Here is a 57,671-nt window from a genome sequence, read left to right as displayed (position 1 = left end):
ATGTACGCGAGGATTCCCGACACCGGATGAAAAATCAGGTTCTTCCAGATCAGCGCGCCGACCGTGGGCATGATGAAGAACGGCGAGATCAGCATGACCCGCACCAGCCCGCGCCCGAGAAACTCGCTCGCTTCCAGCAACGCACTGATCAACACGCCGAACACCACGCTGATCAGCAACACGCTGCCCACCAGCAGCAACGTATTGGTCGCGCCGGGCATGAAACCCGAGTCGGTCAGAAAATAGGTGAAGTTCTCCAGCCCGACGAATTCGTTCTCGCCGGGGTAGAGCAGGTTGTAGCGGATCATCGAGAAGTACAGCGTCATGCCCAGCGGCACGATCATCCACAGCAGCAACAGGGCCACCGATGGGCTGACCAGAAACCAGCCGGGATTGCGCACGCGCAGTTTGCGCTGAGGTGGCGCCAGTTCGATGTGGGCTTTGGCAGTTGAAGTATTCATGGCAGTAACCGATTCGACAGGCGAATGAAGATCCCTGTAGGAGTGAGCCTGCTCGCGATAGCGTTTTTCCATCCAACCAGATGGTGACTGACACACCGCAATCGCGAGCAGGCTCACTCCTACAAAAGCAAGAGAGAGCTGTGCTGGTTACTTGGGATAACCGGCGCGCTTCATCTCGCGTTCGGTGGTTTGCTGTGCCGCGGCCAGGGCTTGATCCACTGTGGTCTGGCCGATCAGCGCCGCCGAGAACAACTTGCCGACCTGAGTGCCCACCGCCTGGAATTCAGGAATGGTCACCAACTGAATGCCGATATAAGGCACCGGTTTGAGTGTCGGTTTGCTCGGGTCTGCGGCCTTCAGCGATTCCAGGGTGACCTTGGCGAACGGCGCGGCGCTCATGTAAGCGTCGCTGTAGGTCGAGGCGCGAGTGCCGGGCGGCACGTTGGCAATGCCATCGGTTTTCGCCACCAGCTCACCGTATTCTTTGGAAGTGGCCCAGGCGCTGAATTGCTTGGCGGCGTCCTTGGCTTTGGAGCTGGTTGGAATCGCCAGCGCCCACGAATACAGCCAGGCCGAACCTTTATCGGTGACCTGATGCGGAGCGAAGGTGAAGCCGACGTGCTCGGCGACTTTGCTTTGGGTTTTATCCGTCACGAAAGAGCCGGCGACGCTGGCATCCACCCAGATCGCGCACTTGCCGCTGTTGAACAGCGCGAGGTTTTCGTTGAAGCCGTTGCTGGAAGCGCCCGGCGGGCCGGATTTCTTCATGGTGTTGACGTAGAAGTTCAGCGCGTTTTTCCATTCCGGACCGCTGAATTCCGGTTTCCACTGCTCATCGAACCAGCGCGCGCCATAGGCATTGGCGACGGTGGTGATCAGCGCCATGTTCTCACCCCAGCCAGCCTTGCCGCGCAGGCAGATACCGTACTGTTCCTTGTCCTTGTTGGTGAGTTTTTCGGCGAACCCGGCGATCTCTTCCCAGGTCGGCCGCTCGGGCATCGTCAGCCCGGCGTCCTTGAACAGGTCGGTGCGGTAATAGGTGATCGAGCTTTCGGCGTAGAACGGCAGGGCATACAGCGAACCTTTCACTGACAAGCCTTCGCGGACCGAAGGAAATACATCGTCGAGGGCGTAACTGGCCGGCAGGTCCTTCATCGGTTCCAGCCAACCCTTGGCGCCCCACAGTGCGGCTTCGTACATACCGATGGTCAACACATCGAACTGGCCGCCCTGAGTGGCGATGTCGGTGGTCAGGCGCTGGCGCAGAACGTTTTCTTCGAGCACGACCCAATTGAGCTTGATGTCCGGGTGCTCGCTCTCGAACGTCTTCGAAAGTTTCTGCATGCGGATCATGTCGCTGTTGTTGACGGTGGCGATGGTCAGGGTCTGGGCGCCAAGGCTGACGCTGCTCAGGGTCATGCAGGTGAGGGCAAGCAGAGCTTTTGCAGTGGGTTGCATCGTGCACTCCTTTTCTGCACCCGGCGGGTAACAGAAGGACGGTTATTGTTTTTGTGTCTTCCGACGACAGGAAGAATCTGCGCTGATTACAGCCTTCAATCGGCGCAGAGACAAATCATCCCTAGCACTTTTATCGATACTTTTTTGCACTAGGGTTTGCAGGGGTTAACGCAGGGAAGGGGTTTGCAGCGGGGGAGGAGTATTGAATCTGTATAGGTTTTCGACCGCAACGGTGTCCTCTGTGGGAGCGAGCCTGCTCGCGAAGACGGTGTGTCATCCCCAGATTTTTCACTGACCCACCGCCTTCGCGAGCAGGCTCGCTCCCACAGGGAATTGCGGTGTTGTCAGAGGTGATTTTGCTCGGTCAGGCGCTGCACCGCGAGCCGTCGGTAATGCGACGGCGTCATGCCCTTGAGCTGCTGAAAACGCCGGTTGAAATTGGAAATATTGTTGAAGCCCGATTCAAAGCACACCTCGGTCACCGGTTTATCGCCATCGGCCAGTAACTCGCAGGACTTGCTGATGCGCAGGCGGTTGACGAACTCGATGAAGTTACGCCCGGTGGCCTGCTTGAACACCCGGCTGAAGTAAGTCGGGGTCATGCCCAGGTGCTCGGCAACTTCCTCCAGCGAGATATCCCGGGCGTAGTGGCTGAAGATGTAATCGACCGCGCGGTTGGTGCGGTCGATGTTGTGCTCGTCGGCCAATTGCGGCGTCGTTGCACCGGACAACAACAGGAAATCATCACTGGCCGCGAGCAGTTCCATCAGGATGAAGAAATGCCCGAGGCGGGTAATGCCGCTGGAGTCAGCGATGCGCTGCATTAGCGTCATGGCCTGGCGAATGGTGCGCTTGCAGCGAAACTCGATGCCGTACTGCGCACGTTCAAGTAGCGGCGCGAGAGTTTTCAACTCGGCAAATACCTGATGGCCACTTTCGAACAATTCATCAGTGAAGTTGACCAGCATGTCGCGCTTTTCCACCACTTCGTCTTCGGCGACCTGGCTGATCCAGTTGTGCGGCAGATTGGGGCCGGTCAGGAACAGCGTTTCTGGGTAAAAGTTGCCGATGTAGTCGCCGATGAACACCTTGCCGGAACTGGCGACGATCAGGTGCAGTTCGTATTCCTTGTGAAAGTGCCAACGCACCAGCGGGCACGGGAAGCCGTGCTGGCGGTAGATGATGGACAAGCCGTTATGGTCGTCCATCAACTCATAGGAAGGGTCGGTCACGCGAGCGGTTCGGGTCATGGCGCGCTTCTTGTTGTTGATCGCTTGCCGATGATGCCTCGTTTATCCCGCGTTGTGCCAGTTCTGCTGGACCTTGTTGTCCTCGTGTTTACGCAGACTTATCGAGGGCTTTTTGCAGATTGGCCGTGAGGCAATAGCGCACGATATTGGACTTCTTGATGAAGTCGAAATTGATGATGTGACATTTTTTCGCCCAGTCCGATCTGGCCGGATCAAACCAGTCATCCAGCGACGCCAGAATCCGTTGCGGACCGCCGAGGGAGTAACAGGTCGCCGACAAGGACCAGGGGCGCAGCCTGCCGGTCGGTCTGCTTAACACGTCTGCTATGTAAGCGTGCAGATCGGTCGTGCCGACCAGCGATTTACCGATCCACTTGTGATCGATCTGGCGGTGGATGCGAGGATCGTCGGTTTCCCAGGTCATGGGCGCCGCTACCATGATGCGTTGCAGCGGGTCGACCGCCTTGAGTTGCCCCAGCGTCAAATGCAGGTTCTGCGCCGGAATCATTCGCTCCCCGAGATGCTCGAGCAGTAACATCTTGAACTGCACATGATCGAATGCGTCCACACCGTTCGCAAGTTCATGAAAGTCCAAAATGATGAATTCATCACGACTTCTTTCATAAAACCCCTTTATGTCCCGCACCAGGTCTTCGAGTGTGCGCGAAGAACGGCTGCCGTTATGATGGAAACGAAATCGAGCGAGGCCTTGGGCTTGCGCGTCGAGCAACAGGCGCATGTCCAGTGCGCGAGCACCGCGATTCAACTGCGAATAGAAAGAAACGTCCTGGCAGGCCAGCCAGTTCTGGCTCAACGGAATTGCATAATCGGCTTCCAGGTCGCAGCCCGCATTATGCGTGCCGGGCAGGGTCAGTTCAAAAAGCGTAAGTTTGTCCAGCTGCGGCGCGTCAGCCATCCATTGATAAGGTAGAAAGTTTTCAAGGTTGTTCATGTAATACATCCTGCGTAGATTAGTTGATCAAAGTGCGCGCGCAGGATGTTTATAACGGTTCAATGTTGATTGGCCAATACGGCTATTAATGCAAGTCGTGTAGATATTGCTGTTTACATGTCTTTAGTCTGCTGAGGCAGACGGTTTTTTGCTTCAATCCACTGCGACATATATTGAGTACTCTTGTGCGAATGATGACGCAACATGCTACCGGTGAAATTTGTAACTCTTAGCTGCTGGAGATTTTCCTGGCAATAACGCAGTTTTTCGATCAGCGCCGGACCATGCGCCGACTGTGAATAACGCTCGGTCAGCAACTTATAACCGGCCGCGCGCGCTTGCTGCCATTGCCCCTCGTCGTTATAAAGCGCGACTGCACTGTTGGCAAAATCGATGGCGCATTCAGTGATTGCACCGGGCCAACAATGCTCGCCGTGCATACCCTCGGCGCCCACTGGTGTGGTGACGCTGGGCGTTCCGCAGAGCATGGCGTCGACCAGTTTGCCCTTGATGCCGGCGCCAAAGCGCAATGGCGCCAGGCAAATCCGCGCCGCGGACATGGCCTGCAACGCGTCTTCGGCCCAATTCATGATGTGAAAGCCATCCTTGGCGTTGTGCAGCGCCGTAGCCTTCGGTGGTGTGTAGGCGCCATAGATGTGCAGTTGTGCCTGCGGCAATTGCTGGCGAATCAGCGGCCAGATCGTGGTTTTCAGCCATAGCACTGCATCCCAGTTGGGTGCGTGGCGAAAGTTGCCGATGCTGAGAAAGTTGGCCCGTGCGGCCATGGCGGCAGGCTCGACCATGGGCGGATCGATCATCAACGGGCACCAGTGCAGCAACTGCGCAGGCACTCCAAACTGTTCGATCAGCAACTGGATCTCGACCTCGGAGATCATCAGGTTCAGATCACAACGATACAGCGCGGCAATTTCGCGTTTGGCCAGATCGGTTTCGGCCATCAGCGCGAACTCATCGCTCAGGGCTGGAGCAAACACGTCACTGAAATCGTTCTGCTCAGGATTGCGCTTGAGGCGATCCTTGAGCCGTTGATGGCGCGCGTGCCGCAGGCTCTGCAAATCAGAAGTTTCCAGCACGCGCAGCGCCTGTGGGCAGTGCTTTTCGACGCGCCAGCCAAACTGCTCCTCCATCATGAACTGGTCGAACAGGACAATGTCCGGCGCCAGTTCGCTGATGAACTCATCGAAGCTGGTGTTATTGAGTTCGATCGGCACCTCGCGAATGCCGAGCGCAGCCAGGTCGGCCTTGTGCTCGCCGGGCCCGGCCGGGCTACTGAAGGTGATGTCCCAGCCTTGCTGCAGGAACGTTTCGAGGATCTGCATGACATGCCCGCTGGCCGCCGAAGAACGCGGCTCTGGCCAGACGTAGCCGATGACAAGCACTTTGTTAGTTGAGGGCAGGGTCATGAGGAGCGTCAGCCGGGTTGGAAAAAAAGGGCGCAATTAAACCACAGTGATGGTTGTCTGCGCCCCCTTGTCAGCCGTGCACCGGTGCTTGCGCTTTAAAAGGCCGGCTTGGCCAGATTGAGCAGTAGCGGCCCCGGAAGGAATTTTCCGGGAGCGGTGTTATTGATCGTATTGGTGATCACCGAAAGGTTGAACTGGAACGTGGCGTGGCTGGTTCGATATTGATCTATCAAAGAAACTGCCAATGCATAGGAATCGGCATTCAATAACGCCGGGTACTTTTTGATGATTTCCGGCCAGTCCGTAATAGACTCAAACTCTTTAAAGTCCTCTGGCTTTGCATAGCGGTAATGAGGGTTGCTCAGATTATTGGGATGCGCCTTGCGCGGATCTCTGGCGAACTCCAGCAATCCGACGGCGTCGTACTCTGCCGGGCTTGCACCTCTGATTGCATCTCCGTAATAGAAGTCAAGCGTGCCTGGAGCGCCATGCGACATTTCATGCACCAGAACGTCGCCGATCTTGGCGTCGTCAAATTTCGCCACTTCATACAATTCATCCAGATTGTCTGGGTAAATGGACAGGAAAGTCCTCGTGTTGACGTCCAGTTTGGTATTCGAGTACACCGCGGCTTGCCAGCGTTTATAGGCTTGTGGCTGTAACGCAGCATAAGCTTTGCTACCGGGTGGCCGAAAGATCATGTTTTCAATGCGCAGATAGTCAAGATCGCTGCGCATGCTCCGCAGATTGTTTGTGATGTGCTCGACGGCCGCACTCGAGTCGGTACCAAATACATGCACAAGGACGGTTCTGATGTCCTCGTTCCGGGCATCGGAGATCAACGCAATAGTGTTGTCGATCTTACTTTTGGCGTGAGGAATGCCTTTTTTAAGATAGCCACGGGTGTAACTGAACGGTTTCGCTCGCTTGAAAGGATTGCGCAAGATATTGACAATTTTCAGCTCTCTCAATTGAGGCCCCCACGGTTCGCCCAGACGGTTTACGGCATACCATTCATCCGTGTGGCGTATGCCCCATACCTGGAAAAGGTCGGTGGAGCTCTGCGCATATTGTCGCGTGCCCAGCCGTAGAGTATCGGTATCGACCGCCGTGGAAAGGGCGCGGTAGGGCGGTTTTGCAGTCCATTTCCGAGCATCGTGTATGGCGCCTTCAAGCGCGGCGACCCCGCTGTGCCAACCCTTGCGGAGAACTTTTGCCCCTTTGACCAGCACATCGGTGGCCCCGTCCAGCGGGTTGAGCAGGCTGCTTACCAGTCCAAGGCCTGTCGAAGCGATTTTCCCGGCCTTGGTCGCAACACTCACGCTCGCAGCAACCACCGTGGCAATTTTTGCGATGGCAGCCACTACTAACAGAACGGTCATTGCCGCTTCCAGAGTGCACGCTGCGGCTCCTTGAAGTTGTCGTTCTATATCGTCGGAATTCAAATCTTCAATACAGGCCTTGAACGGCACGACCACGTTAAGAAACGTATCCAGATCCTTGTCCCGTTTGAGTCGCAACGCCTCCAGCCTGGTTTGTCCCCAACACTCTTTGACCAGTTCATCATAGGTCGCTACAGGTCTGTGCTTGAGCACAAAGTTCACCAGGCGATCGAACTCTCTGGAGTAGAAACTCTGGTAGTAACCGTTGATCTGCGCCGGTGGCTCGGCAGGCAACTCATCAATCCTGTCGATGATGCCCGAGCTGAAAGCGACGAGGCCGGGCGTCACGCCATGGGTATAACATTCGATATCCGTAGGCAATCGATACACCGTGGCAGGTGCAGAGTAATTTACTCCGGCAGGGCGACCCTTTGAATCCAGCAGGTTTTGTTGCTGGATCAACGCTGCCATTTGCGGGTTTTCACGGCAGACGCCGTGCAACGTAAGTAATTCGTAGCACGAGCCTTGGCCTTCGTATTCGCAATAGATCAAAACCCCGTAGCGGCCTTTTGCTTCGTCTATTTCTTTATGACTTTCAGTGGGTTTACGCTCAGTCGTCTTCACGATCGTGTCAATGACCGAGGCAATGGGATTGACCGGCAAATTCGTGAGGGTCTGAAGTTTCGCGACCGAGGGTCTTACGGTGAACATCGTGACCTTGCCTTTGAGCAAACGAGTCCGTTCAGACAGTGGCAAGAACGAGAAGGCCTGTTTCAAATGCGTATGCATGGCTTGCATGTGCGTGACATAGGCCCGATTGAACTGGCGGTGGAATTCGCCGTCGGGCGAAACCAGGTTGCGCAGCAGGCCGGGAAACGCTTTATAGATACTTTCGCCTTTTTTCAGATCCCAGTCGCCGGTCGCAAGATCGTTGGACATGTGCAGTTCAACCGGAGAAAAGCGCAGCGAGTCATAAGCGTCTTCCAACGGTACATTGCGTACTTGCTCAAGCACGTCATTTTCAAGGTAAGTGCAACCCTTGGCGACGTGCTCGAGAATGTCCAGTGCAACGCTTTTGCGCGTTGGCAGCGGACGTTTCAATGTTTCAGCATTTGCGGCGAGTGTACTGGCATGCTGCACATAAGCATCTGTAGCGACTTTAAGGGCGTCGGGCACTGATTTCTCGACGTCCTCAGGCGCGACGACCTTGTTGAGCAGTGCCCAATCGATGACCGGATCTATCGCTGCCAGAGCGTCGAGTTTCTTGCGCGATTCGGTCGCAGGTTCCAATGTCGAGAGTTGTTGCAGCTGCGCGTAGGTCATCGAGCGGGTTGAGCCGGGCGCTATGATTTCATGCACCGCCACAATTCGGCAGTATTCGACGCATTGCGGTGTACCCAGTAATAGCGTCGCAGGCAGTTGTTTGACGAGAAACTCTGGCGCGGGCTCCGCCAGTAATAAATGCGCGGCCAGTGCGACATTGCGCGGGCTCACTCGATGATGCGCGATCAAGTGATTTTCGAATCGGGTCTGTATGTCTGCGAAAGACTGTTCCAGATGTTCGGCAGCGTACAGATCAAAGCCGGCTACATGATTGCGCGGCTCTTGCTCACCGACTTGCGGATGAAGATCCAGCAACAGTGAGGTCAGGATTATTTGTTTGCGCGACGCTGCTGACTGTGGCTGATCCGGCTGCGCGCCATACCAGCCCAGATCGCGTACGCAAGCGTTCGCCCAATGCACTGCGATTGGGCTGGAGATCAGTTGATCAATGATGTTTTCGGCTTCGGAGCGTGTGAACGGTGCCGATCGCCCACCCAGAACACGTTCTGACAGATGCTCCAGTAATGACTGGCCTTTTGTATAACTGGCAATGAGTTTACGAAGCTCGCGGCGTTGAGCCGCCGACAGCGTGGCCGTGTTGCCTTCGCTGGCCTTGATCATTTCCCGATAGTGACCAAACACTGGACCTGGCGTGGGCACAGCATTCATGAATGCCACCAGGCGGGAAACTTCGTAAGCGTTGCGCGGGATCAGAAAACCATGGAATGTCAGCCATTGCGCTAAATCAATCTGATCGGCGTTGGAAATCTTGCCACCGGTCAACGCTGCCATTTCAACCAAAGTTTGCAGGTCTTCTTTCAAATCCGGCGCGAGTACGAAAGCGTTTTCCAGCCCCGTGGTGTTGTTCCCGCTGATTGCATTCATTTTGCCTTCAGCCGTTACCTCAAAAATGAAGCGATCGGAAAGTTGTAACTTGGCCAGGAGTTTTTTGAAGGAGGCGTGTTCGGACAATGTTTGCAATAGCTGCCGACCCGCAAGCAGTGCATCTTCCAGGGATGATTCCGATTCCAGAGAAATGGTTGCGCCGGCCAGGGTAATGGTTTGCGAGGGGGCAAGATCCGAAGCGCGTTGTCTGAGCTTATAAATGACTTCTTCGCGCTCACGATTATCACTTGGAGAGTGATCGCGCTGGGGGTCTATGGAATATGTCGCCCGAGATAAATTGCGTTGATTGTAAAAGTTCGTATGCTTGGTGTTCATAAGTCTGCTTGTTGTTGGTTTGTAAGTTCGGCGTATCCTCTTTTTTAAATGGGTGGTAATCAACAGGGTTTGTGTGAGAGCGTTTTTCAGTTACTCGAATATTATTGTATTTATGTCGAGTTTATTAAAGGCGGCAGTAGTATTGATTTCTGTGCTTAATCAATTATCTGTTTTACTTTGTCGCGCAACTGGTCAATGGAAAACGGTTTGCCAATCATGTGCATATCTTCAGGGACAGCAATGGATTCCGCATAACCGCTGGCGAACAGAATCTTGAGGGCGGGGCGCAGTTTGCGCGCTTCGGTCGCCAGTTCGATACCGTTCATACCCGGCAGCCCGACGTCCGTCATCATCAGATTGATTTGCTCGGACGGCGTTCCGAGAACAGTCAGGGCCTGCTCGCTGCCGTCAGCCTCAAGCACCTTGTATTCCAGCTCCTCCAGCACATCCACAATAAGCATGCGCACGATAGCGTCGTCTTCTACGACAAGGATGGTGGGTGGAGTGGCAGACATGGCAGGGCTCTCAAGAAAACGGGGGGACACCGGTCGATCGAAATGACCGGACTCTTGCATGAGTAAGTGGCGCATAGCCACAAGTTCCCGGCCTGATACAAAAAAAGCAGGGGCCTCGGGGCTGCGACAGGATAACGGTTGGCGTCGTCCGAGTGCAGGGGGGTGTAGGAAATTGCCATCAAAAGTGTCAGAAAAATGGATCCAGACCGGGGTTTTCGGGCAAACTCCACGTTTTTCAACAGTTCGACAAGGCTGCCTCATGTCCTCTCCGTCTTCGGTTGATGAACAACGGTTTCGCAAACTCCTGACTCGCAACATCAGCCTGCCTTTGGGCGTTGGCGCACTGAGCGCCGTGTTCTTCGTGTCGCTGATCACCTATTTGCTGTCGGTCATCCAATGGGTGGAGCACACCGACCGGGTGATCAATAACGCCAACGAAGCGGTGAAACTCACCGTGGACCTGGAAACCGGCATGCGCGGCTATTTGCTCAGCGGTGACGAGCATTTCCTCGACCCGTACGAGACCGCCAAGCCGCGCATCGCCGTGGCGCTCAATACCCTGCTTGAGCTGACCGCCGACAACCCGGTGCAGACGGATCGTTTGCGCCGCCTGCAGGCGTTGCAGGTCGAGTGGGCCAATTACGCGCAATCGATGATCGATCTGCAACGCAGCAGCGGCGATTATCGTGGCGCGGTCAAGGCCGGGCGCGGCAAGCGCCTGACCGACGAAATCCGCAAGCAGTTCGAAGACGTCATCGAGACCGAACAAGTGTTACGCGCCACGCGCAATGAAGAAGTGCGCCGTACCACGATCTGGAGCATCAGCCTTTATCTGCTGTTCATCGGGGTAATCAGCGGTTTGCTGGCGTATGTCGGTCGCCGCGATCTGGTCAATCTTTCGCAGAGCTATAGCGCGACTTTGGCGGCGCAAGAAGCCAGTGCCGAGCGTCTGGAAAAACAGGCGTGGTTGCGCAACGGCCAGACACAACTGGCCGAGCAAGTGTTGGGGCAACTGACGCTGAATCTGTTGGGGCGCAATATCCTGCAGTTCTGCGCGCAGTATCTGGGCAGCGCCGTGGCCGCATTGTATGTGCGCGAAGAGCACGGCGGACTAAAACGCGTAGCCACTTACGGATTCTCCCGTGAACAGGAAGAGCAGGACCAGGCAATATTCAGTGGCGAAGGCATCGTTGGCCAGGTCGCGCAGCAGGCGCGGCTGATTCGTCTGGATTCGGTGCCGAGCGATTATTTCAAAGTCAGTTCCGGCCTGGGCGAGGGCTTGCCGCACAGCGTGCTGGTGGTGCCGACCAGCGACGACGATCGGGTCAACGGCGTGATCGAACTGGGTTTCCTGCGTCCGCTGACCCAGCGCGACATCGAATTGCTGGAACTGATTGCCGGCAACATCGGCACATCGATCGAAGCGGCGCGTTACCGTCAGCGCCTGCAAGAAGTGCTCGCTGAAACCCAGCAGCTCAATGAAGAGTTGCAAGTTCAGCAGGAAGAATTGAAAACCGCCAACGAAGAGCTGGAAGAACAGTCGCGAATTCTCAAGGAATCCCAGGCGCACCTGGAAACCCAGCAGGTCGAACTGGAACAAACCAACGAGCAACTTGCCGAACAGGCGCAGACCCTGGCCGAGCAGCGCGATGCCATGGACCAGAAGAACACCGAGCTCAATCAGGCCCAGGTGCAACTGGAAGAACGCGCCGAAGAGTTACAGCGTTCGAGCAAATACAAATCCGAATTCCTCGCCAACATGTCCCACGAACTGCGCACGCCGTTGAACAGCTCGTTGATTCTGGCCAAGTTGCTGGCAGAGAACCCGCAGGAAAACCTCAGCGCCGAGCAGGTCAAGTTTGCCGAGTCGATCTATTCGGCCGGCAACGACTTGCTCAACCTGATCAACGACATTCTGGATATTTCCAAGGTCGAGGCGGGCAAGCTTGAAGTACTGCCGGAAAACACCAGCGTCGGGCGCCTGGCTGAAGGCCTGCGCAATATGTTCGAGCCGTTGGCCGCAGACAAACAGTTGGCTTTTACTGTCGACCTGCAGCCGGGTGCGCCGGCCATGTTGTACACCGACCGCCAGCGTCTGGAGCAAGTGATCAAGAACCTGCTGTCGAACGCATTGAAGTTCACCGAAAAGGGTTCGGTCAGCTTGACCATCGCCGGCCAACCCGACGACCGTATTGCATTCATCGTTCGCGATTCGGGCATCGGTATTGCGCCCGACCAGCAGGAAAGCATTTTCGAAGCGTTCCGCCAGGCTGATGGCACCACTAACCGCAAATACGGCGGCACCGGTCTGGGCTTGTCGATTTCTCGTGATCTAGCGACCTTGCTCGGCGGCTCGATCAGCGTCAGCAGCACGCCGGGGCAGGGCAGTGTGTTCACGCTGCTGCTGCCGACTCAATACAGCGAGTCTGCCGAGGTGGCCTCGGCGCCGTTGACTTTCACGCCGCCTGCGCCAGCAGCGCCCGCAGCGCCGGCGCTCAATGTGTCACCGCTGGCACCGGTACATATCCCGCGTTTCGCCGATGACCGTGACAAGGCACCGTTCAACACACGCTGCATTCTGGTGGTAGAAGACGAACCGAATTTCGCTCACATCCTTTACGACCTCGCGCACGAACTGGGTTATCAGTGCCTGGTCGCCCACGGTGCGGACGAAGGTTACGATCTGGCCAAAGAGTTCGTTCCGGATGCCATCCTGCTCGACATGCGCCTGCCGGACCACTCGGGTCTGACCGTGCTGCAACGTCTCAAGGAACACGCCGGCACCCGGCACATCCCGGTGCACGTGATTTCCGTCGAAGACCGCGTCGAAGCAGCGATGCACATGGGCGCCATCGGCTATGCGGTCAAACCGACCACCCGCGAAGAGCTCAAAGACGTGTTCGCCCGCCTCGAAGCCAAGCTGACGCAGAAGGTCAAACGCGTGCTGCTGGTCGAGGATGACGATCTGCAACGCGAAAGCATCGCGCGGCTGATTGGCGATGAAGACATTGAAATCACCGCGGTGGGCCTGGCCCAGGATGCGCTGGAGCTGCTGCGCACGACGATCTACGACTGCATGGTCATCGATCTGAAGTTGCCGGACATGCTCGGCAATGACCTGCTCAAGCGCATGTCCACCGAGGACATCTGCTCGTTCCCGCCGGTGATTGTCTACACCGGGCGCAACCTGACCCGCGACGAAGAATCCGAGCTGCGCAAGTATTCGCGCTCGATCATCATCAAGGGCGCACGCTCGCCGGAGCGCTTGCTCGATGAGGTCACACTCTTTCTGCACAAAGTCGAATCGCAGTTGTCCCATGAACGGCAGAAGATGCTCAAGACCGCACGCAGCCGCGACAAAGTCTTCGAGGGCCGCAAGGTGCTGTTGGTGGACGATGATGTGCGCAACATTTTCGCCCTGACCAGTGCCCTGGAGACCAAAGGCGCAGTCGTGGTGATCGGCCGTAACGGTCGTGAAGCGATTGATAAACTCAACGAAGTCGAGGACATCGATCTGGTGTTGATGGACGTGATGATGCCGGAAATGGACGGTTTCGAAGCCACCATTGAAATCCGCAAGGATCCGCGCTGGCGCAAGCTGCCGATCATTGCGGTCACGGCCAAGGCCATGAAGGACGATCAGGAGCGCTGCCTGCAGGCGGGCGCCAATGATTACCTGGCCAAGCCCATCGATCTGGATCGTCTGTTCTCGCTGATACGTGTGTGGTTACCGAAAATGGAACGCATTTAGTGGAACGCAGTACACCCGCCGAACGAAACAGCGAAATCGAGCTGCGCCTGTTGATCGAGGCGATTTATCTCAAGTACAGCTACGATTTTCGCGATTACTCCGGCGCTTCGATTAAGCGCCGGGTGCAACACGCGTTGAGCCAGTTCGAGTGCGCGACGATTTCGGCGCTACAGGAAAAAGTGCTGCATGACCCGACGGCGTTCATGCAACTGCTGCAGCTGCTGACGATTCCGGTCAGCGAGATGTTTCGCGACCCTTCGCACTTTCTCGCCATTCGCAACGAAGTGGTGCCGCTGCTGCGCACCTATCCTTCGTTGAAAATCTGGATTGCCGGCTGCAGCACGGGCGAGGAGGTCTATTCGATGGCGATTCTGCTGCGCGAAGAAGGCCTGCTCGACCGCACGATCATCTACGCCACCGACATCAACCCGCGCTCGCTGGACAAGGCCAAGCAGGGCATTCTCTCGATGGAAAATGTCCGCGCTTATACCGCCAATTACCAGCAGGCCGGTGGCCAGCGCTCGTTCGCCGATTACTACACGGCTGCCTATGGCTATGCAATTTTCGACAAGACCTTGTGCGAAAACGTGACCTTTGCCGACCACAGTCTGGCCACTGACAGCGTGTTCTCCGAAACCCATTTGATTTCCTGCCGAAACGTTCTTATCTACTTCAACAAGAAACTCCAGGACCGGGCCTTCGGGCTGTTTCATGAATCGCTGTGTCACCGCGGCTTTCTGGTGCTGGGCAGCAAAGAGACGCTGGACTTTTCCAACTATGCCAACCGGTTCGAAGCGCTGGTGAAGCAAGAACGGATTTACCGCAAAACATGAACGAAGCGGCGGTTTTGCCTCGTGTCGAGGCCGTTGTGGTCGGAGCTTCCGCCGGTGGCGTCGAGGCGCTGCTGACCTTGCTCGGACCGCTGCGCCGTGGCTTCAGATTGCCGATCGTTGTTGTGTTGCACCTGCCTGAAGAGCGCCGCAGCCAATTGGCTGAGGTCTTCGCCCGACGTCTGCAAATGCCCGTGATCGAAGCCGCCGACAAGCAGGATATCGAAGCCGGTACGGTGTATTTCGCCACGCCCGGTTATCACCTGTCGATCGAAATGGACCGCAGCTTTTCCTTGAGTCAGGAAGACCGTTTGCACCATTCGCGGCCCTCGATCGATTTTCTGTTCGAGTCCGCGGCCGACGCCTACGGGCCCACGCTGGTCGCTGTTTTACTGACCGGTGCCAATCACGATGGCGCGCGCGGGCTGGCCTACGTCAAGCGCTGCGGCGGTTTGACCATTGTCCAGGACCCCAACGAAGCACAGGTCGCCACCATGCCTCAGGCTGCAATGAACATTCGGCAGCCGGATCATGTCCTACCCATTCACGACATCAGCGGTCTGCTTGTCGAGCTGGAACGAATCGCATGCTAAGTAACATCCAAGCCAAACTGCTGATCGTCGATGATCTGCCGGAGAATCTGCTGGCACTCGAAGCGCTGATCAAGCGCGAAGACCGCACGGTCTACAAAGCCCTGTCAGCGGATGAGGCGTTGTCGTTGCTGCTGCAACACGAGTTCGCCATGGCCATTCTCGATGTGCAGATGCCGGGGATGAACGGCTTCGAACTCGCCGAATTGATGCGCGGTACCGAGAAAACCAAGAACATCCCGATCATTTTCGTCAGCGCCGCCGGCCGTGAACTGAACTACGCGTTCAAAGGCTACGAGAGTGGGGCGGTGGACTTTCTGCACAAACCGCTGGATATCCATGCGGTGAAAAGCAAGGTCAACGTGTTCGTCGATCTGTATCGCCAAAGCAAAGCGTTGAAGCAACAGCTCGAAGCGCTCGAGCAGGCCCGTCGCGAACAGGAAGCGTTGCTGCAACAACTGCAAAGCACTCAGGCCGACCTCGAGCAGGCCGTGCGCATGCGCGATGACTTCATGTCGATCGTCGCCCACGAAGTGCGCACGCCGCTGAACGGTCTGATCCTCGAAACCCAGCTGCGCAAAATGCACCTGGCCCGCGACAACGCTTCGGCGTTCACCCTCGACAAGATGCACGCCATGGTCGACCGCGATGAGCGGCAGATCAAAAGCCTGATTCGCCTGATCGAAGACATGCTCGACGTGTCGCGTATTCGTACCGGCAAGTTGTCGATCCGCCCGAGCCGTTTCGATCTGGTGCAACTGGTGAGCAATCTGCTGCAGAACTTCGCTCAACAGATCGAAGCCGCAGAGACAGAAGTGTCGTTGACCGTATTCGGCCCCGTGGAAGGTCACTGGGACGAGTTCCGTATCGAGCAAGTGGTCTCGAACCTGCTGACCAATGCCTTGCGTTACGGCGGCCGCAGCCCGATTCAGGTGCGCGTCTACCGTGAAGGTGATGAAGCGCGAATCGAGGTCCAGGACCACGGCATCGGCATCAGCAAAGAGAACCAGAAGCGCATTTTCCAACAGTTCGAACGGGTTTCCGCCAAGACGGTAGTGGCCGGGCTCGGGCTGGGTCTGTTCATTTCCGAGCAGATCGTCGCCGCCCATGGCGGCTCCATCGTCGTCGAAAGTGAAATCAACGAAGGCGCCCTGTTTCGCGTTTGTCTGCCAATCCAGGAAAACGGCATATCCGACGCAACCTCTGATTGACCGTACGGTCGTATCAGCAGCTATTGACCGAACAAAGGCTTCCCATGAGCGTAGATGCACAAGATGTAGTACTCGTCGTCGAAGACGAACCGGTTATCTTGATGGTTCTGACGGATTATCTGTCGGGGCAGGGCTATCGCGTGTTGCAGGCGGAAAACGGTGAGCAGGCGTTCGAGATTCTGGCGAGCAAGCCGCACCTGGACATGCTGATCACTGATTTTCGTTTGCCGGGCGGAATCTCCGGCGTGCAGATCGCCGAACCTGCCGTCAAACTGCGCCCGGATCTGAAAGTGATCTTCATCAGTGGTTATCCGCAGGAAATCCGCGAGACCGGTAGCCCGATCACCAACAAGGCTCCCATTCTGGAGAAACCCTTCGATCTGGACGTGCTGCAGGAAAAGATTCAGGAATTGCTGGCCTGACTGCCTGGCCCGCTTGCGCGGGCCGTGGATTGCCAGTCAGTTCTTGATCATCTCGCGCACCTTGGCGGTGAGCAGATCGAAGGTGAACGGTTTGGTAATCATCTGCATGCCAGAGTCCAGAAACCCGCCACGCACTGCGGCGTGCTCGGCGTAACCGGTGATGAACAGCACCTTCAGACCGGGCCGGTATTGGCGGCCGACTTCCGCCAGTTGGCGGCCATTCATGCCCGGCAAACCGACGTCGCTGATCAGCAGATCGATGCGCTGCGTCGAATTGAGGAACGGCAGCGCTGTGTCGGCGTCGCCTGCCTCAACGTAGGCATAACCCAGCTCGCTGAGCACAGCACAGACCAGAACGCGCACCGCTGGATCATCCTCGACGATCAGTACGGTTTCGCCATCCAGCGCATCCGGCGATTGCTCAACGTCTTTATCGTCGCTGACCATCTCTTCACCGCGAAAGCGCGGCAGGTAGAGTTTTACCGTGGTGCCTTGATCGATTTCGCTTTCGATCGAAACATGGCCGCGCGACTGCTTGCTGAACCCGTAAATCATCGACAGGCCCAAACCCGTGCCCTGGCCGATCGGTTTGGTGGTGAAGAAGGGATCGAACGCGCGGCTCATGACACTTTGCGGCATGCCGCAGCCGTTATCGGTGACGCTGAGCATCACGTAATCGCCAGGCTCTAGATTGCTGTAAGCCTCGGTGAAATCGCGATGCAGCACCTGATTGCTGGTCTCGACCACCAGTTTGCCGCCGTCGGGCATGGCGTCACGGGCGTTGATCACCAGGTTGAGCAGGGCGCTTTCCAGTTGATTGGGATCGGCTTCGGCGATCCAGAGGTTTTCATTCAGACGCATCTCCAGATGAATGCTTTCATTGAGGCTGCGCTGCAACAACTCGCCCATCGACAGCACCAGGGTGTTCATCTGTACGGCTTTCGAATCCAGCGACTGGCGACGCGAAAAAGCCAGCAGACGATGGGTCAGGCCGGCAGCGCGGTTGGCTGAGGTCACGCCCAGATCGATCAGGCTGTCGAGATCTTCGGTTCGCCCACGGGCCAAGCGCCGACGGATCAATTCGAGGCTGCCGATGATCCCGGTGAGCATGTTGTTGAAGTCGTGCGCGATGCCGCCGGTGAGCTGGCCGACGGCCTCCATTTTTGCGACTGGCGCAACGCTTCTTCGTTGTGGCGCAGTTGCGCGGTGCGCTCTTCGACCTGTTGCTCGAGGGTTTCGAGGGTCGATTGCAGGCGTCGTTCGCTTTCGCTCAGGTCAATCAGGCGATCGCGCGCTTCGTATTGTCGTCGTCGCCCGCGCAATGCGGCGGAGACCATACTGACCAGCGTCACCGGATGAAAAGGGCGTTCAAGGAAACTCACGTTACCGAGCAGATCGCTCAGGCGCGACGAGGGGCCTTGCTCCTGTCCGCCGTGGTGGGTCAGCAGAATGATCGGCAGATCCGACCACGCCGGTTGCTGCTCCAGCCAGGCGAACAGCGTTTCCATTTCCGGCCCGCGCAGTGCCTCGGCGGCAACCAGCAGCAAACCTGCACCCAGGTCCAGTTGCGTACACAACTCACCGAGAGCGGGGGTGACGACGCCGCCGTAACCGGCCTCATTGAGTATCTTCAGCGCAATCTGACTGTCGCGACCCAGGGGCGCCAGAATCAGCGCCCGTTCGGCCAGTGGCACCTCGAGATTCACAAGCTGTCTTCCTGAAGCAGCGGATTGTTCGCGCCGAGGTAAGTTGGGACGCCACGCAGCACGCCTTGAAACGCTTCCAGCGGTTCACCGATGGTCATGCCGACTTTCGAGATCCGGAATTCACGAATGGTCGATTCGTGACTGCCGGTGCGTTTCTTGATGATGGAAATCGCGCGGCGGACTTTGCCCAACGCTTCGAAGTAGCGCAGCAGCACTACGGTGTCAGCCAGGTAGGTAATGTCGACTGGCGCTTGCATGTCACCGACCAGGCCATGTTGGGCGACGGTCATGAACGTCGCCGCGCCTTTACGGTTCAGGTACAGCAACAGTTCGTGCATGTGCAGAACGAGCGCGTTTTCCTCCGGCATTGCAGCCTGATAGCCGTTGATGCTGTCGATCACCACCGTCTTGATTTCGCGTTCGTCGACACAACGCCGCACACGATGGGAGAACTCGCCCGGCGACAGTTCGGCAGCGTCCACCTGTTCGATCAGCAGATTGCCAGTGGCTTGCAGCGCCTTGAGATCGATACCGATGTTTTTCATCCGTTCATGCAGCAGGCCGAGTTCTTCGTCGAAGATAAACAGCGCAGCCTTTTCACCACGACCGACAGCGGCTGCGGCGAAGATCATCGAGATCAGCGACTTGCCGGTACCGGCAGGACCAAGGATCAACGTGCTGGAGCCGGTCTCGATGCCGCCGCCGAGCAGCGCGTCCATTTCCTTGATGCCGCTGGACAGCTGCAACCGCGCGTACTCGCCACGGTGTTCGGCTGCCACGAGCCGGGGAACACATGCACGCCGTCACCCATGATGGTGAAGTCATGGAAGCCGCCGCGATACTTCTGTCCGCGGTATTTGACCACCCGCACGCGTCGCCGCTCGGCGCCGTAGGTCGGCGTCAGTTCCTCGAGGCGGATCACCCCGTGAGCCACACTGTGCACGGTTTTATCGAGGGATTCGGTTGTCAGGTCGTCAAGCAGCACCACGGTTGCGTTATAGCGCACGAAATAATGCTTGATGGCCAGGATCTGCCGGCGATAACGCAAGGAGCTTTGCGCCAGCAAGCGGATCTCGGAGAGGCTGTCGAGCACCACGCGGGTCGGCTTGAAACGCTCGACCGCTTCGAAAATCTGCTTGGTCGCCTCGCCCAGTTCCAGGTCGGAGGAGTACAGCAGGCTTTGCTGATGCTCGGCGTTGAGCAGGCTTTCCGGCGGCGTCAGCTCGAAGATTTCGATGTTTTCGTCCAGCGTCCAGCCGTGGGACAGCGCGCCTTGGCGCAGTTCGTGCTCGGTTTCCGAGAGCGTGATGTACAACGAGCGCTCGCCGGCTTTCGCGCCAGCCAGGAGAAAATGCAAAGCGACCGTGGTTTTGCCGGTTCCGGGTTCACCCTCCAGCAGAAACACATGACCGCGAGACAAGCCACCGGCCAGGATGTCATCCAGACCCGCAATGCCGGTAGCGGCTTTCGCACTGATCAACTCGTTAGAAGTAGACAAATAATGTCCTCTCATGACTAAGGGAAGCGCGACCATTGATGCATTGGGTCGGCCTGAATAACTTGACCTTAAGCCGTGATGGCAGTTCCGCTTATTGTTTGCGGATGTTGCGGGTTCTTAGGCTCAGAGACCCTGTTGCAACGCCGGATCATCAGGGTTCAGCTGTTCGAGTTGCGCGAGCAGAATCTGCACATTTTGCAGCTGGCCGCTTTCTTTCCAGTAATTGATCAGCAAAACCCGGGCCTTGCGGTCGGCGGGATGGCGCTGAACGATTTCCTGCAATTGTTTTTGGGCCGCCTCCAGTTCTTCTGCGCTGTGCAGCGTGGTCGCGAGGTCGTAGCGGTAATCCTTGTTGTCCGGTTCCAGCTCGACGGCTTTGGACAAACCCAGCAGGGCGTATTCACGCTGGCCGTGGTGCAGCAACCACAAGCCCAAGGCATGTTGCAGATAGGCCGAATCAGGCTGGGCCTTGAGTTGCCGGGCCAGTAATTGCCGGGCCGCGTCGCTCTGGCCCTGACGATCCAGGACATCGATCTGCATGACCAGCGCCGGCAGATTGCCCGGCTCCAGGCGCAGCGAGTTTTCCAGGGCGACTTGCGCTTGCTTGAGTTCGGCGTTGTGAATGTGCAGCCGCGCCAATTGCGCGTAGTTGGCGGCACTTTCTGGTTGTGCCTTGAGTGTTTGCTGCCAACCGTCGATGGCTTGCTGAAGCGGCGCGAAATACAGCCCCAGCTCGTCCGGCGTCAGGCCGAGGAGGGCGTTGATAGCGGCAAAACGCACATTCTGATCGGCATCGTCGAGGATCGGCCCCAACAGCAGGCTGCGTTGTCCGCCCGGGACCAGCCCGACCACACTCTTGATGGCGGCCAATCGTACTTCGGGGGCCTCGTTCTGCAGGTCGGTATCCGCCAGTTTCAGCGCCTGTGGGCTCGGGTAGTTGGGCAGCTCGCCGTGCAGCCATACGCGGCGTTTGACCGAAATGTCCGGGCGGCCCAGTTGCTGATACAACTGGCGTGCCGCGCCCGGTTCACCGGTGCGCGCGGCGTTCAGTGCTTCGCTGTAACCGTGCTTGATCGCATCGGGGATCACCGGGGCGGTGCTACGTAGCGAAACCCAGGCCACGATAACGATAAGCACCAGGCCGAGGCTGATATACAGATAGCGGCGAGACTGAGGCATGCAGGTTTCCGAAACAGGCGTTGTTGAGCAGAGCGGCAAGCTTCGGTCAGCGCGGGCGATCAGTCAAACCCTCTACATGCGAATCGTCCTACGAGCTGCGTCGACTCAGTTGAGCACCAAGCCGACGATGCAGTGTCTACGCTTGCAGGAGTCGTTTCGTTGAGTGTGCCCATGCAAGCCCTGTTCAATTACTTCAAGGCCATAATCCATCCCGGCCAGGCCGTCCTGCTGTTTGCCCTGCGTACCATTGCGGCGGGCTTACTGACGTTGTATCTGGCGTTCGTCTTCGACCTCGACCAGCCCAAATGGTCGATCATGGCGGTGGTCATCGTCAGTCAGCCCTTGGCCGGGATGGCGCTGGCGCGCAGCTTCGGCCAGGTGATCGGCACGACCCTCGGTGCGGCTGTCGCCGTGTTGATCATGGCCATTTTTCCCCAGGCGCCATTGCCTTTTATCACCACGCTCGCGCTGTGGCTGGCACTGTGCACCGCCGGTGGCACGTTGCTGCGCTATACCAGTTCACAAGCGTTCGTGCTCAGTGGTTACACCGCGGTGGTCGTGGCGCTGCTGGCGATTCCGGATCCGGACGGGACATTTTTACTGGCGGTAACTCGCGTGACTGAAACCCTGCTGGCCGTGGCGTGCGTGTGCGTAGTCAGCTTGTTGACGGCGCGACCGCAAGCCGTGGCCAAGGGTTATTTCGCCAAGGTCGATCAGGTGATCAAACTGGCGGCCAGGCATGCCGCGGCAGTGCTGCGCACCGAAGAAAGCGAAGAAGATTTTCAGCGACGCCAGCAGCAATTGCTTGGGGAAATCAGCGCGCTGGAGGGTTTGCGTCGGCATCTTTACTTCGATGCGCCGCGTTTGCGCAGTGCCAATAATCTGGTGCTGCTGCTGGGCAATCAACTGACGCTGCTGACCTCGCGACTCACCGCATTACGCCACCAGCGAGAACTGCTCACCGAGCGCTGGGAGGGTGATCTGCCGCTGGAGGTGCAACGCTTGCGCAGTGAAGAACTGGCACTTTTCGACGAATTGGCCGAGCAGGGGCGCTCGTTGTCCGGCGAGCGCCGTCAGCATTTCTTCACCCTGCAGCAGCAATTCGAAGGGCTGGCGTACGAGGCTGAGCAACTGACCGAAAACATGAGCGCGACCCTGCGTTCGCTGGCCTGGGCGTTACGCTGGGAACAGGCGCGGCTGCTGCAGCAACTGGAACAGATCCTTGAGCTGAGCGATGCGATCCAGGAGGGGCGTGAGGCCAGCGTGCTCTATCGCGCTCAGGTCAGCCCCCTGCATCTGGATTTCACCCTGGCTTCGATGAATGCGGTTCGCGCCTTTACGGCATTGCTGGTGGCCGGATTGATCTGGATCGAAACCGCCTGGGACGGCGCACGCGGCGGAATGATTCTGGTGGGGATTCTGTGTTCGCTCATGGCAACGTTTCCGCGACCGCTGATGGCTGCGCAGAGTTACGCCCGCGGCCTCGGTCTGGCGCTGGTGGTCTCGGCGCTCTATCAGTTCATGCTGGTGCCGGCGATCAGCGATTTCGAGCCGTTGGCCTTGATGCTCGCGCCGCTGCTGTATGTCATCGCGATCGGGCTGGCAAACCCGGCGACGACGGGCATTGCCATGGGCCTGGGGTTGTCGAGCTTTTTGATGATCGGTCCGCAGAACGTCGGCACCGGCCAGAATACCGCGATTCAGTGGTTCGAATTTGCGGGTGCTTACGTCAGTGCGGCAATGCTGGCGCTGCTGGTCTATGCGTTGATTTTTCCATTCCGCCCGGCATTGCGCTTGCGCCGCTTGTATAACGAAGCGCGTGAGCAGGTATATGCGCTGAGCAAAACTGCGCCGACCGGCGAGGAGCAGTTCGCCTTCGAAAGCCGCATGGTCGATCGCCTGACCAGCATGCTCGGTCTGCTGCCTGCGGCGAACACCCGGGCCATGCAACAACTGTATGAGGTCAGCCTGGCGTGCGTGGCGCTGGGTGTGGCGATGCATCAGTTGCGCCAGCAAGCGCAAAACAATGCGTTGCTCAGTGTTGCATTCAGTCAGCATCTGGCGTCTGCCCTGCGCAAGACCGGGCGTTTTGTCGCCGGGCGCGAGGATGTGCAACTGGCCTCATTGCTGACGACGTTACGTGCATTGGGCGATGAACTGGATGATCTGCATGTCGCCAGCCATGAACATCTGTGGTCGGTATTTCGTATGCGCGTAGCCCTTTTGATCATCGTGTCATTCCTGCAGCGTCACGGTGAGTTCATCGAACGCTCGATTCCGGAAGGAGAGCCGGCCCTTGCCCATTGATTTCGAGATTGGCGGTGTCTATCTGCCGCCCATTGCCCAGGCGTTGTTGTTGGCCATACCGATATTCGTGGTACTGGACTGGGGTCTGCGCCGCCTCGGCGTGCTGCGTCTGGTCTGGCACGAAGCGCTGTTTGAAGGCGCCTTGTATGCGTGCGTTTGTGCGACGCTGATTCTGTTGATGGGAGCCTGATGCCTTGAAAGTGTTATTTGCGCGGTTGGTCACATTGGCGGTGGTGGTGTTGGCCATCGTGCTGGGCTGGTTTGCCTGGGAGTATTACACCCGTGCGCCATGGACACGGGATGCGCGGGTGAGGGCGGATGTGGTGACGCTGTCGGCGGATGTTTCAGGGCGCATTGTCAGCCTGGCGGTGCAGGACAACCAGCATGTCGACAAGGGGCAGCTGCTGATGGAGATCGATCCGGCCCGTTATCGTCTGGCAGTGGAGCATGCGCGGCGCTCGGTCGAAGTCGCCCGGGCATCGTTGGGGCAGTCCCAAGCGGCAATCGTCGCCAGTGAAGCCCTGCTCAAGCAACGCCAAAGCGAGGAGCGTCGACGGCGTACGCTCAAGCAGGGCTTTGCGATTTCCGGTGAGGAGTGGGAGAAATCCAGAACCGATGTCGCGGTTGCCCAGGCAGACCTGTTACGCAATCAAGCCAATCTCGGGCTGGCCGAGGCCAATGTGCAGTTGGCGGTTGCGGCATTGGCCCAGGCCGAACTTGATCTGCAGCGCACCGCGCGTCGAATCGCCGGTCAGCGGCTATGTCACCAACCTGTTGACCCGTCAGGGCGATTACGCGACAGCGGGTGGCGCACTGATGGCGCTGGTCGACAGTGATTCGTTCTATATCAGCGGTTACTTCGAGGAGACCAAACTGCCGCGCATCGCCGAGGGTGATCGGGTACGCGTGCAGTTGATGAGCGGGGAAACCTTTGGCGGTTCGGTGCAGAGCATCGCCTTTGCCATCGCCGACCGGGAAAACGCACCGGGTAGTCGGCTGCTGGCCAACATCAACCCGAGTTACACCTGGGTAAAACTGGCGCAGCGGGTGCCGGTACGTATTGGTATTGATAGTGATTTTGCCGGCAAGAATCGGCTGCGCGCCGGTACAACCGCCACCGTCACCGTCCTTGAAGACCACCGCTGATTGATCGTTCCCACGCTCTGCGTGGGAATGTAGCCCGTGACGCTCCGCGTCACTGGACGCGGAGCGTCCCTTGAGGCGTTACCACGCGAAGCGTGGGAACGATCAATACAAGGGCTGCACAAAACCATAAAAAAACCCCGCGACCGAATGATACGCGGGGCAAAAGAATTGGTTGGTTGCGGCCAACCAAAGGAGCTCTTTAAAATCGGTTATTTGCTGGCGACGGTCTCCGGCTGCCAGCCGCCGCCGAGGGCTTTGTAGATTGCGACGATGCCGCGATAAAGGTCGACTTCGGCCTGGGCCTGGCTGTCTTCGGCGTTCAGCCGTTCACGCTGCGCGTCGAGCAACACGAGGAAGTCGGTGGTGCCTTCGCGGTAGCGGATTTCAGCGAGGTCGGCAGCCTTGCGGCTTGATTCACTCTGGCGGATCAACGAGATCAACCGTTGCTGGCGCTTGCCGTAATCGCTGAAGGCGTTTTCCGATTCTTCCAGCGCCAGCAGCACTTGCTGCTCATAGGTCGCCAGTGCGCCTTCGGCTTCGGCGTCGGCGCCGCGCAAACGGGCTCGCACGCTACCCAGGTCAAACGCAGCCCAAGTGATGCTCGGGCCGAGGGCCCAGGCATTGGCGGCCGACGAACCGATCTGCGAACCGCGCCCGGCCGTCCAGCCGAGGAAGCCGCTGAGGCTGACGCGCGGGAACAGGTCGGCTTTCGCTACACCGATACGCGCCGTGGCCGAGGCCAATTGGCGCTCCGCGCTGAGGATGTCCGGGCGACGTTGCAGCAATTCACCCGGATCGCCGATCGGCAAAGCCTTGGCAATCGCTGGCAGGTCTTTCGGGCTCAGGTCAACGGTCAGCTTGTCCGGACGCTCACCGAGCAGGGTGGCGATGCGGTTTTTCTGCCGCACCTGTTCCGCCTGCAACTGCGGCACGGTCGCTTCGACGTTGGCCAGGCGCGCATCGGCGCGTTCCACGTCGAGCTGATCACCGACACCGGCATCACGCAGGCTGACGGTGATCTTGCGTGATTCCACCTGGTTGTTCAGGTTGGCCACGGCGATCTTCTCGCGCAGTTGCGCACCGCGCAGTTGCCCGTAAGCGTCGACCAGTTCGGCAATCATCGTGACTTGCAGTTGATACAGGTCGGCTTCGGCAGCCTGCTGGTCGGCGTCGCTGGCTTCCAGATTGCGCTGGATGCGCCCGAACAGATCCAGTTCCCAGGCCATGTCCAGGCCCAGATCGTAGCGTTCGCTGTTGACCCGGTCGGTGGTCTGGCCGGGAATCTGGCCTTTACCCAAATCACTGCTGGCACGGCTGGTGATGGTCGGCATCGCGTCGTTGCTGGCATCGTCGCGGATCGCCCGAGCGGCTTTCAAACGGGCGAACGCTACGCGCAGTTCACGGTTGCCTTGCAGCGATTGCGTGACCAACTGGTTGAGGGTCGGGTCATCGAATTGCTGCCACCAGATGCCTTCGAATTTCGACCGGTCGAAGTTCTTTTGCCCGGCGGCGCCGTCGGTGGCGGCCGTGATGTTGGCCGCCTCCGTGGCTGGGGTCTTGTAGTCGGGGCCGACGGCGCAGGCGCTGAGGGCCAGCACCAACAGGCTCGGCAGGAAGACTTTCAGACTCATTGATGCGCCTCCAGTGGTTTTGGAAGGTTGTGCGCTTTGGCGGCCTTGCGGGCCTCACTGCGTTCAACGAAGTTACGGATCAGCACGTAGAACACTGGCGTCAGCAACAGACCGAAGAAGGTCACCCCGAGCATCCCGGAGAACACCGCCACACCCATGGCATGACGCATTTCGGCACCGGCACCGCTGGAGAACACCAGTGGCACCACACCCATGATGAACGCGAAGGAGGTCATCAGGATCGGCCGCAGACGCAGACGGCAGGCTTCCAGTACCGCGGCGAGCGGGTCGAGGCCTTCTTGCTGTTTGTCCTTGGCGAACTCGACGATCAGAATCGCGTTCTTACAGGCCAGTCCCACCAGTACGATCAAGCCGATCTGGGTGAAGATGTTGTTGTCACCGCCCGAGATGATCACGCCGGTGATGGCCGACAGCAGGGTCATCGGTACGATCAGGATCACCGCCAGTGGCAGGCTCCAGCTTTCGTACTGAGCAGCGAGCACCAGGAACGCCAGCAATACGCAGAGCGGGAACACGAACAGCGCGGTGTTGCCGGACAGAATCTGCTGGTAGGTCAGGTCGGTCCACTCGTAGGTCATGCCGTTCGGCAATTCATCCTTGAGCAGTTTCTCGATGGCTTTTTCGGCCTGGCCGGAGCTGTAGCCGGGGGCGGCGGCACCGTTGATTTCTGCGGTGATGAAGCCGTTGTAGTGCATCACGCGATCCGGCCCCGAGGTGTCGCTGACCTTGATGAAGGTCGCCAGCGGGATCATCTCGCCTTTGTTGTTGCGTACTTTCAGCTGGCCGATCTGATCGGATTCAAGGCGGAACTGCTGCTCAGCCTGAACGTTGACCTGATAGGTGCGCCCGAAGCGGTTGAAGTCGTTGGCATACAGCGAACCCAGGTAGATCTGCAGGGTGTCGAAGATATCGCTGACCGCCACGCCGTGGGTTTTGGCTTTTTCGCGGTCGATAGCAGCATCGACCTGCGGCACGTTCACGGTGTAACTGGTGAACAGGCCGGCCAGTTCCGGCACGTTGTGGCTCTTGTTGATGATGTTCATGGTTTCTTTGTACAGCTCGTCGTAACCGAGGTTGCCACGGTCTTCGATTTGCAGACGGAAACCACCAATGGTGCCCAGACCCTGTACCGGCGGTGGCGGGAAGATCGCCATGTACGCCTCTTGAATGTTCGCGTACTGACCGTTCAAGGCCCCGGCGATTGCACCGGCGGACATGCTCGGGTCTTTACGTTCGTCGAACGGTTTCAGGGTGACGAAGACGATGCCGGCGTTCGGGCTGTTGGTGAAGCCGTTGATCGACAGGCCCGGGAACGCTACGGCGCTTTCCACGCCTGGCTGTTTCAGCGCCAGGTCAGACATGCGCTTGATCACGTCTTCGGTGCGGTCCAGGCTCGAGGCGTCGGGCAGTTGCGCGAAGGCCACCAGGTATTGCTTGTCCTGGCCAGGTACGAAACCGGTCGGCGTGCTGGAGAAACCGAAGAACGTCAGCACCATCAGGCCTGCGTACAGCAGCAGGGCGATGCCGCTGCCACGGATGATCCGGCGCACGGTGCCGACGTAACCATGGCTGGCACGATCGAAGAAGCGGTTGAACGGGCGGAACAGCCAGCCACCGAAGATCTTGTCGAGCACTTTCGAGAAGCGGTCTTTCGGCGCGTCGTGGCTTTTCAGCAAGACAGCGGCCAGCGCTGGCGACAGGGTCAGCGAGTTGAAGGCCGAGATCACCGTCGAGATGGCGATGGTCAGGGCGAACTGCTTGTAGAACTGCCCGGTGAGGCCGGAGATGAACGCGGCCGGTACGAACACCGCACACAGCACCAGCGCCGTGGCAATGATCGGGCCGGTCACTTCACGCATCGCCCGTTTGGTCGCTTCGACCGGTGTCAGGCCGAGTTCGATATTTCGCTCGACGTTCTCCACCACCACGATGGCGTCGTCCACCACGATACCGATCGCCAGTACCAGGCCGAACAGTGACAGGGCGTTGAGCGAGAAGCCGAACAGGTGCATCACCGCAAACGTACCGATCAACGATACCGGCACCGCCACCAACGGAATGATCGAGGCGCGCCAGGTCTGCAGGAACAGGATCACCACCAGAACTACGAGGATCAGCGCTTCGAACAGGGTGTGAACCACCGCCTCGATCGAGCCGCGCACGAAAATCGTCGGGTCATAGACGATGCTGTAGTCCATGCCCTGCGGGAAGCCTTTCTTCAACTCTTCCATCTTCCCGCGAACTTCGTTCGAGATATCGATGGCGTTGGAGCCCGGGCGCTGGAAGATCGGGATCGCCACGGCCGGCTGGTTGTTCAGCAGCGAACGCAAAGCGTATTGGCTGGAACCGAGTTCGACGCGAGCGATATCTTTGAGGCGGGTGATTTCACCGTCGTCGCCAGCACGAATCACGATGTTTTCGAACTCTTCCTCAGTGACCAGACGGCCCTGGGTGTTGATCGACAATTGGAAGCTTTGCGCGGTCGGGGCAGGGGGCGCACCGAGCTGGCCGGCAGCCACCTGACGGTTCTGCTCGCGGATCGCAGTGACCACGTCGGTTGCGGTCAGATTGCGCGAAGCGGTCTTGTTCGGATCGAGCCAGACACGCAGCGAGTAATCGCCCATGCCGAACAGCTGCACGTCACCGACTCCACCGAGACGCGCCAGCTCATCCTTGATGTTGAGGATCGCGTAGTTGGACAGGTAGAGCATGTCGTAGCGCTTGTCCGGCGAGGTCAAGTGCACAACCATGGTCAGGTCGGGCGAAGCCTTGTCGACGGTGATACCGATGCGCGTCACTTCTTCTGGAAGTTTCGGCTCGGTCCGGGTTACGCGGTTCTGCACCTGTACCTGCGCGTTGTCCAGGTCAGTGCCCAGGGCGAAGGTGATGGTCAGGGTGATCTTGCCGTCAGCGGTCGATTGCGAGGACATGTACAGCATGTTCTCGACGCCGGTGATGGCTTGCTCCAGCGGCGCAGCCACGGTTTCACCGATGACTTTGGGGTTGGCGCCCGGGAAGTTGGCGCGTACCACCACGGTGGGCGGTACGACTTCCGGGTATTCGCTGATCGGCAACTGGAACAGCGAGATCGCACCGGCGATCAGGATCAACAGCGACAGCACCGCTGCGAAGATCGGCCGGGAAATGAAGAATTGGGAAAAATTCATCGGAGTTGTCGTCCCTTAACCGCGTGGGGTCGTAGCAGCCAGCTTCGCAGCCGAACCCGACGCACCCTTGGCAGGGGCGACTTTGGGCAGGTTGCTGGCTTCCAGCGCTTGACGTTGTTGGGCGAGGGCGGCGAGGGTCTGCTCGCTGGCCATCGGGATCACTTCAGGGGTGACTGGCGAGCCGGGACGCACCCGCTGCAGGCCCTTGACGATGATCGTGTCGTCTTTTTGCAGACCGGTGCGGACGATGCGCAGGCCTTCGATTTTCGGCCCGAGCTCGACAGGGCGGTAGGCGGTTTTGTTGTCCGCATCCATCACCAGCACGAACTTCTTGCCCAGGTCGGTGCCGACGGCTTCGTCGTTGATCAGCATGGCGTTGTAGGTGCCGCTGCCGACCAGTTTCAGCCGTGCGTACAAGCCAGGGGTGTAGGTGCCGTCAGTGTTGTCGAACACCGCGCGGCCACGGATGGTGCCGGTTTTCGGGTTGACCTGGTTGTCGACGAAGTTCATCTGACCCTGGTGCGGGTTGCCGTCTTCGTTGGACAGGCCCATGTACACCGGAGTCGTCGCACCGCGTTGGCCGTTGCGGGCCAGTTGGGTGTACTTGAGGAACACGCGCTCGTCGGCGTCGAAGTAGGCGTAGACCTTGTCGGTCGAAACGACGCTGGTCAGCGCAGTGGTGTCGGCGGTGACCAGGTTGCCGGCGGTGATCTCGGCACGGCTGACGCGACCGCTGATTGGCGCGGTGACGCGGGTGAAGCTCAGGTTCAGTTTGGCCAGATCCAGTTGCGCTTGCAGGGCACCAACGGCGGCGCGGGCTTCCTGGGCGGCGCTGGTGCGCGAATCAGCCAGTTCGGCGGAGATCGCGTTGCTGCTGCGCAGGCGTTCGCCGCGAGCGGCTTCGTTTTCACTGCGGGTGGCGGTGGCGCGGGCCTGGGCGACCAGGGCTTCGAGGCGGCGGACCTCGGCCTGGAACGGACGCGGGTCGATCTGGAACAGCAGGTCGCCTTTCTTGACCAGTGCGCCTTCGGTGAAGGCTACCTGATCGATCTGGCCGGAGACCCGCGGACGGATTTCAACGGTTTCCGGCGCTTCGAGGCGCCCGGTGAATTCGTCCCACTCATTGACCGGTTGTTCCAGCACCTTGGCCACGCTGACTTTTGCAGGTGGCATGGCAGCGGTGGTCTCCGGGGTTTTGCCGCAGGCGCTCATCACCAGTACGGCCAAAAGGGCCAACGGGAAGCGCAAATGTTTGAGTGAATGTTCCATGGATGCATCCGCCAAAGTATTGAAGATGGGCGGATGATGCTCGGCAGGGTGTGATGGCACGAATCGAATGAAGCAAAGGTAACTATCATTCGGAATGATATAAGACCGTGATCAGCCCTCTAGCGTGCACCTTTCGTTAGGGGGCTATCAATAGGTTTGTGGGCAATGATCTGTTGCGTGGCGTGCAATGATTACAATTTGTGGGTAGCGCTGGATTTTGTGGGAGCTTGCCTGCAAGGGATGGCTTTGTTTCAGGCGCTGAGTTTTTTGGTTTGAGTACATATCCGTTGCTGCGGTAACGGCGGCTTAGGGTTTCGCCCTTACGGCGAGGCACTTTTTCCAGACGCCGAAAAAGTACCCAAAAGGCTTGCTCCTGCGTTCGGCCCTCGCAAGCTCGGGTCCCTTCGCTCCGGGATCGATTCGGGCGCAGCGGCTACGGTTTGCTTCGCTGCACCTACTTCCGCTGTGTACGACTTCGTCGTACGGTCGCTGCGCTCCCACGCCCGGATCAATCCCTCCACTCAGCCTTCCGATGTCGCTGGTTAGGCAAGATCAAGGGCACTCGAGCTAACGCTCATTGTTGAGTGGTTAGAAGCGTCGCATGGCTTGAGATTTTCGGTGGATTCGCCCCTCACCCCAGCCCTCTCCCGAGGGAGAGGGGGCCGATTTGGGTTGGCTTTGAAGTTTGTGTTCGACGCGTTATTTCAGGTTGGCGCAGCTCGCACATTCACCACGGTTGTTCCCTCTCCCTCCGGGAGAGGGCTAGGGTGAGGGGCTTTTGATTTTCGGTTGCTGGTTTGGTGGTGCACGCGATCTCTGTGGGAGCTTGCCTGCAAGCGATGGCGGTCGCACAGGCGACACTTTCATTGCCAGACCCACCGCCATCGCCAGCAGGCTGGCTCCCACAGGTTACGCGGCAATCAAACGCCGAACCCACCATTGCAGCGGGCCCGGCGAGCCAATCAGAGTTTCGGCAACTGGCCGATGCGGCCGATCATTTCGGTGACGATTTGCAGGTCCAGCTGGAATTGCTCGACGGTCTTGAATTCGCCGTCGGTGTGGCCGGTGTATTTCACGTCAGGCATGGCCAGACCGAACTGCACGCCGTTGGGCAATTCATGCACCGAGGTCGCGCCGGCGGAGGTGCCGAACTCGTGTTTCATGCCGAGGTTTTCCGTGGCGACCGCCAGCAACGCTTTGACCCATTCACCTTCGGGGTTGCGGTACATCGGTGCTGCGACCGAATAATCGAACGCCACTGCGACGTGGGTTTTCTTGCTCCAGGCGGCAAGTTTGTCGGCGATTTCGGCTTTCAGTTTTTCGGGCGATTTGCCTTTCGGCACACGCAGATTGACCGCGAGCTTGAAGGTCTTGTCGTCCATACCGACGAAGGTCGGCGAGGTGGTCAGCGGCCCCATGAAGGCGTCGGAGAAACCCACACCGAGCTTGTTACCGAGGTAGTCCAGGCCCCAGTTGTCGGCGAGGTAACGGGCGGCGTCGGTGATGTGGTTGTGCTTGAGCGCGACCTTGCCATCAACGCTATTGATGAAATCGAGCATGCGCGCCACTGGATTGACCCCGGACTCGGGTTCGGAGGAGTGCGCGGACACACCGGTCACCGTCAGTTTGACGTCCTTGCCATCGACTTTGGCGCTGACCTCGAAATCGCCGCCATTGCGCTTGGCGTATTCGTTACCGGCCTTTTGCAGGCTCGCGGCCAGTTCCGCGGGCTTGTCGGTGAGCAAGGTCGCTACCGAGGCAGATGGAATCTGATTGGTCGCCATGCCGCCGGTCAACGCGACGATTTCTGCACCGTTGCCTTCACCTTTACGCTTGGCGAAGTTGGCCATGACCGTGCCGTAACCTTTTTCGGCGATCACCACCGGGTAGCCGCCGTCCAGCGCGAGGTTGTAGTTAGGCGTCGGATTGCGCTCGAAATAGTAAGGAATCGCGTCACCGGTGGTTTCTTCGGTGGTGTCGACCAGCAGCTTGAAGTTGCGCACCAGCGGCAGCTTTTCTTCCTTGATCACCTTCATTGCGTAGAGGGTGACGACGATGCCGTTCTTGTCATCTTCAGTGCCGCGACCGTACATGCGATCGCCGATCAGAGTGATCTTGAACGGGTCGAGGCGGGTGCCGTCCTTGAGCACCCAGTTTTCCGGAGTCACCGGCACCACGTCGGCGTGCGCATGAATGCCCACGACTTCATCACCGCTGCCGTCGAGGGAAATCTCGTAGACGCGGTTGTCGATGTTGCGAAATTTCAGACCGAACGACTCGGCCAGACTCTTGATCTTCGCAGCGATCTTGATGAATTCCGGGTTGTCGTGCTGCTCAACGCCGTCCTTGCGATAGGTCGGGATTTCGACCAGCTCACGCAGGGTTTCGGTGGCCGCAGCGCTGTATTTCACTCGCGTGTACAGACCGAGCAGGCGATAGATCTCGTTCTGCTGCTCAGCGGTCAGAGTCTTCTTGCCGAGATAGGCGCCGATGGCCGGGCTGATCTCGGCTTTTTTCGCCAGATCACTTTTGCCCAGCTCAGTGAGGAACTGATGGAAATCAGTCACTGACGCGGCGTTGTAGGTTTTCAGTATTTCGGCGCTTTGCTGCGCGGTGATGTTGGCTTGTGCAGGCGCGGTGAAGACGGCGAGGCCGGCCAGCATCAGTGTGGTGGCCGCGAGTTTTTTGAAAGGGACATTCATTGCGAAAGGCATTCCTTTGCAGAGTGATAAATAAGTCGTGCCTGAATCTCAGGACACATGCACTTACAAACTACCACCGCTGCGCAGGAATGCGGGAGCCCCGAAACGGGACGTGTCGCACAGAACGGCAAAAGCGACGCATCAATGAAAACGTCCTCCTGCGCAAAAACACGTCATGGCTTGATCATGAGCGCTTATTCATGCTCAGCTCGTTGCCGACAATTCGATTGGATGACAGGCCCATGAAAGATCTCCCGCCGACCGCGACCTTGCGTGCCTTTGAAGTCGCCACCCGGCACCCGACTTTTACCGCTGCCGCCGAAGAACTGCATGTGACCCAGAGCGCGGTCAGCCATCAGCTCAAACACCTCGAAGCGCTGTGGGGGCTGCCATTGTTCGAGCGTGGCAAAGCGTTACGACTCACCGCAGCGGGAGCGACGCTGGCGCCGATCGTGCGGGAGTTTTTCATCAGTCTGGAGGCGACACTGGCTGATTTGCGCGAGCAAAAGGGCAGGGTGCGGCTGAGCGTCAGCACGACGTATTCCTTTGCGCTGAAATGGCTGCTGCCGCGTTTGCCGAGTCTGTCGCGGCAGCACCCCGAGCTGCTGGTGGCGCTGGACACCACAGACAAAATCATCCATTTCGCCGCGGGCCAGGCTGACGTGGCGATCCGCCTGGGCAAGGGCAATTACCCCGGTCTGTATGCGGAATTTCTGTTCGGCGAGCAGGTATTCCCGGTCGCCAGTCCCGAATTGCTGCGGCGCATCGGCATGCCGCACAGCCCGGCCGAACTGCTGCACTTTCCGCTGCTGACCCGCGATGGCGCCGAGTTGGTGCCGAAATGGGAAGCCTGGTTCGAAGCCATTGGGCTGGGGTTTTCGCCCGTTCGTGAAAGCGTCCGGTTTGGCGACACCAACATGACGGTCGAAGCGGCTTTGCTCGGTCAGGGTGTGGCGTTGGTGCGCAGCGGCCACGTCGAGAACGAGATTGCCGATGGCCGACTGGTGCGCCTGTTCGACGTGCCATTCGCGTCGCCGCTGGCCTACTATTTTGTCTGTCCGAAGGGTATCGAAGCGCAGCCGCACATTGTCAGCTTTCGCCAGTGGTTGATGAGCGAGGCGATGAAAGTCCGTTGAGTGAGTTCATGAGGATTTGCTCATGACACATTGAGAAGACTTCGCTGTCGTCTGCTGACTGCGTTACCTAATATGGTGCCCATGCCTACTCATATCGTGATCCTGGTTCTTTTCGCCGCACTCCTGCATGCCAGTTGGAACGCGCTGCTACGCGGCGGTGCCGATCGGCTGTGGTCGATGACGGTGATGTGCATTGCCATTGCGATCACCTGTGCCATCGCCGCCGCGTTCATGCCGATGCCCGCCGCCGCCAGTTCGGGTTACGCGGTGCTCTCGGCGCTGCTGCATGTCGGCTACAACCTGTTTCTGGTGCGCAGTTACCGCGTCGCCGAACTGGGCCAGGTCTATCCGATTTCCCGTGGATCGTCGCCCGCGCTGATCACCCTCGGTGCTGCCGTTTTCGCCGGTGAGCGCATCGCGCCCGGCCAACTGCTTGGCGTTGCACTGGTGTCCGGCGGGATTATTTCGCTGGCCTTTAGCGGGCGCAGGCTGTCGGTGCCGAGCCTGCCTTACGCATTGGGCACCGGTTGTTTTATCGCCGCCTACAGCGTTGTCGACGGTATCGGCGCCCGGCTGTCAGGCGCGCCGCTCGCTTATACAGTGTGGATGTGCGCGTTGTGGGGTGTGCTGATGCCCGCGGTATACATCGCCCTGCGCGACGCCCGCAGCCTGTTCACTCTGCGGCCGGGAACGTCAGCCGCCGTCATCGGCGGGCTGGTCTCGTTGCTGGCCTACGCCATCGTCATCTACGCAATGAACGAAGCGCCGCTGGGCGCGGTGTCGGCATTGCGCGAAACCAGCGTGCTGTTCGCAGCGTTGATCGGCTATCTGTTTCTCGGCGAAGCACTCAGCGTCCGGCGGATATTGGCGTGCGTGGTGATCGTCAGCGGCATTTTCATCATCGGCTGACACGGCCGACTGTTCAGGAGCCAGGTTCATGAATGAAGTCTCGCAGGCACCGTTGATTCTGATCACCGGTGGCAGCCGCGGAGTCGGTGCCGCTACGGCCCGCCTCGCCGCCGCCCAGGGCTATGACGTCGCCATCAGCTATGTGGCCAACGAGTCTGCGGCGCGAACGGTGATCGAAGATGTGAAAGCCGCGGGGCGCAGGGGGTTGGCGGTGCGCGCTGACAGCGCCGATCCCGGACAGGTCGCCGAATTGTTCGCGGCCATCGACCGCACCTTCGGACGCATCGACGTGCTCGTCAACAATGCCGGGATGCTGGCCAGGCAATCGCGTCTTGAAGACCTCGACTTCACGCGGATGCAGCGCATCTTTGCGGTCAACGCCATCGGGCCGATCCTGTGCGCCCAACAGGCCATCAAGCGCATGTCGCACCGGCATAACGGCCCGGGCGGCGTGGTCATCAATGTGTCTTCGGCGTCGGCGCGTCTCGGCAGCCCCAATGAATACGTCGATTACGCCGCGTCGAAAGGCGCACTGGAAACCTTCACCATCGGCCTGGCCAAGGAAGTCGCCCGAGAAGGCATACGCGTCAACTGCATCCGCCCCGGCCACATCTACACCGACATGCACGCCAGTGGCGGCGAACCCGGACGCGTCGATCGCGTCAAGGACTCGATCCCCATGGGCCGAGGCGGGCAACCGGAGGAGGTTGCGCGGGCCATTCTTTGGCTGGCGAGTGCGGAGGCATCGTTTGTCACTGGTACGTTTCTGGATGTGACCGGCGGGAAGTGATTCAGACGGCGGAAGCTGTATCGGCTCTGTAACTCAGCTGGTCTGACGGACTGAAGGCGCAGCCGAACTTTCACGTATCGTCAGTTCAAAAGGCAGAATCACATGCTGCTCAGGATTGATCTTTTTCTCGATCAGGTTGATCAACATCTGCACGGCCGTGCGTCCAAAACCTTCGGCGGGTTGGGCGATGGTGGTCAGGGGCGGATCGCAGTAATGCGCCAACGGAATATCATCGAAGCCCACCACCGAGATATCTTCGGGCACCCGCAGGCCGGCTTCCTTGATGCGCTTGAGCGCGCCAATGGCCATCTCATCGTTTTCACAAAACAGCGCAGTCGGGCGATCGCTTAGCGTCAGCAGGGTGGCGGTGCCGTCGTAGCCGGCGCGCAGGCTGAAATCGCCGTGGCAAATAATTGCCGGGTCGCTGGGGATGCCTGCCTTCGCCAGCGCCGCCTGATAACCCGCTACACGCGCTTGGGTAAGGGGGCTGTGTTGAGGGCCTTTGATCAGGCCAATCCGGTGATGGCCCAAACCGATCAAGTGTTCAGTCATGGCCTTGGCAGCCGCATGGTTGTCGAGGCTGATGGTGGGATGGCGTCCGCCCTGGATGACTTCACAGGCGTTGACCATCGGCGGCGGCTCAGCGCTGTCGGTCGGGAAGGGGTCATAGGCGCGCAACTGAATCACGCCATCGGCCTGATGCGCATAGACCAGCTCGGCAAATTCGCGCTCGATCTCTTCGCGCCCCTGGGTATCGCATAGCAGCAGTCGGTAACCGGCGGCCTGGGCAGCCGATTGCGCGCCGCTGATCACCCGGGCAAAAAAGCTGTTGGCAATCTTTGGAACCAGAATCACCAGATTGCCGGTGCGCCGTGAGCGGAACTGCACGGCCATCAGGTTGGGGCGATAACCGGCTTGCTCGACTGCAGCAGTGACTTTGTCTCGGGTGGCCTGGCGCACACGCTCGGGCGATTTCAGGGTGCGCGATACGGTGGCGACCGAAACGCCGGCGAGCCGGGCGACTTCACGGATATTGGACAAAACCACCTCATGTCTGAACTGAACGTCGGGCGAGCTTACAGCAGGTCTGCCTGCGCTTGAATCCTGTGAGCGTCATGATCGATTTGACAGCTCACGCCCGAGCGCCTAAATTCCTGCTCAAATGTAACCGGTTACATCTGGCTGGAAACAGCTTCCATTCGCGCCGGACAGAGAAGGTCAGCGATGAACACAGTGATACCTAAAATAAGAATGGGCTTTGTCGGTGGCGGGGAGGGCTCGTTTATCGCTCAAGCGCACCACCAGGCCGCAGGGCTCGATGGCCGCTTTGAGCTGGTGTGCGGAGCCTTCAGTCGCGATGCGCAGAACAACCTGCGAACTGGCATCCGCTTGGGCCTGCCTCAGTCGCGCTGTTACAGCACATGGCAATTGATGCTCGAAGCCGAGCGTGCGCTACCCGCCGAAGAGCGCGTGGAGTTGCTGGTGATCGTGACGCCTAACCATCTGCATGCACCGGTCGCCAGCGAAGCACTGGCCGCAGGTTTTCATGTGTTCAGCGAGAAACCCGCGGCATTGAGCCTCGCGGAACTGCAGGATCTCAAAGCTCGATTGAACAGCAGCGCCGGACTGTACGGCCTGGCGCATACCTATCTGGGTTACCCGATGGTCTGGCAAGCCCGGGACATGGTGCGCAACGGCGTCATAGGAAACGTGCGCAAGGTGCTGGTGGAATATCCTCAGGGCTGGCTCAGCCAGGATGTGGCCGGGCAGGGCAACAAGCAGGCCGAGTGGCGCGGCCGGCGGGAGTTGTCCGGGGCGGGCGGCTGCATCGCCGATATCGGCACTCACGCGTTTTCCCTGGCGGAGTTTGTCGCTGATCAAGCCATCACTCACCTGTGTGCCAACCTCGGTGTGCACGTCGAGGGTCGTCAGCTGGATGACGACGCCGCGATGCTGTTCAAGATGGCACAGGGCGCCAGCGGGATGTTGATTGCCAGTCAGGTCTGCGCCGGCGAGGAGAACCCGCTAAGCATTCGGGTCTACGGTGACAAGGGCGGCCTCGAATGGCGCCAGGAACAGCCCGCCAGCCTGATTCATCGCTCACTCGACCAACCGATGCGCATCCTGCGTTCCGGCACCGGGCAGCCGTGGTTGTGCGAGGCCGCGACCCAACGTATGCGCCTGCCCGCCGGGCATCCCGAAGGTTATCTGGAAGCGATGGCCAATCTGTACGGCGACTTTGCCAAGGCCATCCGCGCAGGCGGCGTACACCATGCCGCTCCTGGCGTGCCGGGGATCGAAGTGGGCCTGCGCGGCATGGCGTTTATTGAAACAGCCATTGCCAGTCACCACAGCGATGCCAAATGGACGCCTTTGGAGTGCAACGTATGAAACTGCAACCGTCCGCTGTGTCCGCAACTGCTGCGGTTGCCCAAGGCCTGCGCGGCCCGGGGATCTTTCTGGCGCAGTTCATCGGTGATGACGCGCCATTCGACACCCTGGCCAATATCGCGCAATGGGCGGCGTCCCAAGGCTACAGCGCCATTCAACTGCCGACGCTGGGCACACGCTTTATCGATCTGCAACGCGCGGCTGAAAGCCAAAGCTATTGCGACGAGTTGAAAGCCGTGTGCGCCAGCGCCGGCGTGGAAATCAGTGAGCTGTCGACGCACCTGCAAGGGCAATTGGTGGCGGTTCATCCTGCGTTCGATGCGCTGTTCGATGACTTTGCTCCGGCTCATTTGCGCGGCCAGCCTCGGGCGCGTACTGAGTGGGCCATTGAGCAGTTGAAGCTGGCGGCGCGGGCCAGCCAGCGTCTGGGCCTGACGGCACACGCCACGTTTTCCGGGGCTCTGCTCTGGCCCTACATGTACCCTTGGCCGCAACGCCCCAGCGGTCTGGTCGAGCAAGGGTTTGCCGAACTGGCCCAGCGCTGGCTGCCGATCCTCGACTGTTTCGACGAGGCCGGTGTCGACCTGTGCTACGAAATTCACCCCGGTGAAGACCTGCACGACGGCGCCTCGTTCGAGCGTTTCCTTGAAGCCGTCAATCATCATCCCCGCGCCGCCATCCTCTACGACCCCAGCCATTTGTTGCTGCAGCAGATGGATTACCTGGGCTTCATCGACCGTTATCACTCACGTATCCGCATGTTCCACGTCAAGGACGCGGAGTTCCGTCCCGATGCGCGCTCCGGTGTCTATGGCGGTTATCAGGGCTGGGTGGAGCGTCCGGGACGGTTCCGTTCGTTGGGTGACGGCCAGATCGACTTCAAGTCGATTTTCAGCAAGCTGACCCAATACGGGTTCAGCGGCTGGGCCGTGCTGGAGTGGGAGTGCTGCCTGAAAGACTCCGCCCAAGGCGCTGCCGAGGGCGCTGCATTTATCCGCGAGCACATGATTACCCGAAGCCAGAAGGCCTTTGACGATTTCGTCAGCGTGGCCAGCGACGTGGCTTCCAACAGGCGCTTGCTCGGCTTGCCCGACGCCTGAGTTTCATCCGCTTCTTCCAATAAAAACAAGACGGTGACTGTGATGACCTGGATGACCGCGCGCCTGAGCGCCATGATGTTTTTGCAATTTTTTATCTGGGGTGGCTGGTTCGTCACCCTGGGCACTTTCCTTTCCAGCCAACTGGGCGCGAGCGGCAGCCAGATCGGCATGGCGTTCTCGACCCAATCCTGGGGCGCGATCATTGCCCCCTTCGTGATCGGCCTGATCGCTGACCGTCTCTTTAACGCTGAACGCATTCTGGCGGTGCTGCATCTGTTGGGCGCGGTATTGCTTTATCAGCTTTACCGAGCGGCGGATTTTGCCGCGTTCTATCCCTACGTGCTCGCCTACATGATGATCTACATGCCGACGCTGGCATTGGTCAATTCGGTGGCCTTCCGGCAGATGCGCGACCCGGCGCTGGAGTTCTCGCGCATTCGTGTGTGGGGCACGGTGGGCTGGATTGTTGCCGGAGTGGTGATCAGTTTCGTCTTCGCCTGGGACTCGAAAGCCGCGATCGCGTCGGGCGGCCTGCGCAACACCTTCCTGATGGCGGCGCTGGCCTCGCTGGTGCTGGGCGTCTACAGCTTCACACTGCCGCGTACCGCACCGCTGAAAACCGAGAACACCCGAACCGGTGTCAAACAGCTCCTCGGCCTCGACGCCTTGGGCCTGCTGAAAGACCGCAGCTATCTGGTGTTTTTCATCGCCTCGATCCTGATCTGCATCCCGCTGGCGTTCTATTACCAGAATGCCAATCCGTTTCTGGCGGACATCGGCATGACCAACCCCACGGCGAAGATGGCCATCGGGCAGGTGTCCGAAGTGCTGTTCATGCTCCTGCTGCCGCTGTTCATTCACCGCTTCGGCATCAAGATCGCCTTATTAATGGGCATGCTGGCGTGGGCCTTGCGCTACGTGTTGTTCGCCTACGGCAACAACGCCGACCTGGCCTTCATGCTGTTCACCGGCATCGCCCTGCACGGGATCTGCTACGACTTTTTCTTCGTCTCCGGGCAGATCTACACCGACGCCAAAACCCCTGAACGCTACAGAAGCTCGGCCCAGGGCCTGATCACCCTGGCGACCTACGGCGTTGGCATGTTGATCGGCTTCTGGGTCGCGGGGCACGTTTCCGATTATTACGCCACGCCTGAAGGGCATCAGTGGCAGAGTATCTGGCTGTTTCCGGCGTTCTTTTCGCTGGGGGTGGTGCTGGTGTTCTTGTTTGCTTTTCGTGATGTGTCGCGGTCAGCGGTGGCGTCTGCCAAGGCTTGAGGGTACCCGCGCCTGTTCGCGCTTGCCATCGACTACCTGCGTTCGGCTTGCCTGACCTTGCGACTCAATCCAGGCGTCTTGCCTGTAATGCGTTTGAATGCACGACTGAACGCGGCCTGCGAGGTATAGCCCAAACGCTGCGCTACCTCTTCAATCGGTAGCCTTTCGAGAGTCAGCCACTGGCTTGCAAGCCGCATTCGCAGCTCGGTGACATAGCGCAGCGGGGCCATGCCAATGGTCGTCTGGAAGCGGTCCGCGAAGACCGAGCGTGAGGTATTGCAGTGCTCTGCCAACTGCGCAACAGTCCAGTCGCGGCCCGGTTGCTGATGGAGCGCAAGCAGTGCGCCAGCCAAGCGGGGGTCGCGCAAGGCGGCGACCAGGCCAGAAGCATTCCCGCAGGCGCACTCCACCCAGCCGCGAACGACCATGGCAGCCACCACGTCGGCCAAACGCGCGAGGATACCGGCGTAGCCAACGCGTGCGGCGCTGACCTCGCGTTCCATGGTGGTCAGGATCGGCACCAGCCCGGGATAGCGCTGGCCGCCGGCGTCAATCAGCATCAAGCCCGGCATCAGCCTGCCAAGGCCATGGATACTGCCCAGTTCAAACTCCATACAAGCACTGAACAAAATAATGCTCGGGGCAGGGCTGGCATCGGTTCCGGTGTCCACCGCGCTGACGGCGTCACCCAAGGGCGCACCGTCCAGACGATCGATGTCCTGGACAGGCGCATCCGGATGGGACAACAGTTGATGGGCTACGCCATGGGAGATGAACACCGCATTGCCGGCAGACAGCGCATAGGTGCTGCCGTCCTCCATTCGCAGCACCGCATTGCCGACGGCCATGAAGTGGAACCAAGCGTGCCCGGGTTTTTCCGCAAAGCCCAAACCGAAGGTCGAGCCCGCCTGGATACGCCGGTAGTCAACGCCACGCAGGCGCATGCTGCGCAACAGCTCGTTGATGAGGTCCGAGGAAAGGGCAAATTGATCGGCAGTCATCGTTCAGGTGTTTTAGTCAAAAAGTAGAGACTTTGGATCATAGATCATCCGGTTTTCGGCGCCTAGACTGCGGCTCGAAATGAAGAACGGGAGATCCGAGCAATGACTGACTGTGTATGTAACACCGTGTCCGACCGCCATTGCGGCGTCAGCGCCGACGTAGAGCCTGCGGCACCTGCGTGGATGGCCGTCTTCTCGTTGGCAATGGGGGTGTTCGGATTACTGACCGCTGAGTACCTTCCGGCCAGCTTGTTGACGCTGATGGCTACCGAGCTGGGCGTGTCCGAAGCGCTGGCTGGCCAGGCGGTAACGGTGACGGCCGTGGTGGCGCTGTTCGCTGGCTTGTTGGTGCCAGGTCTGACCCGCGGCATCGACCGACGTTGGGTGTTGTTGGGTTTTTCCATGTTGATGGTCGCTTCCAACCTTTTGGTCGCCGTGTCCTCCAGCTTCGCGGTGCTGTTAGTGATGCGCATCTTGCTGGGCATTGCGCTTGGGGGATTCTGGAGCATGGCGGCGGCGGTAGCGATGCGCTTGGTGCCGAGTGCCTTGTTGCCGCGGGCGCTGTCGATCATTTTCAGCGGCATCGCCATCGGCACAGTAGTGGCAGTGCCGCTGGGCAGCTATCTGGGCGGGCTGTATGGCTGGCGCAGCGCGTTCTTCGCAGCGGCGGCGGTAGGCATGGTGACCCTGGCTTTCCAGTCGCTCACTCTGCCGAAACTCGCGCCGCGGCGGCCCGCAAGACTTCGCACCGTTTTCGAGGTGTTGCTGCGCCCAGGCATCGCCATGGGGATGTTCGGTTGTGTGCTGGTGCACAGCGCGCACTTCGCGATGTTTACCTATGTTCGGCCATTCCTTGAAGGGACTACCGGCATCGGTTCGCAAGGGCTGTCACTGATGCTGCTGGGGTTCGGTGTAGCGAATTTCGTCGGCACGCTGTTGGCCGGCCGGCTGCTGGAGCGCCACCCGTTGGCCACTCTGGTGCTGATGCCCGCGCTGGTCGGTGTTGCTGCACTGGCGTTGGTGCTGTTGCCGGCCTCGGTGCCGGGGCAGGCGGTGCTGCTGGCAGTCTGGGGCATGGCCTTTGGTGGTGTGCCGGTGGCGTGGTCGAACTGGGTCGCCAGCGCGGTACCGGATCAGGCGGAAAGCGCCGGAGGCATGGTAGTGGCCTCCGTGCAGTCAGCCATCGCCACGGGCGCCGCCGCGGGTGGGGCGATGTTCAGCCTCGGTGGCAGCGCAGGCGTATTCGTAGCGGCAGCGGTGCTGATGCTGCTGGCCGCGTTGCTGATTGCCCTGCGTGTTCGCGTTCCCTCTAGCCATGGCGTTCACCAGCCCAAACCGGCGTTGCACCTTTGATCCGGTTTTTCCGACCGCCTCGATCCGCCTCAAATCGTTGCGCGCAGCAGGTATCGGTAATGCGCTGGGATTGTTTAAAAAATGGTCAGATGAACAGGCTGTCCGAGGGCGCCTAAAGACTGTCAGGGTCGCCAAAAAACATCTGAATCCGCGACCTCAACCAGCGCTCTCCCGGATCATTATCCTGCGATCCGCGCCAGGCCATGTGCAGTTCAAACGTACGTGTCGGCAGCGGCGGGTCTTCGGCGCGCAGGCCACCGGCGGCGGTCAGCGCATCAGCGGTGTAATCCGGCACGGTCGCGACGATGTCAGTGCCCGCCAGCAGTGTCCCCAATCCGTTGAACTGCGGCACGGCCAGCACCACATGGCGCTTGCGATCGAGTTTTTCCAGCTCCTCGTCGACAAAGCCGCTGAGGTCGCCGGCAAACGACACCAGCGCATGCGGACGCGCGCAGTAATCGTCCAGGCTCAGCGGGCCTGGCACGGTGTCGGCGCGCAGCAGTTTGGGGGCGCTGCGGCGCAGGACTTTGCGCTTGGCGTTGGCCGGAAGGTCGGTGGTGTAGCTGACGCCGATGGAGATTTCGCCGGAGGCCAGCAGGCCGGGCATCAGGATGTAATTGACCCGACGCACCACCAGCACGATGCCCGGTGCTTCTGCGCGCAGGCGCTTGAGCAACATCGGCAGCAGGGCGAATTCGACGTCGTCGGACAAACCGATGCGAAACACCGAGGTGCTGGTGGCCGGGTCGAACTCCGCCGCGCGGCTGACAGCGGTGGAAATCGAGTCGAGGGCCGGCGAGAGCAGGGCGAAGATTTCCACCGCCCGGGCAGACGGTTCCATGCTGCGCCCGGTGCGCACGAACAGCGGGTCGTCGAACAGGCTGCGCAGGCGCGACAGCGCCGCACTGATTGCCGGTTGTCCGAGAAAGAGCTTTTCTGCCGCCCGGGTCACACTGCGTTCGTGCATCAATGTTTCGAATACGATCAACAGGTTCAGGTCGACACGACGCAGGTCATTACGATTCATCTGGAGTCCTGGCAGAGTCATCAAGCTTGACGAGAGCGGCCATATGAGAACAATGGCCGGCATGAATCTTACGGGGAAAGGCTGGTACTCTGCACCGGAAAATTCAGCTTTTACCAGACGGCAGCAGCGCTTTTTTTATGGATTTTGCCAATGCCGCTTCTGTTGCGGAATCAATGACAGGCATGTCGACTATTAATAGCCACTGATGGTCTTGGGTCCAAAGCCCAGATAGAGTTCATGGCATTAGAGGTTACTTTGACGAGGTTTGCGATGTCCCGCACGATCCGTTTTCACAAGTTTGGTCCGGCCGAGGTGCTCAAATGCGAAGAGCATGCGGCCGCTCAGCCAGGTCCTGGCGAAGTGCAGGTGCGTGTCGAAGCCATCGGCATCAGCTGGTATGACACCCTTTGGCGGCAGAACCTGGCTTCGTCCCAGGCGCGTCTGCCATCGGGCCTTGGCCATGAGATGGCCGGTGTGGTCACCGCTGTCGGTGCCGACGTCGAAGACCTGTCCGTGGGCGACAAGGTCGCCAGTTTCCCGGCTGAAAGCCCCAACGACTATCCGGTCTACGGTGAGTCGATTGTGCTGCCGCGTACCGCGCTGACCCGTTATCCGGATGTCCTCAGCCCGATCGAAGCCAGCGTGCATTACACGCCGCTGCTGATCGCCTATTTTGCCTACGCCGATCTGGCACGGGTCAAGCCGGGGCAATTTGCCCTGGTCACCGACGCCAGTCATTGCGCCGGTCCGTCCTTTGTCCAGCTGGGCAAGGCGCTGGGTGTGCGGGTGATTGCCGCGACCAAAAATGCCGAGGAACGCGAGTATCTGCTGTCGCTTGGCGCAGAGAAAGTCATCGTTACGGAAGAGGAAGATCTGTTGATGCGAGTCAACAAGATCACCGACAACCGTGGCGTCGATGTCGTGTTCGACGGTCTGGGTGGCCCGCAGATGTCGCTGCTCGGCGATGTGCTGGCACCGCGTGGCAGCCTGGTGCTGTATGGCTTGCAGGGCGGCAATCAGACGCCGTTCCCGGCCTGTGCGGCATTTCAGAAGAACATCCAGTTCTTCGTCCATTGCATCGGCAATTTCACTGGCAAGCCCGAGCTGGGCATCACCCAGGACCACGTCGCCCTGCAACGTGCACTGCGTGACATCAACCAGCTCACCGCTGATCGCGTACTGCTGCCGCTGAAAACCCGTGTATTCGCATTCAACGAGTTCGTCGAAGCACATCGCTACATGGACGAATGCCCTTGCCGCGAGCGAGTCGCACTGCAAGTCGAACCTGCGTAAACCTTGGCCTTCGGAGTCCGTGGCCCCACGGACTCCTTCTGCGTTTACTCACGCGCCTCAAAAAACAGCGCGTGTTGATCCCCACCTGGAATCGGTTCAGCAACTGAGCTGGTTTTTACCCTCGATCTGTATCTTCTAATCCTTATGTAAGCCCTGATAATTGAATGATTATTTTCATCTCAAGGAATGAGCCATGCCTGTGCATTCAATTTGTCCTGCGCGCTATCAAATGTATAAAACCGTTGCTTGCGGAAGATTCTGTTTAATTGCTGTAAGACCATTCGGAAACTACTTCTCTTTTTCTTGTACTCACTTGCCTTCGGACCCTGTGGGAAATTTCCTAGGATGCTCAGCGGAAAAATATCAACCAATAAATACAGGGGGTTGACGCCGAAAAATGGCAATTCTCGGGGTTTTGCCAGCTCAAGTGTTTCAAATAACTTCAAAGTTGTAAGTGTTAGCATTTGAACGTCTATTACTTATTGATGAATTGTGGCGTCACGGATTTTTCCGTTAGCGCTGCATGAAACTTTCGATTCCGGGTAAATACCGATGAGCACGATCCATGATCAAGCAATGAACTATGTCTATCAGCAAGTGTTGCAACGTTTGCTGAGTTTTTTCTCACGTGCCGAACGCACTGCCCTGCAGTTGCTGATCCAGCGGCTGGCGGTGGCTGCCGGCGGCATGGAGAACATCGGTCATTTCAAGGTGCTGGTGAACCAGTCCGGGTCGCGGGACAGCTGTTACACCCTGGCCTTGTTGCGTGCTGCACAGTTGAGCATTGCCGGCCGCTCGCCGGCGACGTTTCAGCTGCGGGTGGCCAATCTGCGCTGGAACGGCAACAGCCAGGCGTCACTGCAGAACCTGCACCGCAGCTATAGCGCCTTGTTTCTGTATGACGATCCGCGTGTGGAGCTGGTGATGGTGGATAACCGCGAGGTGATTCCGTTTGATCATCAGACGCCCATCAGCGATTCGGGACGCGAGGCCAACCGTCTCAACCTGCTGCTGCTCGGGCACCGCCGGACATGGAATGAACCGCTGCAATTGTGGGACGACGTCTATCTGGCCACCGCCGAGTTTTATGGTCAGGTGGCGCGCTGGAACCACGGCGTAGATGCCATGATCGGCAGCGAACCGGAGCGCCGTCAGCAACACTTTCTGAAGGGGCTCGACCGCGCCGTGCAGAAGGCCGGGATTGCGGGGCCGCAGGTGAGCACGGTCGGCTTCGAGAGGCTGTTTGCGCTGCTCGATGCGCTGGGCGGTGATTATTACCGTGAGTTTTATCCCGAGGACGAGCGAGTGATGTGGCGCCCGGAAGGTCAGTTCGAAGCCTGTCGGCGCACCGGTTTCATCAATATCCACGACATGATCGTCGGCAAGCTTGAGGAACGCTGGCCGTTGCTCAGCGATTTTCTCGGCTTCCAGGTTGATGAAATGACGCTTTACCAAAGCGACGACGAACATGTCGAGTCTGTGGTGGCGGCGCATTTGTGCGGTTTGCACGCGCAGCTCATCGAGGACCGGACCTATCAGGAGGGTGTCAGCGACTACCTGGCAAGCAGCCTGCTGACGATGCGGCAGAAGCAGGTTCCTGAATCCGTTTGTGAGCAGCTGCTGGCCGTCTTCGGCGACCTGCGTGAACTGGATCAGTTGCGTGCACAGGCGGAGTGCGCCTTGCAGTCCAGTTTCGAGTTGAACCAGATACAACTGACATGCTTGCTGTTCGCTCCGTTCATCGATGGCGGTGCCGGCCTTGAGCGCTTTTTGCGCCATTGCCACCCGGGCATGCTGGTAGCTATCCCGGATCTGCATCGGGCGATGCAAGGCCTGCACGCCCCGGAACAGGTCGTGAAATGGATGACCGATGTCAGTGGGCTGCCGCTCAGGTTGATAGTGCGTTTGTATGCAATGGGCCCGCTTTGCATGTCTGTGGCGAACCACGTCGAGTCGCATGCAGACGAACAGTGCGCGCATGCACGACCAGCAGCCGATCGCACGGCAGAAGGCTGATCATGAGCCCCTTGCCTGGAATTGAATGGGTGCCCACGGATACGGGATTGTGAAAGCGTCGAGGGAAAACGACTTCGTTTATCAGGCGGTTTATCGATATTTGACATTGTTGATAGACGAGGCCGGAAAGGGGCCAGCCGTACGTTTGCCTTCGCTGCGACAACTGGCGGACCGGCTCAGCGTCTCGATCTCGACAGTGCAGTACGCCTATTCGCTTCTCGAAAAAGAAGGGCGGGTCTACTCGATCGCCAAATCCGGATACTACGCACAAGTGCTACACGATGTGGATTCGCTTCATAGCAGTCAGGATTTGCTCGAAACGGTCTACGTCAACGCCCGACGCCCGGGCATGTGCGTGCTGAGCGCTGACGACCCGGCGTCATTGCAGCCACTGGACAGTCCGTTGCTGATGCTGGAACGCGAATTGTTGCGCCAGTATCCGCGCCATCCGTCTTCGTTGGTGCAACCTTGCGGCGAGCTGGAGCTGCGTACGGTGTTGGCCGCGCGTTACACCACCTCCACGTCCAATTATTGGGGCGCGGAGGACGTCTACATTGGTGCCGACTTGCGCGGGGTGCTGGAAATACTGATTTCCGTGCTGCAATTGCGCGGCGCCACCGTGGTGGTTGAATCGCCATGTGATTGGGTGATCCTGCGTCTTCTCGACGCAGCCCAGGTGCATGTCATCGAGTTGCCGCTGCTTGCGGACGGACAGGTGGATTCGCAACGGCTTGAGTCGCTGCTCACACACGAGTCGGTGCGCTTGATGCTGGTGTCTTCTGCTCTGAGCATGCCGCGCGGTAGTCTGCGACCGTTGAACAACCAGCAGGCCATTGCGCATTTGCTGGCGCTGCATGGCACCTGGGTGCTGGAAAACGATTGCTATAGCGAATTGCACGACGGGGAGGGTGCCCAGTCCTTGCGCGACTGGCTCGATCCTGAACGGTTACTGGTGTTTTCAACGTTCGAAAAATTCATCGGCGCCGAGGCACCGTTCGGCTATCTGTTATCGCGGCACTGGCGCCACGAGTTACAGCGGCATTTTCTATTGCGCGCGTTTCGCCTGTCGCCCATTCGTCAAAAAGCCATTGCCAGGCTGCTGGGAGGCGGTCGGCTGGACCAGCATCTGTCGATCTTGCGAAGAATGCTCAAGGAGCGACGCACGCCTTTGATTGCATTGCTGCGTGATCGCTTGGGTGATGCGCTGCAGGTTGTCGAGCCGGATGGCGGCGCGACGGTATGGGTGCGCTCGTTGCGGCCGGTCAACATGGCCCAGGTGTTCCAGCGCCTGCTCCGGCAACAGATCGTCATTGCGCCGGGCGAGCTGTTCAGCCTGCAGGGTTTGCATAAGCAGAACCTGCGCTTGAGTCCGCTGAGTCATGGTGAGCGTGAGCTGGCCGATGTGGTCGGGTTGCTAGGCGATGCGTTACGCCTGGCGCCCAGGGAGTGACGTTAAAAAACATCGGAAGAGTCCCGGATAGATCCCGTCGCACTACGGTCAAACTGCCAGTAAACTGCGCTCTATTCCTGAATCACTCCATTTCAGAGGTTTTGCATGACACTCAGTCCTTTTGCGGGCAAACCGGCACCGGCAGAACTGTTGGTCGATATCCCGCGACTGGTGACGGCTTACTACACCGGACAGCCCGACGCGTCGATTTCCACTCAGCGTGTGGCGTTCGGTACTTCCGGACACCGGGGCAGCTCGTTCGACTTGAGTTTCAACGAATGGCACGTTCTGGCAATCAGCCAGGCGATCTGCCTGTACCGCGAAGCGCAAGGTATTACCGGGCCATTGTTCGTCGGCATCGACACGCATGCACTGTCGACCCCGGCCGGTGCCAGCGCGCTGGAAGTTCTGGCAGCCAACGGTGTTACGGTGATGATCGCCGAAGGCGATGAATACACACCGACACCGGCCATTTCCCACGCCATTCTTTGCTACAACCGTGGCCGCACCTCGGGCCTGGCAGACGGCATCGTTATCACGCCGTCGCACAACCCGCCTCAAAGCGGTGGTTACAAGTACAACCCTACCAATGGCGGGCCGGCTGATACCCACATCACCAAGTGGATCGAAGCCAAGGCCAACGAATTGTTGGTCAACAAACTGGCAGGTGTGAAACGCATCAGCTACGAGCAGGCGCTCAAGGCCAGCACCACCCATCGTCACGACTACGTCAACACCTACGTTGCCGACCTGATCAATGTGATCGATTTCGACGCCATTCGTGACGCCAGTCTACGTCTGGGCGTTGATCCGCTGGGTGGAGCAGGGGTGCGCTATTGGTCGGCGATTGCCGAGCATTACCGTCTGGATCTGCAAGTGGTGAACAAGGAGGTCGATGCAACGTTCCGCTTCATGACCGTCGACTGGGATGGCCAGATTCGCATGGACCCATCCTCCAGCCACGCGATGCAAGGCCTGATCGGCCTGAAAGAGCGCTTCGACGTGGCGTTTGCCTGCGACCCGGATCACGACCGCCACGGCATCGTCACGCCCTCCGGAGGTTTGCTGGCACCGAACAACTATCTGGCGGTCTCCATCGACTACCTGTTCCAGAATCGCCCGCAATGGCGCGCCGATGCCGCCGTGGGTAAAACCGTGGTCAGCAGCGGTCTGATCGACCGCGTCGCCCAGCGTCTGGGTCGTCGCCTGTATGAAGTGCCGGTCGGTTTCAAATGGTTTGCCGAAGGGCTGTTCGACGGTTCGCTGGGTTTCGGCGGCGAAGAAAGTGCCGGTGCGTCGTTCCTGCGCAAGGACGGCGGTGTGTGGAGCACCGATAAGGATGGTTTGATTCCGGCGCTGCTCGCCGCTGAAATGACCGCGCGCACCGGGCGCGATCCGAGCCAGGCGTACAAGGCGCTGACCGATGAGCTGGGCGAACCGTTCTCGGTGCGCGTCGATGCCAAGGCCAACCCTGAGCAGAAGGCGCTGCTGAGCAAGTTGTCGCCGGCGCAAGTCACCTCGACTGAACTGGCTGGCGAGAAGATCCAGAGTATCCTCAGCCACGCACCGGGCAACGATCAGGCGATTGGAGGTCTGAAGGTGATGACCGAGAACGGCTGGTTCGCCGCGCGCCCGTCCGGCACCGAAGACATTTACAAGATTTACGCCGAGAGCTTTATCGGTGATGACCACCTTAAACAACTGGTGGTTGAAGCGCAGGCATTGGTGGATGGGGCTATTTCCAGCCGTTGATGTTCGCCAAGATGTGGAAAAGGGGCAGCCGTGATGGTTGCCCCTTTTTTTGTCCGCTATTCAAGGCTGAGGCTGAAGCGGCCTCACCCTGGCCCTCTCCCAAAGGGAGAGGGGACTGAATGTGGGTGGCTTCAGGCATTCTTCGACCTGGTAATGCGGCGCTGAACGAGCGAGGACTGTTAAGCCAGATCCACCAGAACGATTTCACTGTCTTCAACCGCAGTCACCGTCAGCACTTGCTCCTGCGCAACAGCAACGCCGTCTCGAGCTTGTGCACGCAAGCCATTGACTTCAATCACCCCGGTTGCCGGGACGAGATACGCGCGGCGCCCTTCATCCAGACGGTATTCCGCGGTTTCGCCGGCTTTGAGATTCGCTGCAACCAGACGCGCATCGGCGCGGATTCGCAGGCTCTGATCATCGCCGTCCTTGCCGCTGGCCAAGATTACAAAACCTTCACGCTGGCCTTTCGGAAAGGGTTTGGCACCCCAGGACGGCGGCGCACCGGTTTCAGTCGGCAGAATCCAGATCTGGAAGATCCGCGTGTCTTTGGCTTCGAGGTTGTATTCACTGTGCGCAATGCCGGTGCCTGCGCTCATGACTTGCACGTCACCCGCTTCGGTGCGGCCCTTGTTACCCAGGTTGTCCTGGTGGGTGATCGCACCTTCACGCACATACGTGATGATTTCCATGTCGCGGTGCGGATGCTGCGGGAAACCGCTGCCAGCGGCGATCACGTCGTCATTCCAGACGCGCAGATTGCCCCAGTTCATGCGTTGCGGGTCGTAATACTCGGCGAACGAGAAATGGTGGTGGGCATCGAGCCAGCCATGATTGGCTGCGCCCAGCGATTTGAAAGGTCTGAGTTCAAGCATGATCGTCTCCGCAATAGGTTCGTCACAGGGGCAAACCGGTGGTTTATGACGGCGATCATCTACCCGTTAACTATCGATAAAAAGCGTAAAAAATGCGGCATTACTATCGAATAGGTTGATGAAAGGGGAGAAGAAAACATCTCACCCGACTTTCATTTCATCGCCTAAACCGATGACCCATAAGCATTTCGCTAGAAACGAACGGCGAATCCAGACACCATAGCCGCCTCAGCCTCACACACTGGAGCCGTCTGCGTGGCGCAACACACCCCCGATCTCCCTCCCGAACTTCGTCCACTGGCCGAGATGCCCTGGTTCAAACGCCTGGCGGCGCGGTTCTTCGGCCATGGCTTGACCCGTTTGCGCGCGCAGCATCGTGCGTCCTGGTTGCATGGGCAAGCGGATGGCTTTCGCAGCGGGCACACCGCCGGTGTTGATTACGGTTTTAAACAAGGCAAGCTCGAAGGGCTGGAGGAAGGGCGGCAGGTGCTGCTGATTCGTGACAGTCGCAACACTGAGCATCGCCCGCCCAGCGTCGACAACCATTTGTTCGATGATTGGCGCCTGCCACTGACGGCCGAACTGAAAAAGCGCATGAAAGCCGATGTTGCGCGTCTGTTGCCTGCTCACGCGCAGCCGAGTACCGCGCAATGGAAAATGATTTTCAGCGAAACGCCGTCGACTTCAGTGGTCGCCGGGGCTGGCGCGGGTAAATCCACCACGCTGGTGCTGCGTATTTTGCTGCTCACGCATTATCTGGGTTTCGAGCTGGATTCGATGACTGTGGTGACGTTCACCCGCGAGTCGCGCAAGGATTTCATCAAAAAACTGATTGAATTGTTCGCACTCTGGGGTCAGGCAGTGAGCCTGCACCAGGCGCGAGAACTGGTCCGTACCTTCCATTCGCGCATTTTGCCGATGGTGCGCAGCCTGCCGGGTTTCGAGCGTCTGCAGGCTTTCGAGAATCTCAGTGAAAGAGCGCAGGGCGCTGCCGAAGAAGTCGACAGCAACCCGTTTGACCTGCGGATCAATGACGCGCAGCGCCAGCAGCTCAATGCCTGCTATTACCGCTTGTTTAACGAAGACGAGCGTTTTCGTCAGTTGATTCAGCCGTTGTCCCGCGCCGGCTTGCAGTTGAAGGAGCTGGAGCGCGATCACCCGGACGTGCAGAAGCGCGTCGCGGTAACGGAGCTGGCATCGCGGCGTGATGAAGAATTGTGCGATGTGATCGAGGACCTGTGGTTCCGCGCCGGTGCGTGGCCGATCAAGGGCATCGAGCCGAATCGGCAAACGTTCGAGATCAATGGTGCGAAATTCCACAGTCACGGCTACATCCCGAGCCTGGACGCGTGGGTGGTGCTGGGTTTCGATCAGCGTGAGAACCCGCAGCTTTCCCGGCCAAACGCCAAGCTCAGCGTGCGCGCAGAGTGGGCAGTCAAGCGCACCCTGTTTCAAGCTTTCTGTCGTAAGCCATTGATATGGCTGGATAGTTACGAATCATCGAAGCGCGTTCTGGCAACCTTGGCCGGGGACGCCAGCGCCGGGCCGGGCTTTGATTACAAGGTCAAGGGTGAGCTGGCTTCGGCGCCGTTGCTCGATTGCTTTGTTGGCGCGGCCGGGTTTATCGAAAACCTGGGGCTGGATGTGCCTGACGCCGTCGGCCGCATGAGTTTCGCCAAGGACGACCCGGACCGGTTTTTCTTCGAGGCGCTGAGTCTGTTCTGGCGCGCCTTCGAAGATCATTTGCTCGATCAGAAACCGCCGATCATGACCTACAACCGAATGTTCGCGCTGTTCAGCGAGCACTCACCAGAAAATCTCAAGTTATTGAGCGATGAGCTGCTTAGGCCGCTGTCGCACCTGATGATTGACGAATTTCAGGACGTTTCGCCGCAAATTGTCTCGTGGATACGCGCAAGCCTCGCCGAAATCCGCAGCCGAGGCCCGGCCATGCACGTTGGGCGCGGCGCGCAGCGTTCGTCGTTGCTGTGCGTTGGCGATGACTGGCAGTCGATCTACGGCTGGCGCGGCAGTTCGCCGAGTTACTTCATGGCGTTCGACAAGGAATTCCCGTCGCCGAGCACGACACGGGTGATGCTGAGCGACAATTACCGCAGCCACCAACACATCATCGACGCCGCTGAGCATATCGTTCGCGCGGCGCCGGCCATTCCCGGCAAGAAGGCCAAGGCCAGCGGTTCCCCCAAGCCGTTACAAGCGGTCAACGTTCTCGAGCGTGACGATCAGGCACTGGCTGAACGCTTGTCCGAGCACTATCGCCAAGGTCATTCGATCTTGATGCTTTATCGAAAAAGCAGCGATAAGTCATTGATAGCAGAGCATATTCAGCCTGTAGTTAATGTAGATTCGAGCTTGCCATACGAAGCTCGACGACTGAAACAACTGACCTTCCACAGCGCCAAAGGCCTGCAGGCCGATGCGGTGTTCTTGCTGGGCGATTGCCAGCACCTGACCAGTTCGCCCTACAAGAATCAGGTTTACCGCATGGCCGGGCTGGGCAAGTCTGGGGACAGCGAGCCGTACGACAGCGCGCAAAAAGACGAAATCCTGCGCTTGGCCTACGTCGGTATTACCCGTGCCGTCAGCCATTGCTACTGGTACGTTGAGCCCCAGGAAGGGCAAGCGGCGAACATGCCACGGGCGTCAGACAGGGTGCCGGGCAACAAACCGTTCTTCGCCGATCATCGCAAAACGAGACAAACCACCTGAGCACAAAAAAGCCCGCACACTGCGGGCTTTTTTCGTTATATATCAACAGGCTAGGCGTAATTCCTGAGAGACTCTGGAGGAATGAAAGCTTCCAGCTCATCCTCCACAGCCTCGATGATTCGTTCCACATCTGCCGCATTCATGACCGTCGCGCAGGGAATACCGGCGATGGCAATCATGGTTTCCCCATTGGCGCGATCGAACAAACGGGCGACCATGCTGCCTGGCGCGTCCATCGTTGCTTCGAAACCCATGGGGTGAAAATGCCAGCGCATCAGTTGGCATGCATTGGGGAACGTGACTTTGCTAGACCCTTTATTCATATGTTGCCCGCCTTCTTCATCGAGCGCTTCCGTTTGCTCATGTTAGGTGGGAAGAGCCTTCATTGGCTCAACCGGTGACAGGTATTAAAAGTAGCATCCAGTTGTGAAATTCTCGTGAGAATTTTCAGTCCGTTTAGCGATTGCAGCGATTTTTTTGATGTAGATCACGTGAGGTCAGGTAATCGCCAAATGGCCATCACTGATTTTTCGTTGCCGCCAATGCCGATCTTGGGCAAGCTCGGTTCTTTTTTTCGAGCCTTCTATGCACGCTGATGACGACGGCCCCGAACAGACGCAGGCCACGGCTGCCACGGTCATGCGCTACCACCTGAGCTGGAAACATCGCGACCTGGACAGCGTCATGGCGTTGTATCACGCCGATATCCAATACAACGATTTTTTCCAGAACCGCGTGCTCGGCCGCAATGAGTTACGTGAATACGTGCGCGTCAGCATGCCGCGAGAATCCGACGAGCTGCTTGAGCATTGCGACCGCATTCGCGTCGATGGCAACACTGCGTTCATTCAATACGAAGTGACCTTGCGCGGTGGTGATGGCTTGGTGTCGTTCCGCTCGAGCGAAGCGATTACCGTCAGGGACGGGCTGATCTGGCGCGTCAATGAATATGCCTCGCTGTTGCGCACGCAAACGGATGGCACTGCCTCGGCGAGTCAGCGCCCGGCAGCGAGTCGCCTGGGCCTGTCGCCACGCCAGTTGAGCTTCATGGCCGAAGACCTGCAGCAGTACTTCGAAAAGCAGCAGCCGTACCTTGATCCCGAACTCGATTTGCAGCGGGTGGCGAAGGAGTGCGGCTACAGTCGCAACCAGATTTCCTATCTGCTCAATCAAGTGCTCGGGCAAAGCTTCTACCGCTACGTCAATCAGGCGCGCCTGCAGCATTTGTTGCGTTCGCTCGACAGCGCGGTGCCGCCGCTGCGCATCGATGAACTGGCGTTTGCCGCCGGTTTCAATTCGTTGTCGGCGTTTTACAGCTGTTTCCGCCAGCACACCGGCCAATCGCCCAAGGCCTACGTCAAACAAATTTCTTTGCGGGCACGCGCGCAAGACATTGGCTAAGGACTGCCACTAGGATCGACGCCATCGAAGGTTTTCAGTGGCGGAGTCTGGCATGCCGGCGTGGCGCACGATCAGTTTATGGATGGACCAGCTCGACGAGCCGCTGACCGCGCGGCCTGAGCTGGAGCAGGACCTGGACGTCGATGTGGCGATCATCGGCGCTGGCTACACCGGGCTGTGGACGGCCTATTACCTGAAAAAACACGCACCGGGCCTCGATATTGCGATTGTCGAAGCGCAAACCGCCGGTTTTGGCGCATCCGGGCGCAACGGCGGCTGGCTGATGGGCAACCTGCTCGGCGAGGATCGCTTGCTCGCCGGACTGTCGCCACAGCAGCGCCGGGCGTCATTCGATCTGCTGCACAGTATCCCCGATGAGGTCGAAATCGTCCTCGAACAAGAGGGTATCGACTGTGATTATCGCAAGGGCGGGGTGCTGTACTGCGCGGCACGTTATCCGGAGCAAGAAGCGAACCTGCGCGATTATCTGGCAAAACTGCACGCCCAAGGCCTGACTGACGACGATTACCGTTGGCTCAGCCCGGAACAACTGGCGCAGCAGATCCGCATCGCCAAGCCATACGGCGGCATTTACGCGCCTCATGTAGCGACCATTCACCCGGCGAAACTGGTGCGGGGGCTGGCGCGCACCGTGCAGGACATGGGCGTGAAGATTTATGAAAACAGCCCGGTTACGCAATGGCAGTCCGGCAGTTTGCGCACGGCCAAGGCCAGTGTGCGCAGCCGCTGGATCGTGCCGGCCGTCGAGGGCTATTCGGTTACGTTGCCACCGCTGGGCCGCTATCAGTTACCGGTGCAAAGCCTGATCGTTGCCACCGAGCCGCTGTCGCAAGCGACCTGGGACGAGATCGGCCTCAATCGCGGTCAGGCCTTCAGCGAATTCAGCCGCCAAGTCACTTACGGCCAGCGCAGCGCCGACAACCGTTTGATCTTCGGCGCGCGCGGCGGCTATCAGTTCGCCGGCAAGTTGCGCCACAACTTCGATCTGAGCCGTGATGAAGTCGAACTGCGCCGTTATCTGTTCGGTGAACTGTTTCCGCAGCTGAAAAACGTGCAGATCACCCACGCCTGGGGCGGCAATCTCGGTATGTCGCGACATTTCAAACCGCACATGCTGTGCGACCGCGCCAACGGCATCGCGCTGTCCGGCGGTTATGGCGGGGAGGGCGTCGGCGCCAGCAATCTCGGTGGCCGGACCCTGGCCGATCTGATTCTCGAGCGCGACAGCGACCTCGTCCATCAGCCTTGGGTGCTGGCGGACGGCGGCATTCACGCCTTGCGCGCCTGGGAGCCGGAGCCCTGCCGCTGGCTCGGCTACAACGCGATCATCAAAAGCTTCGTCCACGAAGACCAGACTCTGGCCAATCCTGCCACTGCGCCGTGGCGGCGCAAACTCGCCAGCCGGGTCGCCGGTTTCATGGAAGGGTTCATGCATTGAATGTCGTTCATTTCCACAAGCAGGTAAGCCCATGAGCATCACCCAGTTCAAGAACACCGCCACGTTGCAACTCGACGAATCCAGCCCGGTGGCCGTGCCCCTCGGCGAGCCCGTCGCGATCGCCTCGACCACCAGCGTCGAGCGCGACGATGGCGTCGAAACCGGGGTCTGGGAATGCACGCCTGGGCGCTGGCGCCGGCAGATCACCGCGCAGGAGTTCTGCCATTTCATTTCCGGACGCTGCACGTTCACCCCCGACGGCGGTGGCGAAACCCTGCACATACAAGGTGGCGA

At 59.0% G+C, this 57,671-nt stretch carries 40 protein-coding genes and 3 pseudogenes (2 of these 43 cut by a window edge); 23 read left to right on the top strand and 20 right to left on the bottom strand.

Going from position 1 to position 57,671, the window contains the following annotated elements; all coding sequences use genetic code 11:
• From M0746_RS12290 to M0746_RS12260, 7 genes are all read right to left on the bottom strand, one after another.
• Nucleotides 1-461, bottom strand: partial view of a carbohydrate ABC transporter permease gene (locus M0746_RS12290; RefSeq protein ID WP_203417866.1) — the beginning only. The gene continues 466 nt to the left of window position 1, outside the view; the window shows 461 of its 927 coding nt (coding positions 1-461); its start codon is at nucleotides 459-461; its stop codon lies beyond the left edge, outside the window.
• A gap of 147 nt (nucleotides 462-608) precedes the next feature.
• Nucleotides 609-1,919, bottom strand: coding sequence for an ABC transporter substrate-binding protein (locus M0746_RS12285; RefSeq protein WP_090283317.1), 1,311 nt, complete (start codon nucleotides 1,917-1,919; stop codon nucleotides 609-611).
• 344 nt (nucleotides 1,920-2,263) lie between these two features.
• The gene (locus tag M0746_RS12280; protein ID WP_093101725.1) at nucleotides 2,264-3,169 is read right to left on the bottom strand and encodes an AraC family transcriptional regulator; all 906 of its coding nucleotides are present in this window, start codon (nucleotides 3,167-3,169) and stop codon (nucleotides 2,264-2,266) included.
• Between the two features lie 88 nt (nucleotides 3,170-3,257).
• A complete protein-coding gene (locus M0746_RS12275; protein WP_258449368.1) occupies nucleotides 3,258-4,121 on the bottom strand; it encodes a phospholipase in 864 nt (287 codons plus the stop codon).
• A 113-nt stretch (nucleotides 4,122-4,234) separates the two neighbouring features.
• On the bottom strand, nucleotides 4,235-5,545 hold the full coding sequence (locus M0746_RS12270) for a glycosyltransferase (protein WP_258449367.1): 1,311 nt from the start codon (nucleotides 5,543-5,545) through the stop codon (nucleotides 4,235-4,237).
• Between the two features lie 95 nt (nucleotides 5,546-5,640).
• On the bottom strand, nucleotides 5,641-9,471 hold the full coding sequence (locus M0746_RS12265) for a hypothetical protein (RefSeq protein WP_258449366.1): 3,831 nt from the start codon (nucleotides 9,469-9,471) through the stop codon (nucleotides 5,641-5,643).
• 155 nt (nucleotides 9,472-9,626) lie between these two features.
• On the bottom strand, nucleotides 9,627-9,986 hold the full coding sequence (locus M0746_RS12260) for a response regulator (RefSeq protein ID WP_258449365.1): 360 nt from the start codon (nucleotides 9,984-9,986) through the stop codon (nucleotides 9,627-9,629).
• Between the two features lie 259 nt (nucleotides 9,987-10,245).
• Between M0746_RS12260 and M0746_RS12255 the strand changes: the two genes are divergently transcribed.
• The 5 genes from M0746_RS12255 to M0746_RS12235 are packed head-to-tail and all read left to right on the top strand — an operon-like array spanning nucleotide 10,246 to nucleotide 16,790.
• On the top strand, nucleotides 10,246-13,737 hold the full coding sequence (locus M0746_RS12255; protein ID WP_258449364.1) for a response regulator: 3,492 nt from the start codon (nucleotides 10,246-10,248) through the stop codon (nucleotides 13,735-13,737).
• Nucleotides 13,737-14,570: a CheR family methyltransferase gene (locus tag M0746_RS12250; protein ID WP_258449363.1), complete on the top strand. Its 834-nt coding sequence runs from the start codon at nucleotides 13,737-13,739 to the stop codon at nucleotides 14,568-14,570. The genes M0746_RS12255 and M0746_RS12250 overlap by 1 nt, the downstream gene beginning before the upstream one ends.
• Complete coding sequence (locus tag M0746_RS12245; protein WP_258449362.1) at nucleotides 14,567-15,160, top strand: chemotaxis protein CheB; 594 nt, start codon at nucleotides 14,567-14,569, stop codon at nucleotides 15,158-15,160. Before M0746_RS12250 ends, M0746_RS12245 begins: the two co-directional genes overlap by 4 nt.
• Entirely contained in the window at nucleotides 15,154-16,368 is a 1,215-nt protein-coding gene (locus tag M0746_RS12240; protein ID WP_090283326.1) for a hybrid sensor histidine kinase/response regulator, read from the top strand. Before M0746_RS12245 ends, M0746_RS12240 begins: the two co-directional genes overlap by 7 nt.
• Before the next feature lie 44 nt (nucleotides 16,369-16,412).
• Complete coding sequence (locus M0746_RS12235; protein ID WP_039761562.1) at nucleotides 16,413-16,790, top strand: response regulator; 378 nt, start codon at nucleotides 16,413-16,415, stop codon at nucleotides 16,788-16,790.
• Between the two features lie 36 nt (nucleotides 16,791-16,826).
• On the opposite strand, the pseudogene M0746_RS12230 reads toward M0746_RS12235, so the two are convergent.
• The 3 genes and pseudogenes from M0746_RS12230 to M0746_RS12220 form a co-directional block, all read right to left on the bottom strand.
• A pseudogene (locus tag M0746_RS12230) lies at nucleotides 16,827-18,496 on the bottom strand (ATP-binding protein).
• A pseudogene (locus tag M0746_RS12225) lies at nucleotides 18,493-19,994 on the bottom strand (ATPase domain-containing protein). Before M0746_RS12225 ends, M0746_RS12230 begins: the two co-directional pseudogenes overlap by 4 nt.
• Before the next feature lie 123 nt (nucleotides 19,995-20,117).
• Nucleotides 20,118-21,173, bottom strand: coding sequence for a tetratricopeptide repeat protein (locus M0746_RS12220; protein WP_258449361.1), 1,056 nt, complete (start codon nucleotides 21,171-21,173; stop codon nucleotides 20,118-20,120).
• Nucleotides 21,174-21,344: 171 nt separating this feature from the next.
• Here M0746_RS12220 and M0746_RS12215 point away from each other — a divergent pair, with 171 nt between their 5' ends.
• The 3 genes and pseudogenes from M0746_RS12215 (at nucleotide 21,345) to M0746_RS12205 (ending at nucleotide 24,626) form a co-directional block, all read left to right on the top strand.
• A complete protein-coding gene (locus tag M0746_RS12215) occupies nucleotides 21,345-23,480 on the top strand; it encodes an FUSC family protein (RefSeq protein WP_258449360.1) in 2,136 nt (711 codons plus the stop codon).
• Nucleotides 23,470-23,670: a DUF1656 domain-containing protein gene (locus M0746_RS12210; RefSeq protein ID WP_258449359.1), complete on the top strand. Its 201-nt coding sequence runs from the start codon at nucleotides 23,470-23,472 to the stop codon at nucleotides 23,668-23,670. Before M0746_RS12215 ends, M0746_RS12210 begins: the two co-directional genes overlap by 11 nt.
• Nucleotides 23,671-23,674: 4 nt before the next feature.
• Nucleotides 23,675-24,626, top strand: a pseudogene (locus M0746_RS12205) (biotin/lipoyl-binding protein).
• 209 nt (nucleotides 24,627-24,835) lie between these two features.
• Here M0746_RS12205 and M0746_RS12200 read toward each other — a convergent pair.
• From M0746_RS12200 to M0746_RS12185, 4 genes are all read right to left on the bottom strand, one after another.
• Nucleotides 24,836-26,257, bottom strand: coding sequence for an efflux transporter outer membrane subunit (locus M0746_RS12200; protein ID WP_208937480.1), 1,422 nt, complete (start codon nucleotides 26,255-26,257; stop codon nucleotides 24,836-24,838).
• Nucleotides 26,254-29,445 (bottom strand): efflux RND transporter permease subunit, encoded by a 3,192-nt coding sequence (locus M0746_RS12195; RefSeq protein WP_258449358.1) that lies wholly within the window; start codon nucleotides 29,443-29,445, stop codon nucleotides 26,254-26,256. Before M0746_RS12195 ends, M0746_RS12200 begins: the two co-directional genes overlap by 4 nt.
• A 15-nt stretch (nucleotides 29,446-29,460) precedes the next feature.
• Nucleotides 29,461-30,714 (bottom strand): multidrug efflux RND transporter periplasmic adaptor subunit MexE, encoded by a 1,254-nt coding sequence (mexE, locus tag M0746_RS12190; RefSeq protein ID WP_258449357.1) that lies wholly within the window; start codon nucleotides 30,712-30,714, stop codon nucleotides 29,461-29,463.
• A 962-nt stretch (nucleotides 30,715-31,676) separates the two neighbouring features.
• Entirely contained in the window at nucleotides 31,677-33,416 is a 1,740-nt protein-coding gene (locus M0746_RS12185; RefSeq protein WP_258449356.1) for a dipeptidase, read from the bottom strand.
• 242 nt (nucleotides 33,417-33,658) lie between these two features.
• On the opposite strand from M0746_RS12185, the gene gcvA reads away from it, so the two are divergent.
• From gcvA to M0746_RS12170, 3 genes are all read left to right on the top strand, one after another.
• Complete coding sequence (gene gcvA / locus M0746_RS12180; protein WP_258449355.1) at nucleotides 33,659-34,552, top strand: transcriptional regulator GcvA; 894 nt, start codon at nucleotides 33,659-33,661, stop codon at nucleotides 34,550-34,552.
• 81 nt (nucleotides 34,553-34,633) lie between these two features.
• Nucleotides 34,634-35,461 (top strand): DMT family transporter, encoded by an 828-nt coding sequence (locus M0746_RS12175; protein WP_258449354.1) that lies wholly within the window; start codon nucleotides 34,634-34,636, stop codon nucleotides 35,459-35,461.
• Between the two features lie 28 nt (nucleotides 35,462-35,489).
• Nucleotides 35,490-36,251, top strand: a complete 762-nt coding sequence (locus M0746_RS12170) for an SDR family oxidoreductase (RefSeq protein ID WP_258449353.1) — start codon at nucleotides 35,490-35,492, stop codon at nucleotides 36,249-36,251.
• A 33-nt stretch (nucleotides 36,252-36,284) separates the two neighbouring features.
• Here M0746_RS12170 and M0746_RS12165 read toward each other — a convergent pair whose 3' ends face one another.
• Nucleotides 36,285-37,292 (bottom strand): LacI family DNA-binding transcriptional regulator, encoded by a 1,008-nt coding sequence (locus M0746_RS12165; protein ID WP_258449352.1) that lies wholly within the window; start codon nucleotides 37,290-37,292, stop codon nucleotides 36,285-36,287.
• A gap of 183 nt (nucleotides 37,293-37,475) precedes the next feature.
• On the opposite strand from M0746_RS12165, the gene M0746_RS12160 reads away from it, so the two are divergent.
• The 3 genes from M0746_RS12160 to M0746_RS12150 are packed head-to-tail and all read left to right on the top strand — an operon-like array spanning nucleotide 37,476 to nucleotide 41,020.
• A complete protein-coding gene (locus M0746_RS12160; protein ID WP_258449351.1) occupies nucleotides 37,476-38,642 on the top strand; it encodes a Gfo/Idh/MocA family protein in 1,167 nt (388 codons plus the stop codon).
• On the top strand, nucleotides 38,639-39,742 hold the full coding sequence (locus M0746_RS12155; protein WP_258449350.1) for a sugar phosphate isomerase/epimerase family protein: 1,104 nt from the start codon (nucleotides 38,639-38,641) through the stop codon (nucleotides 39,740-39,742). Before M0746_RS12160 ends, M0746_RS12155 begins: the two co-directional genes overlap by 4 nt.
• A 42-nt stretch (nucleotides 39,743-39,784) precedes the next feature.
• Nucleotides 39,785-41,020, top strand: a complete 1,236-nt coding sequence (locus M0746_RS12150) for an MFS transporter (protein ID WP_258449349.1) — start codon at nucleotides 39,785-39,787, stop codon at nucleotides 41,018-41,020.
• 32 nt (nucleotides 41,021-41,052) lie between these two features.
• Here the strand turns inward: M0746_RS12150 and M0746_RS12145 are convergent, their stop codons facing one another.
• Complete coding sequence (locus tag M0746_RS12145; RefSeq protein WP_258449348.1) at nucleotides 41,053-42,021, bottom strand: AraC family transcriptional regulator; 969 nt, start codon at nucleotides 42,019-42,021, stop codon at nucleotides 41,053-41,055.
• A 102-nt stretch (nucleotides 42,022-42,123) separates the two neighbouring features.
• Here M0746_RS12145 and M0746_RS12140 point away from each other — a divergent pair, with 102 nt between their 5' ends.
• Nucleotides 42,124-43,374, top strand: a complete 1,251-nt coding sequence (locus M0746_RS12140; protein WP_258449347.1) for an MFS transporter — start codon at nucleotides 42,124-42,126, stop codon at nucleotides 43,372-43,374.
• A 112-nt stretch (nucleotides 43,375-43,486) separates the two neighbouring features.
• On the opposite strand, the gene M0746_RS12135 is transcribed toward M0746_RS12140, so the two are convergent.
• Nucleotides 43,487-44,401, bottom strand: coding sequence for a LysR family transcriptional regulator (locus tag M0746_RS12135; protein WP_090283491.1), 915 nt, complete (start codon nucleotides 44,399-44,401; stop codon nucleotides 43,487-43,489).
• A gap of 270 nt (nucleotides 44,402-44,671) precedes the next feature.
• On the opposite strand from M0746_RS12135, the gene M0746_RS12130 reads away from it, so the two are divergent.
• Nucleotides 44,672-45,694, top strand: coding sequence for a zinc-dependent alcohol dehydrogenase family protein (locus M0746_RS12130; protein ID WP_208937493.1), 1,023 nt, complete (start codon nucleotides 44,672-44,674; stop codon nucleotides 45,692-45,694).
• Between the two features lie 179 nt (nucleotides 45,695-45,873).
• Here the strand turns inward: M0746_RS12130 and M0746_RS12125 are convergent, their stop codons facing one another.
• Entirely contained in the window at nucleotides 45,874-46,158 is a 285-nt protein-coding gene (locus tag M0746_RS12125; protein ID WP_258449346.1) for a hypothetical protein, read from the bottom strand.
• Nucleotides 46,159-46,246: 88 nt separating this feature from the next.
• Here M0746_RS12125 and M0746_RS12120 point away from each other — a divergent pair, with 88 nt between their 5' ends.
• The 3 genes from M0746_RS12120 (at nucleotide 46,247) to pgm (ending at nucleotide 50,912) form a co-directional block, all read left to right on the top strand.
• Nucleotides 46,247-47,710, top strand: coding sequence for a hypothetical protein (locus tag M0746_RS12120; protein WP_258449345.1), 1,464 nt, complete (start codon nucleotides 46,247-46,249; stop codon nucleotides 47,708-47,710).
• A 49-nt stretch (nucleotides 47,711-47,759) separates the two neighbouring features.
• The gene (locus tag M0746_RS12115) at nucleotides 47,760-49,160 is read left to right on the top strand and encodes an aminotransferase-like domain-containing protein (protein ID WP_258449344.1); all 1,401 of its coding nucleotides are present in this window, start codon (nucleotides 47,760-47,762) and stop codon (nucleotides 49,158-49,160) included.
• A gap of 105 nt (nucleotides 49,161-49,265) precedes the next feature.
• Entirely contained in the window at nucleotides 49,266-50,912 is a 1,647-nt protein-coding gene (gene pgm, locus M0746_RS12110; protein WP_258449343.1) for a phosphoglucomutase (alpha-D-glucose-1,6-bisphosphate-dependent), read from the top strand.
• A 179-nt stretch (nucleotides 50,913-51,091) separates the two neighbouring features.
• Here pgm and M0746_RS12105 read toward each other — a convergent pair whose 3' ends face one another.
• Nucleotides 51,092-51,787, bottom strand: a complete 696-nt coding sequence (locus M0746_RS12105; protein ID WP_258449342.1) for a pirin family protein — start codon at nucleotides 51,785-51,787, stop codon at nucleotides 51,092-51,094.
• Nucleotides 51,788-52,042: 255 nt separating this feature from the next.
• On the opposite strand from M0746_RS12105, the gene M0746_RS12100 reads away from it, so the two are divergent.
• A complete protein-coding gene (locus tag M0746_RS12100; protein ID WP_258449341.1) occupies nucleotides 52,043-54,517 on the top strand; it encodes a UvrD-helicase domain-containing protein in 2,475 nt (824 codons plus the stop codon).
• 50 nt (nucleotides 54,518-54,567) lie between these two features.
• Here the strand turns inward: M0746_RS12100 and M0746_RS12095 are convergent, their stop codons facing one another.
• A complete protein-coding gene (locus M0746_RS12095) occupies nucleotides 54,568-54,840 on the bottom strand; it encodes a DUF1652 domain-containing protein (RefSeq protein ID WP_258449340.1) in 273 nt (90 codons plus the stop codon).
• Nucleotides 54,841-55,102: 262 nt separating this feature from the next.
• On the opposite strand from M0746_RS12095, the gene M0746_RS12090 reads away from it, so the two are divergent.
• The 3 genes in view from M0746_RS12090 to M0746_RS12080 are tightly spaced (at most 52 nt apart) and all read left to right on the top strand, a layout consistent with a single transcriptional unit that may run on beyond the window.
• Nucleotides 55,103-55,918: a helix-turn-helix domain-containing protein gene (locus M0746_RS12090; protein WP_258449339.1), complete on the top strand. Its 816-nt coding sequence runs from the start codon at nucleotides 55,103-55,105 to the stop codon at nucleotides 55,916-55,918.
• A 52-nt stretch (nucleotides 55,919-55,970) separates the two neighbouring features.
• Entirely contained in the window at nucleotides 55,971-57,377 is a 1,407-nt protein-coding gene (locus tag M0746_RS12085) for an NAD(P)/FAD-dependent oxidoreductase (protein WP_258449338.1), read from the top strand.
• Nucleotides 57,378-57,408: 31 nt separating this feature from the next.
• Nucleotides 57,409-57,671: the 5' portion of a cupin domain-containing protein gene (locus M0746_RS12080; RefSeq protein ID WP_141125572.1), read on the top strand. Its footprint extends 82 nt past the window's final position; the window shows 263 of its 345 coding nt (coding positions 1-263); it begins with the start codon at nucleotides 57,409-57,411; its stop codon lies off the right edge, out of view.

Source organism: Pseudomonas sp. S11P7 (assembly GCF_023195435.1).
In the GTDB taxonomy this organism is placed as follows: Bacteria; Pseudomonadota; Gammaproteobacteria; order Pseudomonadales; family Pseudomonadaceae; genus Aquipseudomonas; species Aquipseudomonas fluorescens_G.
The sequence above is the reverse complement of the archived record's forward strand: the minus strand, read 5'-3'. Positions and strand labels throughout refer to the sequence as shown.

Bases quoted from the DNA above. Each gene is read 5' to 3' on its own strand.
- M0746_RS12135 (WP_090283491.1), bottom strand. From the start codon at position 44,401: ATGAATCGTAATGACCTGCGTCGTGTCGACCTGAACCTGTTGATCGTA.
- M0746_RS12220 (WP_258449361.1), bottom strand. From the start codon at position 21,173: ATGCCTCAGTCTCGCCGCTATCTGTATATCAGCCTCGGCCTGGTGCTT.
- M0746_RS12285 (WP_090283317.1), bottom strand. From the start codon at position 1,919: ATGCAACCCACTGCAAAAGCTCTGCTTGCCCTCACCTGCATGACCCTG.
- M0746_RS12240 (WP_090283326.1), top strand. From the start codon at position 15,154: ATGCTAAGTAACATCCAAGCCAAACTGCTGATCGTCGATGATCTGCCG.
- M0746_RS12185 (WP_258449356.1), bottom strand. From the start codon at position 33,416: ATGAATGTCCCTTTCAAAAAACTCGCGGCCACCACACTGATGCTGGCC.
- mexE (WP_258449357.1), bottom strand. From the start codon at position 30,714: ATGGAACATTCACTCAAACATTTGCGCTTCCCGTTGGCCCTTTTGGCC.
- pgm (WP_258449343.1), top strand. From the start codon at position 49,266: ATGACACTCAGTCCTTTTGCGGGCAAACCGGCACCGGCAGAACTGTTG.
- M0746_RS12150 (WP_258449349.1), top strand. From the start codon at position 39,785: ATGACCTGGATGACCGCGCGCCTGAGCGCCATGATGTTTTTGCAATTT.
- M0746_RS12145 (WP_258449348.1), bottom strand. From the start codon at position 42,021: ATGACTGCCGATCAATTTGCCCTTTCCTCGGACCTCATCAACGAGCTG.
- M0746_RS12090 (WP_258449339.1), top strand. From the start codon at position 55,103: ATGCACGCTGATGACGACGGCCCCGAACAGACGCAGGCCACGGCTGCC.
- gcvA (WP_258449355.1), top strand. From the start codon at position 33,659: ATGAAAGATCTCCCGCCGACCGCGACCTTGCGTGCCTTTGAAGTCGCC.
- M0746_RS12255 (WP_258449364.1), top strand. From the start codon at position 10,246: ATGTCCTCTCCGTCTTCGGTTGATGAACAACGGTTTCGCAAACTCCTG.
- M0746_RS12280 (WP_093101725.1), bottom strand. From the start codon at position 3,169: ATGACCCGAACCGCTCGCGTGACCGACCCTTCCTATGAGTTGATGGAC.
- M0746_RS12155 (WP_258449350.1), top strand. From the start codon at position 38,639: ATGAAACTGCAACCGTCCGCTGTGTCCGCAACTGCTGCGGTTGCCCAA.
- M0746_RS12195 (WP_258449358.1), bottom strand. From the start codon at position 29,445: ATGAATTTTTCCCAATTCTTCATTTCCCGGCCGATCTTCGCAGCGGTG.
- M0746_RS12105 (WP_258449342.1), bottom strand. From the start codon at position 51,787: ATGCTTGAACTCAGACCTTTCAAATCGCTGGGCGCAGCCAATCATGGC.
- M0746_RS12160 (WP_258449351.1), top strand. From the start codon at position 37,476: ATGAACACAGTGATACCTAAAATAAGAATGGGCTTTGTCGGTGGCGGG.
- M0746_RS12125 (WP_258449346.1), bottom strand. From the start codon at position 46,158: ATGCTAACACTTACAACTTTGAAGTTATTTGAAACACTTGAGCTGGCA.
- M0746_RS12085 (WP_258449338.1), top strand. From the start codon at position 55,971: ATGCCGGCGTGGCGCACGATCAGTTTATGGATGGACCAGCTCGACGAG.
- M0746_RS12235 (WP_039761562.1), top strand. From the start codon at position 16,413: ATGAGCGTAGATGCACAAGATGTAGTACTCGTCGTCGAAGACGAACCG.
- M0746_RS12095 (WP_258449340.1), bottom strand. From the start codon at position 54,840: ATGAATAAAGGGTCTAGCAAAGTCACGTTCCCCAATGCATGCCAACTG.
- M0746_RS12130 (WP_208937493.1), top strand. From the start codon at position 44,672: ATGTCCCGCACGATCCGTTTTCACAAGTTTGGTCCGGCCGAGGTGCTC.
- M0746_RS12170 (WP_258449353.1), top strand. From the start codon at position 35,490: ATGAATGAAGTCTCGCAGGCACCGTTGATTCTGATCACCGGTGGCAGC.
- M0746_RS12140 (WP_258449347.1), top strand. From the start codon at position 42,124: ATGACTGACTGTGTATGTAACACCGTGTCCGACCGCCATTGCGGCGTC.
- M0746_RS12120 (WP_258449345.1), top strand. From the start codon at position 46,247: ATGAGCACGATCCATGATCAAGCAATGAACTATGTCTATCAGCAAGTG.
- M0746_RS12265 (WP_258449366.1), bottom strand. From the start codon at position 9,471: ATGAACACCAAGCATACGAACTTTTACAATCAACGCAATTTATCTCGG.
- M0746_RS12215 (WP_258449360.1), top strand. From the start codon at position 21,345: ATGCAAGCCCTGTTCAATTACTTCAAGGCCATAATCCATCCCGGCCAG.
- M0746_RS12200 (WP_208937480.1), bottom strand. From the start codon at position 26,257: ATGAGTCTGAAAGTCTTCCTGCCGAGCCTGTTGGTGCTGGCCCTCAGC.
- M0746_RS12245 (WP_258449362.1), top strand. From the start codon at position 14,567: ATGAACGAAGCGGCGGTTTTGCCTCGTGTCGAGGCCGTTGTGGTCGGA.
- M0746_RS12270 (WP_258449367.1), bottom strand. From the start codon at position 5,545: ATGACCCTGCCCTCAACTAACAAAGTGCTTGTCATCGGCTACGTCTGG.
- M0746_RS12175 (WP_258449354.1), top strand. From the start codon at position 34,634: ATGCCTACTCATATCGTGATCCTGGTTCTTTTCGCCGCACTCCTGCAT.
- M0746_RS12260 (WP_258449365.1), bottom strand. From the start codon at position 9,986: ATGTCTGCCACTCCACCCACCATCCTTGTCGTAGAAGACGACGCTATC.
- M0746_RS12275 (WP_258449368.1), bottom strand. From the start codon at position 4,121: ATGAACAACCTTGAAAACTTTCTACCTTATCAATGGATGGCTGACGCG.